Genomic DNA, 44,358 nt, shown 5'->3' with positions numbered 1-44,358 from the left:
GGGGCAACCCCTCACGAGTTCGAATCTCGTATCCTCCGCCAGTGCCTCACCGGGCACGATGTCGAAGGGCCCCACCGCTCGCGGTGGGGCCCTTCGAGTTCTGCGTCGCACTCGTCGGCTCAGCCACCCATCAGCCGGGCCTGGAGCATCACCTGCCAGGTAACGCCGGGCACACAACGCACTGCGCACGCCCCCCGTACGCGGCCGGGGTAAAAGATCACGCTTGGATCAGTCCTCGTTCGAATCGAGGATGCCAAAGGCGGACGGCACGTCATCGTCCGCCGCCCATCCGGCCGGTAAGGAGGCCTGGAGAGCCGAGGGGACATCGAGAGCCGAGGGGACATCGTCGTCCCCCCACGTCGCCCCTTGCGTCGGGCCTGAGTCGGGTTTCATACGGTCTCCTGCACATGCGTGACTGAACGGGATGTCAAAGCTTCATGTAGAGCGCGAGCGCCGCCCAGACCATCAGGGCGATCGACATCGCTGGAATCAGTGCGGGATGGGTGACGGCGATAAGAGCGGCCAGGGTTGCGCCAAGCGCGGCAATCGCAGCGCGTTCGGCAGGCATACGTTCTCCAACAAGTCGAGAAGCCCCGGACGAGTGCCCGGTTGCGGGACAGAGTGAGGGCTCAGCGGGTTAGCCACGCAACCCCCGCCGACCTGCACTTATGCCGATCGCAGAGCGGCACGGCCCTACCTGTACGCCTGGTGCCAACTGCGCGACGACGAACGCGTGTTCACCATCTCCCGGATTCAGGGGGTCATGCCCGCGCCCGCGCTACTACGCTCGCCCGTCATGGACTGGCTCGAGCGCACCGCGAAGCTGCGGCAGTGGAACAGAAACGGGGCGCGCGCTCCGCACAAGCCCCTGCTCTTTCTGTACGCCCTCGGCCGGTTCCAGCAAGATGTCGACGACGAGCTGCGCTACAGCGCGGTGGAGGACGACCTGAAGCGTCTCCTGACCGAGTACGGTCCGGCCAACAGGACGACGCCCGCCTACCCGTTCCACCATCTGGTCAGCGATGGAGTCTGGGAGGTGCGCACCGATCGCGGGCCGGGCAGCCCCGGCAGCGGAGTGCGAGAGCTGAGGGCGGCGGGAGCCGCGGGACGCCTCGCGCCGGAGCTCCGGGCGGTGCTGCGACGGGAGCCGTCACTGCTCGCACGCCTCGCGCGGGTACTCCTCGACCTGAACTTCCCGCCCTCGCTCCACAGCGAGCTGTGCGAAGCCGTCGGCCTGGAACTGGAACCGGCGGAGACCGAACAGCTCTCGGCCGCACGGAGGCAGCGGGACCGGCGGATGCGAGAGCTGGTCCTGACCGCCTACGAGTACCAGTGCGCCTTCTGCGGCTACGACGGCCGGATCGGCGCGGTGCCCGTCGGCCTGGAGGCCGCGCACGTGCGCTGGTGGGCGTTCGACGGCCCGGACGACGTCGACAACGGGCTGTGCCTGTGCTCTCTGCACCACAAGCTCTTCGACAAGGGCGTCCTGGGCATCGGCGACGGCCACCGCATCTTGGTCTCGCAACACTTCATCGGCCGTAGCTCCGCCGCCCACGAACATGTCCTGGCGCTCTCCGGCCGCACGCTCATCGGACCACAGCCGGGTGCCCACCCCATCGCCGCGGCCCACCGTGCCTGGCACGTCAGCCAGGTCTTCCACGGCGCACCACGCCCCACCACCGCCGCCTGACGGCCGGTCTTGCCGCCACCGGAGGCGCGCCTAGCACTGGTAAGGCACCCGACACCGGGAGTATGGTCTCTTGTATGGCGACAAAGAAGGTGACGGTGACGATCCCCGAGGATCTCCTTGACGAGATCCGCGCGGACGCGGCAGAGCGGGGCCTGTCGGCGTACGTGGCCGAGGCGCTGCGCTTCAAGCGTGACCGGGACCGGCTCGGCGAACTGGTCGACTGGCTGCAGGAGGAACACGGCCCGGTGACCGAGGACGAGCGCGCGGCAGCGTTCACCGAGCTCGAAGAGCTCGACGCCGAGCACGAGCGCCGGCGCACGGCCGGAAAGCCCAGGGCCGGAGAGGCCGCGTGAAGAAGCGGGCCGGTCAGCACGGGCAGCGGCCGCTGCGCGTCTTCGTACTCGACTGCGAAGCCCTGTCCCTGGCCGTGCGCGGCGACCGGAGAATGATCGCCTGGCTCGACCTCGCGGCCCGGGGCGAGGCCGAGGTGGTGACGTCTCCGATGACACTGGTCGAGGCGTACGACGGCAGAACCACCGAGCAGCGCTGGGACTGGGTGCTCTCCCGGCTCAAGGTCACCGACGTCGGGAAGGACGAGGCCCGTCAGGCCCGCCGGCTCCTGGCCGACGCCAAGCTGCACGGCCACAAGTACGCCATCGACGCGGTACTCGCCGTCATCGCGCGACAGCAGAAGGGGCAGGTCACCGTCTTCACCTCGGATGTGGATGATCTGGAGAAGCTGGTCCCCGAGTCCATCGTCGTCAAGAGGGTGTGACCCAGCGCCCCCGGTCTCAGTTCTGGTCTCATTCACGTACGTCCGGGGCCGTCCACAGACCCCATCCGCCCCGACTGCACCGCAGGTCAGAACGCCCCCGCACACCCCAGAACCCCCAGACGAAGACTTGGAAAGCGTGTTGGGGGCAACCCCTCACGAGTTCGAATCTCGTATCCTCCGCCAGTGCCTCACCGGGCACGATGTCGAAGGGCCCCACCGCTCGCGGTGGGGCCCTTCTTCGGTTCCGTCGGCCTCCACCATGACCCGGCTGTCATCAGCAGCGCCACACCCGTCCAGTACCTTCAAAACCGCGGCGGGTGGGCCGTCGATCCGGACGAGCCATCGACGCCTCCCTGCTGGCTCTCGCCACCGGTCTGCACCACCAGGATCCACTCTTCGTTGCCGTTGGCAGCCGCATCATCACCGCCGAACACGCCATCGGGCTTCTCGACGAGGCCCGGAGCTGTCCTCAACGAACCCGGTACGTGGTGGACATCTGCCTCAACGGCCTCCACTTCGCCTCCCCCTTCGACGGCCAAGGCCGGCAGTTGCGAAGCCGCGTCGAAGAAGCCGTGCGCGACTGCCCCAGGACCACATCTTCGAGTACCACCTGGCCTCAGGTCAGCACATGTGCCAGGACCACAACGCGGCACCCGACAGCATCAAGAGCGCTCTGCGTCACCTGCCCGCGCTCGGCAACCGGGGCAGCCACAAGCTCCTGCACGAGCAGTGCCTCAGCAAGCGCGACGTCAGCGTCGAAGGCCAGCTACGCGCCAGCCTCGACAGGGAGTACCAGCGCCGGCTGGAAGAGCGGGAAGCCGAACACCAGGAACTGTGGCAGCACCGGGAAACCGAACTACGCCGCGCCGAGCAGAACACCATACAAGGCACACGTTGAACCCCAGGAGACCAGCCGCGCCAGGGCAGTACGAGCCGTGGGACTTGTCGCCATGTTCACCGCAGCGCATGCGGTAGCCAGACTTGCGCCAGCAGCGGTTGACGCAGCCATACGCAAACTGTCGAATGCCGCTACTCATGCCCCGCATATTGTCGCGCCGCCAAACATATTTCACTCGATGGGGCTGGATCCCAGCAGAAATCCCCAAACTGCAGCTGACGCGCCCCATGATTTTCCATAGGCCCAATCTGGCGGCGCGAGAGGAAAACCAACATGCGCGATGTCTTCAGCCTCATCAATGAACGAATTCTGCGCAACTGCGGCGGGGAGCCCATCTGTGCGCATGTCGGCGATGTTCAAGTGTGTGCAATCAAGAGCCATCCCACATACCAGGTGTTGCGCGAGAAAGTTCGACTTGGTCGATCGAAATCCGTAGCTAGCTTGCGCCTCTGGGAGTCGGTTGGAACTTTGGCGAGAGAAAGCAGCCAACAGGATCGGGAGAAATGGCTGATGATCCTACTAGATCTACTGACTCCATACTTTGGGAGGTGGTCGAAAGAGTTGGCACGACAGTGGCGTTATGAGGTCTCTGACATTAGGTCTGCGATGATGGAAGGCGCCCTGGAGGCATGGTTTTCCATGGCAGGTGGCACGCCTTCCAAGAAACTCCTGGATACCATGATGACTCGTGCGTTCACCAGCGCTCGCGACCTGGTGGAGACCGGAAGCTCGGAAACGTGTGCGGCAAGTGCGGAGTATTTGATTGCCGACGCTGCGCATGAGGAATATTCCACACTGCGCGCATCGTCAATCATTGACGCCAGAGCGGTGCAGGATCCGGATGTCGATGAGAGAATTCGCGGCGAGCGCACGGGAGCCCTACTTCAACGAATGGGAGCCATGGACCACGTCAAGATCCTTCATGAAAAACTCCGCAGTGGTTGCCGTGATGAGGCAGATGCTCCCGCCATCACTCCCGCGCAGGTGGGGCGATCCTGGGTGGACGGGAAGAATCTTTACTATCGAATTTCCGATCTCCTGCCGCAGTATATCGGTTTCAGCGAAGCGGCCAATATTGTTGGCCTTTCAGAATCGCAAGCAACAAAGATGGCCAGGAAGGGATCCCTCCCCTTTAGGGTACTCTGGATTGGCAATAGCCGGGTCGTGTCGGTCAAGTCACTTATGCACATCTTGGACATCCAGGACTCCATCGTGCATCCCGATGATGTGGAGAATGGAGCTTCTCATGTCGGCGGAGAATAGAAATCGACGAATGCTTTCGTTGCCGAGGTGGACCAGTCCTCTGCTGCTACTTCGTCAGGCTCGACGGACGAGCCAGGGCAGTGTCTGACACGGGCGATGGCAACTCGGCTCGGCAAGGCAGATCTTCTGCTGCCGGTCTCGTCGCGTCGGCACGGCCCGGGGCGGGCAGGAGGGGATCTCCGGGATCTGTCTTCGTGCGGCTTCCGCAGATCATGGAACTGCACCATCCTTGAACCCAGCTCCAAAGCGACTTCGGTCTGCCCGCTCGTGACAGATTCCATGTCTGTCGTGGTGCCCCTCATGAAGTCCCGCTCAACGCTTGCGACTTGGCTGAGCTGGCGGACCGTCTCCAACACCGGCGCCCGTGGCACTCGTCCTGCCACAACTCCCCGCTGCCATGCCTGCAGGCTGCGGGGGCGCTGGCGGCCTGGGGACGCGGCCTGGATGTCGGCCGCACCCCAACCGACATCACAACCGACCTGGCAGCCTCCGCCACGGCGGCCCTGCCGTAGCCGCTGACCTATCTCGACACCGCACGAGGCCAGGGACGGGTGCGTATCGCCCCCGCAGCCTGTGTCATCCACAGCGCCGAACCGGCACTCCTGGCCGACCGGCTACTCACGGCCCCGCCGGCCGCACCGGAATCCGAGCCGTTCGGCAGCGGCGTGCTTTTCACGACGGACACCGAGGAGATCGTCGCCAGGTATGCAAAGCATGCGTCGCACGGCGACGCCCAGGCACCTCTCGAGATATACTTGACCCCATATTTGATATCAGGGAGGCTCGAATGAGTCGGACGGTAATCGACCTAGACGACGACCTGGTCGCGGACGTGGCGAAAGCCCTCGGGACGAACACTAAGAAGGAGACCGTCAACACCGCTCTTCGCGAGGTGTTGGAGAGCCGGCGTCGCGCCCTGGCTCTCGCCCGGCTGCGGGCCGCCGCGGGCGACGGCGCATTTGATCTGGAGCTGTTCGAGAACAAGGAGAACTACCGCCGGTGAACGCGGCCCAGTTCCTGATCGACACCAGCGCGCTCGCGCGGTTCATGCGCGGGGACGCGGAGCAGTACGGCTGGGACCAGGCCGCCGCGGCTGGACTCATCGCGACCTGCCCCATCACCGAGCTTGAGTTCTTCTACAGCGCGCGATCAGCCGCCGACCGGACGCGCGGCATCGAGGACATGCGGCTAATCTTCGGCTGGGTTCCCGTCGACGACCGCGCCTACGACCGCGCCTGGCAGGTCCAGGAAGCCCTCACCAAGCAGGGGAAACACCGAAGCGCCGGAGCGGTCGACCTGGTCGTCGCCGCGACCGCTGAGCTGCGGGGGCTCACCCTGCTCCATCGCGATCACGACTTCGAGTGCATCGCCGCAGTGACCGGGCAAGCCCTCCAGTGGTACGGCCCGGAACTCGGCAAGTAGGTCTGTAGTGGTTGCAGTTCTGGTTGTCGTTCATCGCCGTACAACATTGTTCAGAAGCCCCACCCGAGTTGACTCCACCGCAGGTCAGAACACCCCCGCACACCCCAGAACCCCCAGAACCCCCAGAACCCCCAGACGAAGACTTGGAAAGCGTGTTGGGGGCAACCCCTCACGAGTTCGAATCTCGTATCCTCCGCCAGTGCCTCACCGGGCACGATGTCGAAGGGCCCCACCGTTCGCGGTGGGGCCCTTCGGCGTTGTCCGACTCATCGGGTCGGTCGTCGGGGCGGTCGTCGGGGCGGTCACCGGGTGTCAGGGCTCAGTTCGGTCCCGTCCAGTCGAAGGTGATGTGCTTGCTGGACTGGCCCTCGCGGCTCCACTTGAAGCCGAAGGCGTCGGCACGGTCGGCCACCGAGCGGCCCCAGGTCGCGACCTGGCCGGGGCCCGTCTCCGATCCGGGGAGGTTCATCGTCTGGACGCGACCGCCCTCGGGTGTGGTCGGCCCGGTGAGCGCGACCGCGCTGGCCTCGACCCGGCCGGGGATCGCGGCCCGCCACTTGCCGAGGTCGTCGTCGATCTCGAACTCGATGGGGACGACATCCATGCCGCGCATCTCGGCCCCGAACATGTTGATCATTTCCTCGGGCCAGCTGCCGGCCGCACCGCTGAAGATCATCTGGAGCGCTTCGCGCTGCCGGTCGTCGGCGCTCTCATCGAGGAAGACCGCCCCGTACGCATCGCTGTGCTCGGCCCATACGTTGCCGACGAACGAGCCCAGCATCATTACGTTGAGCCCGTCCAGGGTGACGTCCCCGTAGTGGCCCTCACGGATGTGCCAGGCCAGGACGCCGTCGCAGTGCCCGTCCGTCGGCGGCTGTGCGAACGAGCACGGGCAGGGGATATTGCACCTGCACGTGTCGAACCAGTTGCCGGACACGTGCCACTCCGGAATGTTCTGCGTCGTCTCGGACATCTCGCCGCCTCCTTGCACACGAACTGCCGCGCAGCACCGCGCCAAGCGGTGGGGGAAGTTCGGCAAGAGCTCGTGGGATCGGCAAGAGCTTGTTGTTGATGCCCGGCTTACTGCCCGGTTCCATGCCCGGATTGATGCCCGAATGACCTCGCGCTGGTGCCGAGCTTCGCCTCGACAGCCCGGCAAACGGCATAACGGAATATTTGCCCCCATTCTCTCACCGACGGTGGTCGCGAACCAGGGGTGCACCAACGGCGGGGGCACGAACCGGGGATGGCGGACCGCCCCCTCACCGACGCGCGGCGCGCCGTCGTCCGTGATGGGCTGGAACCATGCTCTTCCACCGGGAACGGCTGACCCCGCCCTTGCGGACCGGCAATCTGCTCCCGGCTCGGCAGCTGGCCGCCGCCTGGTCCCTCATGGCGCTGATCGCCCTGCTCGCCTGGGTGCTTGTGGTCGCGCAGGCGGGCGGCATGGGGCTGGGTATGGGTCCGGGGACGATGGGCATGAGCATGCCACTGTTCCTGCTGCTCTGGGTGATCATGATGATCGCCATGATGTTCCCGTCCGTGGCGCCGGTGGCCGTCACCTGGGCCCGGGCCATCGGCCGACAGACATCGGGGGCCGCGCGGACGCTCCGGACCGCCCAGTTCGTGGCCGGGTACCTGCTCGCCTGGGCGGCGTTCGGCCTGGTCGTCTACGGGATGCTGGTCCTGGTCGACGCTCTGGTGTCCGATCACCCGCAGGCCGGACGGTGGATCGGTGCCGCCGCCTTCCTCGCCGCCGCCCTCCAGCAGTTCAGCCCGCTCAAGGACATCTGCCTGCGCCACTGCCGCAGCCCCATGGCCCAACTGGTGCGCTACGCCGGTTTCCGTACGAGGGCCCGGGACCTGCGGGTGGGCATCCACCACGGCCTCTACTGCGTCGGCTGCTGCTGGGGCCTCATGATCCTCCTCATCCCGCTGGGCTCGATGAATATCGCGGCCATGGCGGCGGTCGCGCTGATCATTTTCGTGGAGAAGCTGTGGCGCCTGGGCCCCGTGTTCAGCATGGTGATCGGCTCGGTGTTTCTGGCCCTGGCCGTCCTGAGCGCGCTCGGGCTCCTTCAGGGCTTGCTGCTGCCCGGACTCCAGCACTCCTGAAGCATCCGTTCCTGAAAGAGAGTGCCTAGCCGCGGAGGACGTCGCCCGGTTCCTGGGTGCGGGCCAGGTGGCGGTAGTGGTCGCTGGTGGCGAGGAGTTCGTCGTGGGTGCCTGCGGCTACTACGCGGCCGTCGTCCAGGACGACCACGAGGTCGGCGGCGCGGATCGTCGAGTGGCGGTGGGCGATGACCAGGAGGGCGCACTCCTGGGTGATCTGGCGGATGGAGCGGCGCAGGGCGGCCTCGTTGGCCGCGTCCAGGTGGGCCGTCGGCTCGTCGAGGAGCAGGAGGGCGGGGCGGGTGAGCAGCGCGCGGGCGAGGGCGATGCGTTGGCGCTCGCCGCCGGACAGCGACATGCCGCGCTCTCCGGCCGCCGTGTCCAGGCCGAGCGGGAACCGGTCGACCAGGTCCGTCAGTTGGGCCAGTTCGACGGCCCGGTCCAGTTCGGCGGAGTTCGCATCCGGTGCGGCGTACAACAGGTTCTCGCGCAGCGTGCCGAACAACACCGGAGCGTGCTGTTCCACCAGGCCGATACGGGCGCGGTGCTCGGTTCTGTCCAGGGTGCGGATGTCCTGGCCCTCGAAGAGGATGCGGCCCGCGTCGGGTTCGTAGAAGCGTTCCGCCAGGGCGAAGACGGTGGATTTTCCCGCCCCGGAGCTGCCGATGAGGGCGACGTGGCCGCGCTGCGGGACCGTGAAGGAGATGCCGCACAGGACCGGTTGGCCCGGCTCGTAGCCGAAGCGGACGTTCTGGAATTCCAGAACGGGAGTGGTCCCGGACGCCGCAGCCGGTTCGGGTTCCAGTTCGGGCTTGGGTGCGGCCTGCCGGTCCGCCCCGGCCTCGCTGGACAGGTCCAGGACCTCGCTGATGCGTCGTAGTGCGCCCAGGCCCTGGCGCATGGTGCTCAGGGCCTGGAAGACGGCCGCCACGGGGGACATGAGATAGAGCATGTAGAGGAGGAACGCGGCCAGGTCGGCCACCGAGCCGTCGCCCCCGGCGACCCGTATGCCGCCGATCAGGAGCACCAGCAGGAACGAGCCGTTGATGGTGAGCGTGATCGCCGGAGCGACCACCGCGTCAAGCGCGCCGACGCGCACGCTCTGGGTGTACGCGGACCGGGCCTGCTCCCCGATACGCGACGTCTCGCGCTCCTCGGCGCGGCTGGCGCGCACCGTGCGGATGGCGCCGAGCGCGCGCTCCAGTTCGGCGGTCATCGCGCCGGTGGCCTCCTGTGCGTGCAGCGAGGCCCGTTCGATGCCGCGCAGCACCGACGCCACCGCCAGCGAGCCGAGCACGATCACGGCCAGGACCAGCAGGAACAGCACCCAGTCCAGCCACACCATCAGGACGACGACGCCGACGAGGCCGATGCTGCCGGTCAGCGCGTCGGTGAAGCCCTGCGAGACGAGCATGCGCAGCGCGGTGCTGTCGGCGGTCGTCCTGGCGATCAGGTCGCCGGTGCGGTGACGGTCGTACGTACGCATCGGCAGGCGCAAGAGGTGGGCGATGAGGCCCAGGCGCAGACCGAGCACGACGCCCTCTCCGGTGCGGGCGAGTACGTAACGTGCCACGGCCTGAACGGCGGCCTGCGCGAGGAAGAGCGCGACGAGCAGCCAGATGGCACCGGCCATCGCGGCGCCCGCGCCAGCCGCCTCGATGACCCGCTTGACGACCAGGGGTTGGGCCAGCGCGAGCGCGGACCCGGCCAGGGCAAGGGCCGCGGCCAGGGAGATCCGGCGGCCGTGCCCGCGCAGGATGCGCCGGATCTCCTGCGTGCCCGTGCGTCGGCCGCCGGGTGCGGCGGGAGCGGGTGCCGCGGGTGCGGCGGCCCGTCGGATCCTCATGCGGCGCTCCCGGACGCCGCCCGTCGGTTCGCGTCGACCGCCTCCGCCCCCGCCCCCGCCCCCGTCCCCGCTCCCCGTACCTGCTCGGAACCGACGCGCTGCAACACCGTGTATCCCGTCCTGACCCCGGGAATGTCCGCGAGCACCTCCCCGTACAGCTCCGCCCAGGCGTGGAAGGCGAACCGGCCGCCGATCGACGAGCGCTGCCGGGCCACGACGAGTTCGGCGGGCAGCCCGAGCGCGGTGAGGTAGGTGACGAGCGCGTACGAACGGGCCAGGCAGAGCGCGTTCGGGTCGGCGAGGCGCAACGCCGTGAGGCAGGGCAGCACTTCGCGACGGGCGAGCCGGACCGCCTCCGACGGCTCACGCCGGAGCCGGACATCGGCGTGCACCACCGGCCGCTGCGCCCGCAGGTACCGCTGCGCCTCGCCCCAGCCGCGCCGCCGCAGCAGCCGCGCGGCCCGAACGGTGCGAGCAGCGGCGAGCAGCCGCACCCGACGAGGCACCCGACGAGACGAACGACGAGACGAACGAGCCACCCCGCCACCGCGAGCGGCGGGCCCGGCGGCGGGCGATGGCCCGGGATCCCAGAGCAAGAACTCCCACGCCGCGACCGGATCAACGACCGAACCACCGACCCGATCGACAACCGAACCGGCGCCCGAACCAGCACCGGAACCGACGCCTGAACCAGCGCCCGTACCAACGCCCGCACCAGCGCCCGACTCCGTCATGACCCCTCGCCGCCGCCGTAGTCGCCGCCACCTTCACCATCACCGGACACGCCACCACGCTCGGCAAGACGCGTCTCAGCGAGCTGCCCGGCGAGCTCGGCAAGCCCGTCGCGGAGCACGGCCTCGGTGGCGTCGATGCGCTGCGCGAGGTCCCGTACCGCGTCCTCCGTGGTGTCGAAGCGCAGCGCGGCCTGGAGCATCAGGGTGGCGACGGGGTTCAGCTCGTAGTACGCGCCGTCCGCCCCGTCGAGCAGGATGCCCGCGCCGTCGGCGGGGTCGAAGACGGTCTGTTCGGTGAGCCGGAGCAGCGGCATGGCGGTCACCTCCGGTCGTCCGCCGTGTGGGGGCGGAGTCGGGCTTCGAGGTCGCGCAGGAAGAGCTCGACCATGGTGGAGCAGAGCAGGTTCTCGGCATTGCGGCGCAGCGCGCGGGGGTCCGCGAGTACCGCGTCGAGGCGCCTCGGGTCGACGACGCCGAGGGCGCTCAGGCGGGCATCGGGGGCGCCGAGGATCCGGGCGAGCGTGTCGGGGTGGCGCAGGCACCAGGTCTCGTCGGGCGAGCCCAGCCAGGTGCGTCCGTAGTGGCGCCAGACCTCGGGCGGCAGCCGGTGGGCGGCGGCGAGGCGCAGCACCGGCTTGTCGATGGTGCGTCCGGCGTGCGGGATCAGGCGGTACGCGTCGGGGAGCCGGGCCGCGAGGCGGCGCAGGAGCCGTCCGCCGAGGGGCTTGGCGAGATGGATGCCGCGGGGCCGCCAGAGGGCGAGGTTCAGCGTGTGTTCCTGGGGCGCGAAGTCGGCGTCGTACGCCTCGGGCCCGGCGTCCGGCACCGGGATGAGGAAGTCGCTGCCGAGTTCCACCTCGGCGAGCCCTTCCGGGTCGGCGTAGAGGGAGTACGAGGGCCGGGCGCTGCGCAGGATGCGGCTCAGTTCCCAGCGGGTGCCGAGCAGGCCGTGCAGCATGTGCCACTTCTCGTACGGCGCTATGTCGCCCCGGAGGACGTCGTGCAGCCCGTACCGCAGCGGGCCGAAGAGCATGTCCCCCTCCAGGCCGGACAGGACGACCCGGATGCCGTCCGCCGCGATCCGGTCGGCGACGCGTTCCAGGGAGCGCAGCCAGACGTGGTTGAAGGGGTGGGGCAGGTCGCAGCTGGTGGCGAAGTAGTCGTCGTCGGCCGCGGCGCGGGGGACGGTCACCAGGGGGACGTCGAGGTGGCGGCAGACCGCCCGCGCGTACCCGCTCTCGTCGGCGGCCGGGTCGTCGGTGCCCATGTGGTACGCCGTGACGTCACAGCCGCCGTGGTCGGCGAGCGCCGCAAGGACGGTGGCCGAGTCGACGCCGCCGGAGAGCAGGATGCCGACCCGGTCCGGGCCGCCCTCGCCCGGGGCGTAGCGGCGGGTCTCCTCGAGGAGCAGGTCGTAGGCGAGGCGGGCGTACGCGCGCAGCGGGGTGCGGCGCGGCAGCTCGAGGGGGGTGGCGCGCTCGTACGTCTCGGTACGGGTGGTGCGGGGGCCGAGGACGGCGAACTGGCCGGAGCGCAGCTGCCCGAGGTGCGGATAGAGCAGCACGTCCTCGCCGCGGCAGCTCCGCCAGAGGCTCTCGCGGTCGAAGTCCGGGAGGCGGCCGTCCAGGAGGTCCCTGGGGTCCGAGGACCAGGAGACATCCGTTCCGGTCCGCCGGTGGAAGATCTGGTCGGGGCTGGAGAGGCCGCGGAACAGGACGACCCGCTCCGGCGTGACGACACATCCGGAGAGCTCCGCGGGCAGCGTCCTGAGGACCCCGGCGAGGGCCCGGTAACGCGCGTCCGCGACCGCATCGGAAATACGCTGGACAAATTCCAGTGATGGACGAAAGAGAAGAGGCCCGGAAAAAAGCACGCGTGCACCGTTTTCGGGTTGCGGCGGACCCTCGATAACTCCCGGACTCAACCATTGAAAGGAGGAATATTGCACATCCGAGGAAATGCGCGGAGTGCCGGGCGCACTACGCCCCGAGCACCCCACCAGATCGATCACAAGGTGCCGGTCAGATGCAAAAGCCCCCGCCTGACTGCCTGTTGAGGCAGCAGGCAAGGGGCTCGCCCTATCACTTCTCACAGAATGTTGCCGTGGCCGAGAAGGTCAGGAACACCGCGACGAAGCTGTCCGGTCAATTCTTCGATCCGCCCGAGGCGGGTCACCGTCGGAGCTGTGTACCTCAGCATCTACTTCACCTTCTTCCCCTCATGCATAATCTATTCCGATCTGCTCGGAATGTCTTCTCGAGAGGCCGCTTCGAGATCACTGGGAAAGAACCGGTAAAGAATACGACGAGGGCCCCGGCCGGTGAACCGGTCGGGGCCCTCGTCCTACATACAGTCACTACCTACACACATGCAGTCCCCGGTAGTCCGTTCTCGGTTTCGTAAGCCTCGAACGTCTTCGGGAACTTACGAGATCGAGTGGATCTGCCGGGGGCCTAGCCAGAGCCAACGAGTGGGTCTTCACGCGACCGACGGACGTCTCCATCGGGGGTGCGGCTCGCTCTGGTTTTCTGGTGTATTTGAGATTTTCCTCGCTGTTTGTCATACGTCAAGGGGTTCTGTCCACTTTTTTGCGATCGATCATGCCGAACCGCATTCCCCCGTCGTCGACCCTGCCCCGCCGCAGCAGCAGGACGTCCCGCGCATAGTTCTGGTAGAGCCGCCACGGCGCCGTTGGGCCCTGCTTCGGCAGCCGGTCCAGGCCGCGCTGCACGTACCCGGACTTCAGGTCGATGAGCGGCCGCAGGCCGCGGGCCGAGCGCGGGGCCCGGGGCGTGCACACCCGGTGACCGCGCCGGTCCATGTGGCGCAGGAGGCGACAGACGTACCGCGCGACGAGATCCGCCTTGAGGGTCCAGGAAGCGTTCGTGTAGCCGAGCGTGAACGCGAAGTTGGGGACGCCGGACAGCATCATGCCCTTGTACGCGACCGTGTCCCGCGGCTCCACCGGCTTGCCGTCGACGGTCATCTCCAGGCCGCCGAAGGCCAGCAGGTTGAGCCCGGTGGCGGTGACCACGACATCGGCGGCGAGCTCCGCGCCGGAGGCGAGCCGTATGCCGTTCTCCGTGAAGCCCTCGATCGCGTCCGTCACCACGTCGGCCCGGCGGCTGCGGAGCGCGCGGAACAGGTCCCCGTCCGGTACGACACAGAGCCGCTGGTCCCAGGGGTCGTACGACGGACGGAAGTGCGTGTCCACGTCGTAGCCGGACGGCAGCTGACTGCGCACGGCGGCGCGCAGGCCCTTGCGAACGGCCCGGGGCGCGCGCCTGCTGAGCTGGTACGTGGCGATCTGGAGCAGCGCGTTCCGCCAGCGCAGGGTGCTGCCCGCGGCCCGCTCCGGGAGCAACCGGTGCAGCGGCCGGGCGAGCGGTTCGCGCGAGGGCAGGGGCACGACGTAGCTGGGCGAGCGCTGGAGCATCGTCACGTGTTCGGCGGTCTCGGCCAGGGCCGGGACGAGGGTGACGGCGGTGGCGCCGCTGCCGATCACCACGATTCGCCGGCCCGCGTGGTCCAGGTCCTCGGGCCAGTCCTGTGGGTGGACGACACGGCCGCGGAAGTTCTCGATGCCGGGGAAGTCGGGGGCGTAGCCCTCGTCGTAGCGGTAGTAACCGGAGCAACAGAAGAAGAAGCCGCAGTCGATCCGGACCTCTTCAGTAGCGCCGCCTTCGGTCTCCCGCGCCACCGTGACGCGCCAATGCGCACGCTCCGAGGACCAGTCGGCCCGTACCACCCGGTGGCCGTAGCGGATGGCACGGTCCACGCCATAGGCGCGGGCGGTGTCCTGGATGTACGCGCGAATGGAGGTGCCGTCGACGATGGCGCGGTTGTCGGTCCAGGGCCGGAACGAGTAGCTCAGGGTGTACATGTCCGAGTCGGAGCGGATGCCCGGGTACCGGAAGAGGTCCCAGGTGCCGCCTATGGACCGTCGGCTCTCCAGGATGGCGAAGCTCTTGCCGCGGGCCTCGCGCCGCAGGTGGCAGGCGGCCCCGATGCCGGAGAGCCCGGCGCCGACGATCAGTACGTCCACGTACTCGATCTCTTCGCCGTACTCGGCGTACTCGCCGTGCTCGGCGCCCCCGGACTCGGCGCCCCCGGCCGATCCGACGGATTCGTGCGATGCCTCCGGCATGTCATTCCCCAGTCGTACGACGGCAGTTGACGGTGCGGACGGTATCTCCCGGCGACCGTATCGACACTCTGTCAACAGCGTCAACGCCACAAAAATACCCCTCACCCGAGACTGAGTACGGTGTACGCTTTTTGGGACCCCTCACCACTTGAGATCGCCCACCACTTGGGATCCCCACCAACCACCTCGAGCCCCAGGAGCCGCCGTGACCGCACCGCCCGCCGACAGCCACAACCTGATCCAGGTCCGCGGCGCCCGCGCGAACAACCTTCGGAACGTCTCGCTCGACCTGCCCAAGCGCCGCCTCACCGTGTTCACGGGGGTCTCCGGGTCCGGCAAGTCCAGCCTGGTCTTCGGCACCGTCGCCGCCGAGTCGCAGCGTCTGATCAACGAGACGTACAGCGCCTTCCTCCAGTCCTTCATGGCGAGCCCGGCCCGCCCCGAGGTGGACGCGCTGCGCAATCTGAGCGCGGCGATCGTGGTCGACCAGGAGCGGATGGGCGCCAACTCGCGCTCCACGGTGGGCACCGCCACGGACGCCTACAGCATGCTGCGGATCGTCTACAGCCGCCTCGGCACCCCGCACATCGGCACGTCCGGCGCCTTCAGCTTCAATCTGCCGGAGGGCATGTGCCCCGAGTGCGAGGGGCTCGGGCAGGTCTCGGACATCGACCTCGATCAGCTCGTGGACCGGTCGAAGTCGCTCAATGAGGGCGCGCTGTTGATACCCGGGTACGCCGTCGACTCGTGGCCCTGGTCGGTCGTCGTCGCGGCGCCGTTCCTCGACCCGGACAAGAAGCTCGCCGCGTACACCGATGCCGAGTGGGAGGACCTGCTCCGCAAGCCGGTCACCAAGGTCAAGGTGGGGACCAGCAACCTCACGTACGAGGGCCTGATCGGCAAGATGCAGCGCAGCTGGCTGGTCAAGGACCGGGACGCGCTGCAGCCGCACATCCGGAAGTTCGTCGACCGGGCCGTGGTCTTCACCGACTGCCCGGCCTGCGGCGGCACCCGGCTCAGCCGAGCGGCGCGGTCCTCGACCATCGGCGGCAAGAACATCGCCGAGTGCTCCGCGATGCAGATCAACGATCTGGCCGACTTCCTGCGGGGCGTCGACGCCGAGGGCGTGCGGCCGCTCGTCGACACGCTCAAGCATCTGCTCGACTCGCTCGTGGAGATCGGGCTCGGCTATCTGAGCCTGGACCGGCCCGCGGGCACGCTCTCCGGCGGCGAGGCGCAGCGCGTGAAGATGGTGCGGCACCTGGGCTCCAGCCTCACCGACGTGACGTACGTCTTCGACGAGCCGACCATCGGCCTGCACCCGCACGACATCCGGCGCATGAACGACCTGCTGCTTCTCCTGCGGGACAAGGGCAACACGGTGCTCGTCGTGGAGCACAAGCCCGAGGTGATCGAGATCGCCGACCACGTCGTGGACCTGGGTCCGGGGGCCGGTACCGAGGGCGGCCGGATCTGCTACACGGGCGATGTGGCCGGGCTCCGCGACTCGGACACGCTGACCGGCCGCCACCTCGGCCACCGTGCCAAGCTCCGCGACCAAGTGCGCGAGCCGCGCGGGCAGTTGGCGATCCGGGGCGCCGATCTGCACAACCTGCAGGGCGTCGACGTGGACATTCCGGAGGGCGTCCTGACCGTGGTCACGGGCGTCGCCGGGTCCGGCAAGAGCTCGCTGATCCACGGGTATCTGGCGGGGCGGGACGGCGTGGTGGTGGCCGACCAGTCGCCGATCCGCGGCTCGCGGCGCTCCAATCCGGCGACGTACACGGGGCTGCTCAACCCGATCCGTACCGCCTTCGCCAAGGCCAACGGCGTCAAGGCGGCGCTGTTCAGCGCGAATTCGCAGGGCGCCTGCCCGAAGTGCAACGGCATCGGGCTCATTTACACCGACCTCGCGATGATGGCCGGGGTCGCCTCGGTGTGCGAGCAGTGCGAGGGCAAGCGGTTCACGCCCGAGGTCCTGACGTACACGCTGCGCGGCCGGAACATCAGCGAGGTCCTGGGGATGTCGGTCGCCGAGGCGTACGACTTCTTCCCGAGCGGCCAGGCGCACACGATCCTGGCCCGTCTCGTTGATGTCGGCCTGGGCTATCTGCGGCTCGGACAGCCGCTCAACACCCTGTCCGGCGGCGAGCGGCAGCGCATCAAGCTCGCCATCCACATGGCCGAGAAGTCCTCGACGTACGTCCTCGACGAGCCCACCACCGGGCTGCACCTGGCGGATGTGGACAAGCTGCTCGCGCTCCTCGACCGGCTCGTGGACGACGGCAATACGGTCGTCGTCATCGAGCACCACCAGGCCGTGATGGCGCACGCGGACTGGCTGGTCGACCTGGGCCCGGGCGGCGGTCACGACGGCGGGCGCGTGGTGTTCACCGGCACGCCCGCCGACCTCGTGGCCTCCTCGGAGACGCTGACGGCACAGCATCTGCGGGAGTACGTGGGGGCCTGATCCTCGCGAGTACGGCGGGAAGCCCCGCGCTCCCCGCCCGCTCCCGGCAGGTTCAGCCGAGCAGCCTGGCCGTGATCTTCGTGAGCCGCTCGCCCTGGTGGCGGGCGGCCCGGAGGGCGTTCTCGCTGACCGGGCCGTTGGCGCCCGGGTGCACGGTGCCGTAGGGGTTGCCGCCCGCGGCGTACACGGTCTCGTCGGTGTAGCCGGGCGAGACGATCAGCGAGCCCCAGTGGTGGGCGGTGTTGTAGAGCGCGAGCAGCGTCGACTCATTGCCACCGTGTGCGTTGTGCGCACTGGTGAAGCCGGTGAACGTCTTGTCCTGGAAGGCGCCGCGCTGCCAGAGCCCGCCGGTGGTGTCGACGAACTGCTTCAGCTGGCTGGCGACGTTCCCGAACCGGGTCGGCGAGCCGAACGCATACCCGTCCGCCCACTCCAGGTCGTCGAGCGTGGCGACCTCGATGTCCTTGGTGGCCTCGACGTGCTCACGCCAGTCGGGGTTGGCGTCGATGGCGGCGTCCGGCGCGAGCTCGGCCACCCGGCGCAGGCGCACCTCGGCGCCGCCCTTCTGGGCGCCCTCGGCGAGGGCCTGGGCGAGCTGGTGCACGGTGCCGGTCGCCGAGTAGTAGACGACAGCGATCTTGGCGGTCATGACGGGGTCCCTTCGAAAGCACGAGGTCGAGAAGGTCTGGAAGATCTGGAGGGCTGAACCGGATCACTATCCGCTTCCTGTCGTTGACCAGTGAACCGGATCGCTATCCGGTTCGCAAGAGGTTCCGGCGAAGAAGCGGATAACTTTCCGCTTCACCTGCTCCGCGGGTACGCTCGGAACATGAAGGACCAGCCACACCTACCCCCGCACCACGGCCTGCTGCCCCTGGCCGACCAGCCGCCGACCGAGCGCGCCGACGCCGCGCGCAACCGGCGCAAGATCCTGGACGCCGCGGCGACGATCGTCGCCGAGCGCGGACCCGGCGCGGTCACGATGAACGCGGTCGCGCGCGCCAGCGGGATCGGCGTGGGGACGGTCTACCGCCGGTTCAGTGACGTATCCGCGCTGCTCATGGCCCTTCTGGACGACCGCGAGCAGCAGTTGCAGCAGGCTTTTCTGTCCGGGCCACCGCCGCTCGGCCCGAACGCCCCACCGGCCGAGCGCCTGCGTGCCTTTCTGCACGCGCTCGCCGACCACGTGGACGAGCAGCGGGCGATGATGCTCGCGGCCGAACACGCGGGCTCACCGACCGCGCGCTACAGCCGGGGTCCCTACCCCACGCTGCACACCCATGTGTCCATGCTGATCCGCGCGATTCGGCCCGACGCGGATGCCCCCGTCCTCGCCCATCTGCTCCTCGCTCCGCTGACACCGAGCCTGATCCACCACCTGCGCGCCGAGCGGGAGGTACCGGCCGGGCGGATCAAGGACGCCCTGGACGAACTGCTCGGGCACGCGGGCCTGGCTCCACGCAACGGTAGGGAGTGACGGCCGAGGGGCACTCGACTCTCCCCTCAACCCCTAGTCGTGCAGCGCCCCTTCGCCCTCCCCATGCCCCACCGGCTCCAGTTGAAGCGTCGAGTGCGCGACGTCGAAATGGTCGCCGAGGCAGGCCTGGAGCCGGCGCAGAAGGCGGCCCCGGTCCTCCTGAGCGAGCACGGCGGGCTCCACCACCACATGCGCCATGAGCACCGGCATCCCGGAGGTCACGGTCCAGGCGTGCAGGTCGTGCACCGCCACCACGCCCGGCTCATCGAGCAGGTGTTGACGTACCTCCGCGAGGTCCACGTCCTGGGGCGTGGCCTCGAGCAGCACGAGCCCGGCGTCCTTCAGGAGCGAGACGGAGCGCGGCACGATCAGTACCCCGATCACGATCGCGGCGATCGGGTCGGCGGCCTGCCACCCGGTGAAGTAGATGACCAGGGCGCCCACGATCACGGCCATCGAGCCGAGCGCGTCGCCGAGCACCTCCAGATACGCGCCCCGCAGATTGAGGCTCTTCCCCTTCCCCTCGCGCAGCAGCCACAGCCCCACCAGGTTGGCGAACAGGCCGAGCGCCGCGATGACGAAGGCGAGCCCGCCCTGCACCTCGACCGGCTCGTGGAACCGCCGGATCGCCGAGACGAGCACCCAGACGAAAATCCCGAGGAGCAGCAGCGCGTTGAGGACCGCGGAGAAGATCTCCACGCGGTAGAAGCCGAACGTCCGCCGGGGCGTCGGCGCCCGCTGGGCCAGCGTGACCGCGCCCAGCGCGAGCGAGACGCCGATCGCGTCGGTGAGGCTGTGCGCGGCATCCGCGAGCAGCGCGAGGCTGCCGGAGAGCAGCCCGCCGACGACCTGGAGCAGCGTGATGAAGACGCTGATGCCGATGGTCATCAGAAGCCGGGAGCGGTACGCCCCGGTCGGGGTGCCGGACACCACGGACCCCACGCCGTGCTCGTGGCCCATACGCCCCAGTCGACCACCGGGCCCCGCCCGTCACCACCGGACCGGCCGAGCCACGCGCGCCGCCCGCCCCCCACCTGGCTCCACCCCGATCGCAACCCCACTCCTGGAGCCGCATGATCGGGCCATGACCGAGATTCACCTTGCCCAGGACGCCGCCGCGGACGAACTGCTCGGCCGCAGCCACCTCGCCGCCCTCGTCGGCGCACTGCTCGACCAGCAGGTGCCGATGGAGTGGGCGTTCGCGGGGCCGCACACCATCGCGCAGCGCATGGGCGCGGACGACCTCGACGCCCATGACATCGCCGCGTACGACCCGGAGGCGTTCGCCGCGCTGCTCTCCGAGAAGCCCGCGGTGCACCGCTATCCGGGGTCGATGGCCAAGCGGGTGCAGCAGCTCTGCCGGTACCTCGTCGAGGAGTACGACGGTGACGCCGAGGCCATCTGGGCCGATGTCGCCGACGGCAAGGAGCTCCTGGCCCGCCTCAAGGCGCTGCCCGGCTACGGCGAACAGAAGGCCAAGATCTTCCTGGCGCTGCTCGGCAAGCAGTACGGCGTACAGCCCAAGGGCTGGCGCGAGGCCGCTGGTTCGTACGGCGAGAAGGGGGCGTACCGCTCGGCGGCGGACATCACGGGCCCCGAGTCGCTGGCCAAAGTCCGGGCGAACAAGCAGGAGTTGAAAGCCGCGGCCAAGGCGGCAAAGGCGGCGAAACCCCCGCGGAGTTAGGTCCTGTCCTCAAACTCGCGGGCATAGGCGGGAGTTTGAGGACAGGACCTAACTCATTCACACCCCTTCCCCGAGGTCACGGGCGTCGCTAGGTTCCTTCCACCTCGTACGGCACCGGCCTCGGGCCAAGCCGTACGCCCAACACCCTCGGGGAAAGGACCTCTGTGAAGACACACAGAACCCTGGCGGCTCTCGCCGCCGCCGCGCTCGCGACACCACTCCTGCTCGCCTCCGCCGGCACCGCCACCGCCGACCGCGCCCACGGCACCGGCCACGGCAACCCCACCCACGACGCCCGCAAGCTGGCCACCAAGCTGGTCCGGACGTCGACCGCGGCCAAGGCCCACGACCACCTGCAAAAGCTCCAGGAGATAGCCGACGCCAACGGCGGCCACCGGGCGGCCGGTTCGCCGGGTCACGACGCCTCGGCCGCGTACGCCGCGAAGATGTTCAAGAAGGCCGGGTACGACGTCTCGTACGACTCCTTCGAGTTCACCTACACCGAGACGCTCGCCCAGCGTCTCGCCGTCGTCTCGCCCGCGCCCCGCGACGTCGAGATCAAGTCGATGACGTACACCAAGTCGACCCCGGAAGGCGGCATTCGGGCCACCATCGCCGCCGTACCGGCCGACGACACCACCGGCTGCGAAGCCGCCGACTTCTCCTCCGGCGACTTCACCGGCAAGATCGCGCTGATCAAGCGCGGCGGCTGCACCTTCGCGCAGAAGCAGGCCACCGCCGCGGACGCGGGCGCGGTCGGCGCGATCGTCTACAACAACACCGACGGCGCCCTCTCCGGCACCCTCGGCGACCCCGCCGTCGCCCGCATCCCGACCGGCGGCATCACCAAGGCCGAGGGCGAGAAGCTGGCCGCCGAGGCCGAATCCGGCGCGCTCACCGTCGACTTCGAGATCCGCGAGCTCCAAGAGGTCCGCAAGACGAACAACGTCATCGCCGAGACCCCGGGCGGCGACGCCGACCACACCGTGATGCTCGGCGCCCACCTCGACTCGGTCAGCGCGGGCCCCGGCATCAACGACAACGGATCCGGCTCGGCCGGTCTCCTCGAAGTCGCCCGGACACTTGGCGAGGCGAAGGCCAAGCCCCGCAACAAGGTGCGGTTCGCGCTCTGGTCCGCCGAGGAGAACGGCCTGATCGGCTCCGAGAAGTGGGTCGAGAAGCTCAGCGAGGAGCAGCGGAAGCAGATCGCGCTCTACCTCAACTTCGACATGATCGCCTCACCCAACTACGGCCAGTTCGTGTACGACGGCGACGACTCGGACGGCGAAGGCGCGGGCGCGGGCCCCGAGGGCTCGGCCCAACTCGAGCGCGACATCAACGAGTTCCTCGACCGGGCGGACAAGCCGCACGAGGGCACCGACTTCACGGGACGCTCCGACTACGGCCCGTTCATCGCGGTCGGCATCCCCTCCGGCGGCACCTTCACGGGCGCCGAGGGCGTCAAGACCGACAAGCAGGCGGAGAAGTACGGCGGCGAGGCGGGCATCGCGTACGACCCGTGCTACCACGCGGCCTGCGACACCCTCGAGAACATCGACATGGCGGCGTTCGACACCAACATCGACGTCATCGCCAACGCCGTGGGCACCTACGCCCACGACCTGAGCTCGCTCACGAAGCCGGTGGAGTCCGTGCCCACCGAGGGCGACGAGGGCAGCGGCGGGGGTCTGCATGAGGACCACGAGCGCGTGACGGAGTAGCCACCCAGAGAGCATCCCCGCATGAGGATCGTTGAACAATCCTCATGTGGGGATGCTCTCGTCGCACGGCGGTCACGGCTCCGGCCGCGTCAATATCGCTCCGCGCGGACTCACCCGGTCGGGCCCCGGCACGCTTCGGGCGGTCGGCTCGCTCTCGGTCATGTCAGGCCCCTGTTCCGGCTCGGGCTGCGCCACCTAGCGGGCGATATGCCCCTTTCGGGGGATGATTTCCCAGCTTCGCACTCGGTCGCCATGGCTGCGCCCGGAGGGCCGGGCCCGGTAGGCTTTCCGTGTGATCTTCAAGCGCATCGGAAACGGCCGGCCGTACCCCGACCACGGCCTGGAGAGCACCCGGGAGTGGTCGGACGTGGCACCGCGCCCGGTCCGCCTCGATCAGCTCGTCACCACCAAGCAGCAGCTGGACCTCGAAACGCTGCTCGCCGAGGACTCGACCTTCTACGGCGACCTCTTCGCCCACGTCGTGAAGTGGCAGGGCGACCTCTACCTCGAGGACGGCCTGCACCGCGCCGTGCGCGCCGCGCTCCAGCAGCGCCAGGTGCTGCACGCCCGCGTCCTCGAGCTCGACTGACGCACCCGACTGCCACGGTCGGCCTACGCACCCGACCGGCGTACCCGGCTGACGTGCCCTCAAGCCCGAACCGGCCCCGATGAGCCGAGTCGGGTCACCGACAAAGATCACCCAGTAGGCAGCGCCGCCGAGCCGGATTACGCTGCGCTTATGAGCATGCTCACTCCCCCCGGCAAGGGCGGTCAGTTCCGCATCACGGGGGACAAGTACCCGCGGATGCGCAGAAGTCGCCGCGGCAGGATCGTGCTCGCGGTGATCGGGGCCGCGGCGCTCGCGCTGGCGTCCTGGGGCACGTTCCAGCTCATCGGCGTCTTCTCCGGCGACGGCGAGCGCAGAACCGTTGCTGCGGACCGAACCGACTGCAAGCCGGACAAGTCCCCCGCCCCTGCCGAGCCGCCGAAACCGCTGCCGAAGCCGGACCGGATCACCGTCAACGTCCTCAACGCCACGCCCCGCAGCGGCCTCGCCCAGAGGACCGCCGACGAGCTGAAGAAGCGCGGCTTCACCATCGGCAAGGTGGGCAACGCGACGAAGGAGTACGACAAGAAGGTCAAGGGCGCCGCAGTACTGCTCGGCCCCAAGACCGCCGAGGACACCGCCATGCCGGTGCTCGCCACCCAGCTCAAGGGCGCCGAGCACCGCACGGACGGCCGCAAGGGCCAGGAGATCGACCTGATCATCGGCACCGCCTTCAAGGAGCTCACCAAGAAGGCGGAAGCCGACAAGGCCATCAAGGCCCTGACCAACCCGAAGCCGAACCCGTCCGACCCGGCCTCGGGCAAGAAGAACTGCTGAGCGGCGGCGGGGCTACGGCGGGGCGGCGGGGCGGGCTACTCCGCGGCGCCGTACATCCGGTCCCCGGCGTCGCCGAGGCCCGGCACGATGTACCCGTGCTCGTTGAGCCGCTCGTCGACGGACGCGGTCACCACGGTCACCGGCGTACCCGCCAGATCCCGCTCCATGACCTCGACGCCCTCGGGCGCCGCGAGCAGCACCACGGCCGTCACATCGTCGGCGCCGCGCCGGATCAGCTCCTTGATCGCCGCGACCAGCGTGCCGCCGGTGGCCAGCATCGGGTCCACGACGTACACCTGGCGCCCGGAGAGGTCCTCCGGCATGCGGGTCGCGTACGTCGAGGCGGTGAGCGTCTCCTCGTCGCGGACCATCCCGAGGAAGCCCACCTCGGCGGTCGGAAGCAGCCGCACCATGCCGTCGAGCATGCCGAGCCCGGCCCGCAGGATCGGGACGACCAGCGGCCGCGGGTGGGAGAGCTTGACGCCGGTGGTCGGGCCGACCGGGGTAGTGATGTCGACCTGCTCGGTGCGCACGTCCCGCGTCGCCTCGTACGCGAGCAGGGTGACCAGCTCGTCGGCGAGGCGCCGGAAGGTCGGGGAGTCGGTGCGCTTGTCGCGCAGCGTGGTGAGTTTGTGCGCCACCAGCGGGTGGTCGACAACGTGGATCCGCATGGACACCACAGTAACTGGGCCCCGGACCGCCCCGTGCCCGCTCTCCGAGCGGTGCGGGACAACAATCCAGCAGCGCACCCGCACGGCTCGCCGTAGACACAGCACGCCGAAGACCTCTCGCATCGCGCAGGTTTCTGCCACGATTCCGATGGGACGGAGGCGCTAGCCGCACTCCCGACCAGTTCAACCTCCGCCGGGGGGAACCCCAACCGGCACGCCTCAGACCAGTGGGAGAGTCACGGTGTACTTCGCCGCACTGCTCGCGCGCACCGAAGACGGGTGGGAAGCGAGCGATACAGAGCTCGACGATGTGGAGACCCTGTCGGATCTCACCGACCTGGCCCGGGACGCCGCCCCGGGGGCAGACGACGAAACAGTGCTCGTGTTCATCGAGCAGGAGGACGCCTGGTTCGGCGTCGTCCGAGTGGACGGCGAGGAGGACCCGCGTATCTACGTATCGAACGCGGCGGCCGCCAAGCGCAGCAGCTACGGCGAGATCCTGCTCACGGACGAGCTGCTCGGCCGCGAGCCGGGCTCCTCGGACGACTCGGCCGACCTGGACGAGCTGACCGACCTCGACGGCACCGAGGACGGCGAGCCGGAGCACGACGCCGACGAGACCGACAGTGACGCCGTACCGGTCGGACCGCTCGGGGACAGCGCGATCCTCGACGACCTGGGCCTGTCGGAGAAGGAGCTGCTCACGATGTCCGCGAACGGCGACGCCCTGAACGAGATCGCCGACGCCCTGGGCGCCTCGGAGGTCCTGGAGGCGGTGCGCTAGTGACCGACCCGGCAGGCGCCCCCGCGACACCGCGGGGGCATCGCGGTGACTGATCCGGTGACCGATCCGGTACGCGACCGCTGGGAGGCGCCGATGCGGCTCGCCCTCGCCGAGGCCGAACAGGCCGTACTCGGCGGGGACGTACCGGTCGGCGCCGTCGTCCTCTCCCCGCGCGGCGAGCTTCTCGCCGCCGGGCACAACGAGCGGGAGGCGTCCGGCGACCCCACGGCGCACGCCGAGGTGCTCGCCGTGCGCCGCGCCGCCGCGAAGCTCGGCGAGTGGCGGCTGACCGGCTGCACGCTCGTCGTGACGCTCGAGCCCTGCACGATGTGCGCGGGCGCTCTGGTGCAGTCCCGTTTGGAGCGGGTGGTGTACGGCGCACGGGACGAGAAGGCGGGCGCGGCCGGTTCGCTGTGGGACCTGATCCGCGACCGCCGCCTCAACCACCGCCCCGAGGTTGTCTCCGGGGTGCTCGAAGAGGAGTGCTCCGACCAGCTCCGCCGCTTCTTCCGGGAGCGGTGAAGGACCGCTGAAGGACCGCTGAGGCCCGTGCCTGAGCCTTGATCGATACGGATTTCAGTGCACGGGGCCCTTTGGGCTAAGCTTCGTCTCGGTAGCGTGTCCGAGCGGCCGAAGGAGCTCGCCTCGAAAGCGAGTGTGGCGCAAGTCACCGTGGGTTCAAATCCCACCGCTACCGCTGAAGAAGGGCCCCGGCAGCAGCCGGGGCCCTTCAGCGTTTCCTCAAGGGCGTTTCCTCAAGACATACGCGTACCAGCCCCGTACGCACGCGAAAGCCCCGACGCCGCAAGGGCACCGGGGCTTTCGCACCGTCAGGACGGGGGAAGCGGCATCGGGGGGACAAGCCGCTTCCCCCGGCGAGGACCTGGCCCCTAAGTCCACGTCGCAGTCAGGGGGAAGCGCGCGACGTGAACCCCGCAGTAGAGCCGGGTCCCGGGCCCTGCGGATTCCTGCCAGATCCGCCGGGCTCACCATCCATCCTGCGCCCTCGCAAAGCGCCCGCGGCGCGGCAAAGGACCCGCTTCTCGAGGCCGTTGGTCCTTAAAGCCTGTGTGAGTAATAGACTCACCCGACCGCACGCAGGAGAGGCAGGGGAGGTCGGCAGCGTGGCGCAGGCCAAAAAGATCGCGCTCTACATACTCGTGGTCTTCGTGCTGTACACGATCATCGTGTCACCGAAGCGTGCCGCCGATCTCGTCGGCGTCGGCTTCGAGGGCATCTCCAGCGCCGCACAGGGCGTCGGCGACTTCATGACCGAGTTGGTCAACTGACCCCACCCACAGCACTCCGCGTTCGGTTCCGCCTCCTGCTTCCCCCGCAGGGGGCTTTTCTGCGTTCTGCACGTTTACTTCACAACTTGCCCCTCAACACGGCGTTATGCGGTGCTTGCACACAGTGCACATGTCTTGTGATGCTATGACCGCTTTTGACGAATGAGTGGAACGGTTTTGCTCAGAAAAGGAGTGGCGTTGACCGTGCCGGCCAGTACTGCTCCTCAAGTGCCCCCCGCCAAGAAGCGGGGCGCCGATACCCGAGCGCTGACCCAGGTCCTCTTCGCCGAGCTCAAGGAGCTCGAGCCGGGCACCCGGGAGCACAGCCGGGTACGGGCGGCACTGATCGAGGCGAACCTGCCGCTCGTGCGGTACGCGGCGGCCCGGTTCCGCAGCCGCAACGAGCCGATGGAGGACGTCGTCCAGGTCGGCACCATCGGCCTCATCAACGCCATCGACCGGTTCGACCCGGACCGCGGCGTCCAGTTCCCGACCTTCGCGATGCCCACCGTCGTCGGTGAGATCAAGCGGTACTTCCGCGACAACGTCCGCACGGTGCACGTACCGCGCCGCCTGCACGAGCTGTGGGTCCAGGTGACCGGCGCGAGCGAGGACCTCACCACGGCGTACGGGCGCACCCCCACGACCGCGGAGATCGCCGAACGCCTCCGCATCACTGAGGACGAGGTCCTGGCCTGCATCGAGGCCGGACGCTCGTACCACGCAACGTCGTTGGAGGCGGCCCAGGAGGGCGACGGCCTGCCGGGCCTGCTCGACCGGCTCGGCTACGAGGACCCCGCGCTCGACGGCGTGGAGCACCGCGACCTCGTACGCCATCTCCTGGTCCAACTGCCCGAGCGCGAACAGCGGATCCTTCTGCTGCGCTACTACAGCAATCTGACGCAGTCGCAGATCAGCGCCGAACTCGGCGTCTCCCAGATGCATGTGTCACGTTTGCTCGCGCGGAGCTTTGCGCGACTGCGGTCCGCAAACCGGATCGACGCTTAACCGGAACGAGTGGAGCACCGGTCGAGCACTTGCCGACAGGAGCACGTACAAAAAGCCGCAGACCGCCCCTTTCCTGCACGGACTTGCCCCCGCGTTGTCGACATGTCACTACAGAGTGTTGCCGACATGTGACATTCTCCAGGAACCGCGTTTGGCGCGGTCCTATGACCGGTATTCAGGTGGAGGCTGCGTTCCTCCGACGGGAGCGAGGCCCACCGCGACCGTCCGCGACCTCAAGGGGGTGGCATGTCCGCAGATCAGGGCAGCTCGAAGGTGCTCACGCTTCCGCTCATGGAGAGCGAGCCGGCGCCCGAAGCGCTCACCGACGCCGACGTCCGGGCCGACTCGACCGCCATCGACACTCGGACCCTGTCCCGCTCCCTGTTCCTGCGGCTCGCCAGACTCGACGAGAACAGTCCGGAGCGCGCGTACGTACGGGACACGCTCATCGAGCTCAACCTGCCGCTGGTGCGGTACGCGGCGGCCCGCTTCCGCAGCCGCAACGAGCCGATGGAGGACATCGTCCAGGTCGGCACCATCGGCCTGATCAAGGCGATCGACCGGTTCGACTGCGAACGGGGCGTGGAATTCCCGACGTTCGCGATGCCGACGGTGGTCGGAGAGATCAAACGCTTTTTCCGGGACACGAGTTGGTCGGTGCGGGTGCCGCGCCGACTGCAGGAGCTGCGGCTCGCGCTGACCAAGGCCAGCGACGAGCTGGCGCAGAAGCTGGACCGCTCGCCCACCGTGCCCGAACTCGCCCAGGTTCTGGGGGTGTCGGAGGAGGACGTCGTCGACGGCCTCGCGGTCGGCAACGCGTACACCGCCTCCTCGCTCGACTCCCCGGCCCCCGAGGACGACGGCGGCGAGGGCTCGCTCGCGGACCGGCTCGGGTACGAGGACAGCGCCCTGGAGGGCGTGGAGTACCGCGAGTCCCTGAAGCCGCTGCTCGCCAAGCTGCCGCCGCGCGAACGCCGGATCATCATGCTCCGCTTCTTCGCCAACATGACGCAGTCCCAGATCGGCGAGGAGGTCGGCATCTCCCAGATGCACGTCTCGCGGCTGCTCACGCGCACGCTCGCGCAGCTGCGGGAGGGCCTGATCGCTGACTGAGCCGACTGAGCCGACCGAGTCCGTGCGTTCCTGCCCGGGGGTTCCTTCTTGACGGCCCGTCAGTAACACTGGCGTGATGGGACGAGCCGGGACCGGAACCGCAGCATCGATACGCAGTCGCCGGGGCGCCCTCGTCGGGGCCTCGGCGGCCGTGGTGTGTCTGGGAGGACTGCTCGCCGCCACCATGGGCGGCCCGTCCAACGACGACGGTTACGTGGCGGTCGGCGCGGCCGGGGAGGCTCCCGCCAAGCCGGTGGCGCCCACGGGTGACGTGGAGTTGGTGCCGCTCGACGGGGCCGACAGGAGTGGCGAGAAGGACCGAGCGGCGGGCGAGGACGGGCCCGACGACCGTACGGGCTCCGGCCCTGTCGGGCGTACGCCCTCCAAGTCCCCTGACGAAAGCGGCAGTTCAGGACCGTCCGGCGGTACGCAGAGCACAGGCCCCTCCGGCGGTACGCGGAGCAGCGGCCCGCCCGAGTCGCCCGCCGTCCCGGAACCGAGCGCTCCCGCGGAGCCCCGGCCCGCCGTACTCAAGGTCAGCGAACCGGTGCGTGAGGCGGCTGAGGAGCGCTGGTGCGAGCAGGTCACCCTGGAGTTCCGTAACACCGGTGGCACACCGGTGCGTTCGGGCACGGTCACCTTCGGCAGCCATGTCATCGGCCCGCTTGGCACCGACTGGTCGACGGTCGAGTCCGAGGAGCCGCTGCCGGTGCCGATCGGTGCCGGGGACAGCGGGAAGGAGACCTGGACCGTGTGCGTGGACTCTTGGCGCGTACCGCTCGGGATGCACGTCGAGACCAGGGACGTCTCGGTCAAGTGGAAGTGACGTGCTCCCGGCAGGGCACGTGCTAGGCGAGTGCCAGCCAGGCGACGGCGGCGGCGACGATCACGACGGCGAGCGCGACGCCGACGATCATGCCGGTCCGCGGACCGGACGGTGCCGTCGCCCGCTGCTGTTGCGGGGCGCCCTCCTCGACGAAGGCGCGGAACATCTGCGTGCTGCCGGCGGGGTCGTGCTGTCCCTCGGGACCGGGACCCTGGGGCGCGTGGGGGTTGTGTGCCATGCGTCAGGACCCTAGCGAATCGGGCGGTCGCGCCCAACCCCCGGGCGGCCGGGTCGGTCATAGGGCGCCCGGCACCGACCGTACTGCGGCTTTGCCGGGTCATTGCCCGGCATTGCCAGCTTTTTTGCGCCCTGAGCCCGCTTTTCGTTTGCCTTCAGCAACCAACCGCTCCTATCGTTGCCCTAAGCAACAAAACGGAGGGTGTGCCCATGGCCGCGCAGAGCAGCTACGAGGAACTCGCTCGCCAGCTCAGCGCCATCGGAGCGGTCAAGCGGGAACTGGCGCGGACCCTGCCCGCCGCCTGCCCGGCCGGTTCGGCGGCCGTCCTGCTGCTGCTCGACAAGTACGGCGAGATGCGGATGAGCCGCCTCGCCGAGCTGCTCGCCGTCGACATGTCGGTGACCAGCCGCCATGTCGCGCATGTCACGGAGCACGGCTGGATCGACCGGTCCCCCGACCCCGACGACCGGCGCTCGCGCATCCTGCGCATCACGCCCGCGGGCAAGGAGCAGCTCCAGGAGCTCTCCACCCGCTACACGGATGCGCTCGCCCACTACCTGCGGGACTGGTCGGACGACGAGGTCGACCAGCTCAGCACCCTGCTCGCCCGGCTGCGCACCAGCTTCGGCGACTGCCGCCAGGGCCGCGCCCACCCGCTCCCTCACCCGCCCACCCGTACACCCGCGTAAGACGTAAGAAAAGGAAGACCATGGCAACGACCACACCGGCCGGTGTGCGGGGCAGCCATGCCAAGCACGGAGGTCACGGCCACGGCCACGGCACCTCTGACGGGGCCCCGATGAGCCACCGTCAGATCATGGAGGCGCTCTCCGGTCTGCTGCTCGGCATGTTCGTGGCGATTCTGTCGTCCACGATCGTCTCCAACGCCCTGCCCGAGATCATCTCCGACCTGGGCGGCGGCCAGTCCGCGTACACCTGGGTGGTCACCGCGGCGCTGCTCGCGATGACCGCCACCACGCCGCTGTGGGGCAAGCTCTCCGACCTGTTCAGCAAGAAGCTCCTGGTCCAGATAGCCCTGCTCATCTATGTGGCGGGCTCGGTCGTCGCCGGGCTCGCGCAGAACCCGGCGATGCTGATCGGCTGCCGCGTGGTGCAGGGCATCGGCGTCGGCGGGCTCTCCGCGCTCGCCCAGATCGTGATGGCCGCGATGATCTCGCCGCGCGAGCGCGGCCGGTACAGCGGCTACCTCGGCGCCACCTTCGCCGTCGCCACCGTCGGCGGCCCGCTGCTCGGCGGCGTCATCACCGACCACTGGGGCTGGCGCTGGTGCTTCTACGTCGGCGTGCCGTTCGCGGTGATCGCGCTGATCGTGCTCCAGAAGACCCTGAAGCTCCCGGTCGTGAAGCGGGACGTCAAGGTCGACTGGGGCGGCGCCTTCTTCATCTCCGCCGCGGTCTCGCTGCTGCTCATCTGGGTGACCTTCGCCGGGGACAAGTACGACTGGCTGTCCTGGCAGACGTACGCCATGGTCGGCGGGGCGATCGCGCTCGGGCTCATCTTCCTCCTCGTCGAGACCAGGGCGAGCGAGCCGATCATTCCGCTGCGGCTCTTCCGGAACAAGACGATCACCCTGGCCTCGCTCGCCTCGCTCTTCGTCGGTATCGCGATGTTCAGCGGCACCGTGTTCTTCAGCCAGTACTTCCAGCTGGCGCGGGGCGAGTCGCCGACGATGTCCGGTGTCCTGACGATCCCGATGATCGGTGGCCTGTTCATCTCGTCCACCGTCTCCGGGCAGGTCATCACCAAGACCGGCAAGTGGAAGGCCTGGCTGGTCAGTGGTGGTGTCCTGGTGACGGCGGGCATGGGGCTCCTCGGCACCATGCGGTACGACACCGAGTACTGGCACATCGCGGTCTTCATGGGCCTGATGGGGCTCGGCATCGGCATGATGATGCAGAACCTCGTGCTCTGCACCCAGAACCAGGTCGACCCGAGCGACCTCGGCGCGGCCAGCTCCGTCGTCACCTTCTTCCGGTCGCTCGGCGGCGCGATGGGCGTCTCCGCGCTCGGCGCCGTGATGGCCACCCGCGTCACGGACTACGTCAAGGACGGGCTCGCCGAGCTCGGTCCGAAGGCCGCGGCCGCGGCGGGGCAGGGCGGCACCGGCGGCGGCGCCATCCCGGACCTGGACAAGCTGCCCGCGCCGCTGCGCACCGTGATGGAGAGCGCGTACGGGCACGGGGTCGCCGATGTCTTCCTGTACGCGGCACCGGCGGCGCTGCTCGCCTTCCTGCTGACCCTGTTCATCAAGGAGGTGCCGCTGAAGACCAAGGGCGCTATGGCGCAGGCCGGTTCGGAGGAGACCGCGCCGGTTGCGGCTCCGGCTGCGGACCCGGTTGCGGCTACGGCTGCGGTCCCGGCTTCTGTCTCGGCTGCGGCCGCGGCGGGCGCCCCTGTTGTTTCCGAGTCGTTCGAGGAGGCGCAGACAATCGTACAGACTCCGGCCGGTACTCCCGGTACTCCCGGTACTCCCGGTACTCCCGGTACTCCCGGTATTCCGGTATGCGGTGTGGTGCGCGGCGGCGAGGGCGCTCCGGTCGCTCGGGCCGCGGTCACGCTGATCTCGCTCGGCGGGCGGCAGTTGGGCCGCACCATCGCCGGGGCCGACGGCGGCTACGCCCTTGACGCGCCCGGCGCCGGTTCGTACGTCCTGATCGCCTCCGCGGACGGGTTCCAGCCGCAGGCCTCCACCGTCGTCGTGGGCGCGGACCCCCTCGCGTACGACGTACTCCTCAGCGGCACCAGCGGACTTGCCGGTGTCGTGCACACCGAGGACGGCGGCAAGCCGGTCGTGGGCGCGATCGTCGTGGTGACCGATGTGCGCGGCGATGTCCTGGCCACCGGACAGACCGGGGAGCAGGGCGAGTTCACCTTCGGCGAGCTGGTGCCAGGACCGGTGACCCTGGCCGTGAACGGCGACGGCCACCAGCCGCTCGCGCTGCCCGTCGAGGTGGCGGGAGACGGCGTCACCCGGATCGAGGTGGCGCTGCGGGCAGGGGCGCGGGTGCAGGGCACCGTGCTCGCCGCGGGCGGGCCACTGCGGGACGCCCGGGTCACCCTGGTGAACGCCGCGGGCCACGTGGTCGCCAGCCAGACGACCGGCGAGGACGGGGCGTACGCCTTCACCGATCTGGACAGCGGCGAGTACACGGTGATGGCCACCGGCTACCCGCCCGCGGCCCTGGCGCTCACGGTCACCGGCCGCGGGGTCGATGGGCACGACATCGAACTCGCGCATCCGGCCGAGTAGTTCGCGGGCGAGTAGTTCACGGACGAGGCTTCACGGACCAGGCTTCGCGGACGAGGTTCGCGGACCAGGCTTCGCGGACCAGCACGGTTCAGGCTCCGGTGCCGCGGCCGTTTCGAGCGGAGGCGGCGCGGCACCGGCGAAAAGGGGGCCCGGCGGGCAGGGGACGGCTCGCCGGGCCCCACATCTTTGGAGGAGTGGAAGAAACGTGGGACTCAGCGCACGGATTCGTACGCGCGACGGGTGGGCCGTGCAGCACGCCGTGGTCACCCTGACCGATATGCGCGGCACGCAGGTGCTGCGCACCGAGGCCGACGAGGAGGGCATCGTCCGCGAAGCGGCCGACCTGGCCCCCGGCCCCTACACGGCGATCGTCACCGCCATCGGCTACGCCCCGGCCGCGTCCACGGCGCTGGTCTCGGCGAGCGGCCGCGCCGACCTCGGGTCGGTCACCCTGACCCGGCAGGGCGGGGCCGAACTGCCGCCGCCCGGGGCCTGGACGCTCGACCCCGCGCATTCCTCGGTGGGCGCGGTCGCCCAGCACCTGGGGATCTCCAGCGTGCACGGGCGGTTCACGGAGTTCGGCGGCCGGATCGAGATCGCCGAGGAACCGCTGCACTCGCGGGTCGACGCGGTGATCCGCTCATCCTCCATCGACACCGGCAACGGCCTGCGCGACAAGCACCTGCTCTCACCGGACTTCCTGGACGTGGAGCGGTTCCCCGAGATCACGTACCGCAGTACGTCGCTGAACGCGGCCGGGCCCGACCGGTGGACGGTGCACGGAGAGCTGTCCCTGCACGGCGTCGTACGCCCGGTCGACCTGGATCTGACGTATCTCGGCACCGGGCCCGATCCGTGGGGCGGGCTGCGGGCGGCGTTCCGCGCCACGGCCGAGCTGCGCCGCCAGGACTTCGCGATGAACTACAACCAGGTGGTCCAGGCGGGGATTTCGGCCATCGGCACGACCCTGAAGGTGGAACTCGACATGCAGGCGGTGCAGGGGACTTCGCTTCCGGGTGCGGCGTAGGGTGCGGGCATGGCACCGAGCATCGCGACCAACACCCCTGTGGACCGTGAGCAGTTGCTGGACTTCGTCCGTCCGCGCCATCGCGCGGTCCTGCTGACGAGGCGGGCCGACGGCTCCCCGCAAGCCTCGCCGTTGACCTGTGGAGTCGACGACGGTCCAGAAGGGGCGGCGCGAAGCGCCTCGTTGAGGGGTGGTGGCCGGGAGACGGGCGGGAGGATCGTGGTGTCGACGTACCCGGAGCGCGCGAAGACGCGGAACGCGCGCCGGGACCCGCGCGTGAGCGTCCTCGTCCTGAGCGACGAGTGGAACGGCCCGTGGGTGCAGGTCGACGGGACGGCCGAGGTGATCGACTCCCCCGAGTCGGTGGAGCCCCTCGTCGAGTACTTCCGGAACATCTCCGGTGAGCACCCCGACTGGGACGAGTACCGCGCGGCCATGGTGAAGCAGGGCAAGTCCCTCATCCGGATCACACCGGAGCGGTGGGGGCCGGTGGCCACGGGCGGATTCCCGGCCCGCCTTGTCGAGGGCGACTGACCGGGCTCAGGGCGACTGACCGGGCTCAGGATTCCGCGCGGGCGACCATCGCCTCGATGCCCGCGATCATCAGGTCGAGGGCGAAGCCGAAGTCGAACTCCCACATCTCCTCGACGGTCTCGCCGACGTGCGCGTCGATCACGTCCTGGAAGCTCTCCACCTGCTCCGCGAACTTCGGCTCCCCCGCGAACGCCCCCATGGCCTCGGCGTGGAACTCGTCGGGCGTCATCCCGGAAGCGGCGCACCGCTGGAGGAAATTGCCCTCGATCGTGCCGAAGCCGTAGGCGAACTGGAAGACCGCCGACACCGCGCCGGAGCGCGCCTTCGCCGGCAGGCCCGTGGCCTGGACGACCTTCTGCACCGTCTGCGCGAAGGCCATCGAGTTGGGGCCGATGTTCAGGTACGTGTGCAGGATCGGCGACACCCAGGAGTGGTCGACGAGCACCTTCCGGTAGGCGGTGGCGAGGTGGCGCAGCTGCTCGCGCCAGTCCCCCTCGTCCTCGGGAAGGCCGTCGGCGAAGCCCTCGAAGACCGAGTCCAGGGCCATTTCGAGGATGTCGTCCTTGGTGTCCACGTACCAGTAGAGGGACATCGCCGTGACGTTCAGCTCGGTGGCGAGACGGCGCATGGAGAACTTGGCGAGGCCCTCCGCGTCCAGGAGCCGGACCGCGGCCGCGATGATCCGGTCCCGGTCGAGTCCGGCGGCCTCGGCCTCGGGCCGGGCGGCCTTGCGGCCACTTCCCCGGGCAGCTCTGTCCTCCAGCCAGACGCTGGAGCGCGCCGGGTTCTTCGCACGGTCGGCTGCCCTCACCATGGCGGACCTTCCTCGTTCTTGTGCGTACGGTGTCGCGGTCGCGTTGTCGTGTGGCGTCGCGGTCGCGTGCGTACGGTGTCGCGGCGGGGTGGGCGGGCCAGGCCGGAATCGGCCCGTCCACCCACCCCGATGCTATGTGCGGATCAGGCCGACTCGGATACCTCGGGTGCGACGGGCTTCTCCGTGCCCCCTGCGGCTGCCATGGCACCTTCCGCCCGCTCGGCCCGCTCGCCCCGCTCGGCTTGCTCGGCCCGCTCGGCTTGCTCGGCCCGCTTGGCCTGCTCGCCCTGTTCGGCCTGCTCGACCCGCTCGGCCTGCTCGGCCCGCTCGGCCCTCCGCAGCAGCGCCGCCGCGAGCAGGCCGCCCGCGAACACGGCCACCGCGCCCACCAGCTGGCTGGTCCGCAGGCCGGAGGCGAAGGCGTCCGCGATCTCCTGGCGTTCGGCCGCGCTGCCCGCCGCCGCGAGCGCCGCGGGCAAGGACGCCGCGGTCACCGTGACGAGCGCCGCGAACCGGGCGTTGAGCACCGCGCCCAGAACGGCGACACCGAGGCCGTTGCCGAACTCGGCGAGCGTGCCGTTGACCCCGGCGCCCACCCCGGCCTTCTCCGCCGGAATGGCGCTCATGATCGCGTTGGCCATGGCGGGCTGCGCGACCGCGATACCGACGCCGAACAGGATCAGACCGAGCAGCATCCCCCAGTAACTGCCGTCCGTGCCGCCGCCGAGCACGGCGATGGAGGCGAGACCGACGGCCACCGTGGTCATGCCGAGCACCACCGTGCGCGGCGTACCCAGCTTCATCAGGATCTTCGGGCCGACGCCGGTGAGGTTCAGGCCCACGATGGTCAGCGCGAGCGGCGCCATCCGCAGACCCGCCTCCAACGGCTCGTATCCGAGCACGAATTGGAGGTGCTGAGTGAGCAGGAAGAGCGAGCCGCCCATCCCGAACACCACGAGCAGCGAACCCGCGACCGCGCCCACGAACTTCGGGTTCCGGAAGAAGTGCATGTCCAGCATGGGATACGGAACCTTCAACTCCCAGAGCGCGAAGGCGCCGAGCACCAGAATGCCGACCGCGGCCGGGACCAGAACCTGGGCGGAGGTCCAGCCGTGCTCGGGCCCGACGATGATCGCGTACACCACGGACGCCATACCGATGGTGGAGAGCAGCGCACCGAGCAGGTCGGGCCGGTCGCCCTGCGGATTCTTGGACTCCGGCACCAGCTTCACGACGGCGGCGAGACCGATCAGCGCCACCGGGATGTTGATGAGGAAGATCGAGCCCCACCAGAAGTGGTCGAGCAGCGCGCCGCCGATCAGCGGCCCGGCGGCGAAGCCGAGCGAACCGACGGTGGCCCACAGCGCGATCGCCTTGACCCGCTCCTTCTCGTCGAAGATCTGCATCACCACGGCCAGGGTCGTGGTCATCAGAAGCGCGCCGCCTATGCCCATCCCGGCACGGGCGGCGATCAACTGCCCGCTGGTCTGGGCGAGTCCGGCACAGAGCGAGCCGATGCCGAAGAGCGCGAGGCCCGCGGTGAGCATCTTCTTGCGGCCGTAGCGGTCGGCGGCATTGCCCGCGGTGAGCAGCAGTCCCGACTGGACCAGGGAGTACGCGTTGATCATCCACTGGATGTCGGCGGTGGACGCGTTCAGCTCCGAGGTGAGGGAGGGGATCGCGACGCTCAGGACGGTGTTGTCGAGCAGCACGGTCAGCTGCGCCAGGCAGATGACGCCGAGGATCAGCCAGCGCTGCGGGTGACCGCCGGTGGCGGCCGAGGGTTGCGGTTCGGCGATCGGCGCCGTCATGTACGGACTCCTTGTACGGTGTACGGGACGTGGACCCGTACACCGTACAAGAAGCTCTCGTACGCTGTATAGCGATTTAATTGTTGGTACGGAGACGGGGGCGGTCGGGCCCGTCGACGGACGCCCGCCCACTAGCCGACAGCCGTGCACCAGCCGACTGCCGTCCACCGGCCGACAGCCGCCCAGCAGCCGGTTGCCGTCCACCGGCCGATTCCGGCGTACGTGCCCAGGGCCACCGACGGGCCCGCGATCGCCTCATGCCGCGACCGACTCCGCGGGCTTGATCAGGTACCCGGCGCCGCGCCGGGTATGGATCATCGGCTCCCGGCCGGCGTCGATCTTCCGCCGCAGATACGAGATATACAGTTCGACCACATTGGCCTGCCCTCCAAAGTCATAGCTCCACACCCGGTCCAGAATCTGCGCCTTGCTCAGCACCCGCCGCGGGTTGCGCATCAGATACCGCAGCAGCTCGAACTCCGTGGCGGTGAGGTGGATCGACTGCCCGCCGCGCGTCACCTCGTGACTGTCCTCGTCGAGGGTCAAGTCCCCCACGGCGAGCACCGATTCACTGCGCCGTGCCGCCGCACCGGAGCGCCGAATGAGCCCGCGCAGCCGTGCCACGACCTCCTCCAGGCTGAACGGCTTGGTGACATAGTCGTCGCCCCCTGCCGTCAGACCGGCTATTCGGTCCTCGACGGCGTCCTTGGCCGTGAGGAACAGCACCGGTACATCCGGCAGTTCACGCCGCAGCTTTCCGAGCACGGTCAGACCGTGCATGTCGGGCAGCATCACGTCGAGCACCACGGCATCGGGCCGGAACGCCCGCGCGGTCCGCACGCCACTCGCCCCGTCCGCGGCGCTGCGCACCTGCCAGCCCTCGTAACGCAGGGCCATGGAGAGCAGCTCGCTGAGCGCCGCCTCGTCGTCCACGACGAGCACCCGGACCGGGCTGCCGTCGGGCCTGAGCAGTTCGGTCCGCGCGTCGCCGCGCGCCTCACCGGCACCGCCGCGCGCGCTCTGCACACCGCCGCGTATCTCACCGCGTGCGTCCACGGTCGTGGTCCTAGCCGTGGTCCTGGCCGTGGTCCTGGCCGTGGCCGTGGCCGTGGTCATCTCACCGCGTACGTCCGTACGTCCTTGGCGCGAACTCGTGTTCATACCCGCACCCTGTTCGCCGCCTCTGAGAACCCCCTTTCGCGAACCTGTGAATTTCCTGAGAACCGGGGTGGGGTTCACCCCCGTCCCGGTTCTGGCGGTGCCCGGAGTGCCGCTCCGGCCCGGCTCCGGAAGCATCGGGGCCACCGCACCTCACCGACCGTCGCCGCCCGTCCGAGACCCAGGAGGGACACGTGCCGACCTTGCCTTCGCGCACCTCCCGGCCCCTGACCGCCGCGACACCAACTACCGTACCGAGAGCGGTCCGTGCCGCCGGTGCCCTGTGGATAACTGCCGTTTTCGCAGGTGGAGCGGAGACGGCCTTAGTCGTCGCCGCCTCAAACACCGCCCCGAGCGAGCTCGTCGGAGGCCTCGTTCCCCGCGCCCTCGCCTACGCCGCCGCCGTGTTCGTGGCGCTCCGGCTCCGCCGCGGCCACGCTTGGGCCCGCCCCGTCCTCGTCGTCTGCCTCGGTATCTTCGGCACGCTCTCGCTGGTCATCGAGCCGACCCGGTGGCTGGCCGAGGGCCACTCGACCGCCGACTGGCTGGCGGCCGCAGACGCCACGGAACTCCTCGGCGCGGCCTGCCGGTTGCTGCACCTGGCAGCGGTCCTGGCCGCGCTCGCGCTGATGTTCCACCCGGCCTCGAACACGTACTTCCGCACGCAGCGCATCATGCGGACCGGTCGAATCTGGCGCATCCGACGCCCCGGCCATCAGACTCCGGCCGCAGAGCCCCGCTCGAACGTATAGCTCGAACGTATAGAGGGGGAGACTTCCCGGAGCACCAAGCAGCAGCGCCTCAGAACAAATCCCCCTGCACGGCCCCGCTCCCCGGCTCCTCGACCGGCACCCCGACTCCGACGCCCGGGTCCGCGGCGGCCAGCTGCCACCCGCTCATCGCCCGGGAGTCCACGACGAGGGCCCGGCCCTCGGCGCATTCCAGGTGCAGATCCGGCCCGGCGGCCGCCACGAGCCGCCCGGTGACGGTGCCCCCGGCCACCAGCTCCCGTACCGTCCCGGCGGCCGGGCGCACCGCGTCGAGGCCGAACTCCCGGGTGTGGTCGACCGGTTGGCAGGGCAGCCGCGCCAGGGTCTCCGGCCACCCGGGCAGCGCCGAGGCCCGCGCGTGGCACTCCGCAAGCTCCGCCGCCCGCTCCGGTCCCGGCGGCAGCGCGTCCCGCACCTGCCTCTTCTTCGCGTACGGAATCCGATCGGGCACCCCGAGTGCCGCCCCGAGCACCTCCTCCGCCCGCCGCGCGGCCATCAGCGGCCCGCGTCCCAGCCAGGTGTACGCCACGGCGCCCTGCTCCAGGAGCCGCGCCGACCCGCGCTCGACCGCCGTGATCCCCACCTTGAGCAGCCCCGGCCCGAACCAGGCCAGATAGACGGCGTACGGCCGCGGATCCCCGGCGTTGGTGTCCGCGGCCACGGAGAACGACCGGTCGATCCCGGCACACTCCGCACACTGCGCCCGCGTCCCCCGCGCGGCCACCTCAACCCCACCGGGACACGGCGTACGCCGCCCACCCCGCCACACTCCGAGACACCGCCGCACCCCCTGCGCGACGAACCCCAGCTCCTGCCCGAACACGAGAGCACTGCCCCGCTCCGACCGCCCGCCCCCACACCACCCGAGCACCGGCCGCCCTTCGACCCACCGCACTCCCGTGCACCACCACGCCATACGGCAAGGATGACGCGACCCGCTGACAACACGGCCAGCACTGACAACACGGCCAGCGCCGCCAACACGGCCAGCACTGACGAAACCGACAACGTGGACACACGAAAGAAGCCCCGGATTTCTCCGGGGCTTCTTCTGCCTGTGCACTCGGCAGGATTCGAACCTGCAACCTTCTGATCCGTAGTCAGATGCTCTATCCGTTAAGCTACGAGTGCTTGTGCTTCCGGGGGTTTTGCGCCCCGTCGGCGTTGCGGGAACAACATTACATGACCTGCGCCGATAGGCGAAATCCGTTTACCGAACCCCATCTGACCTGCGGAAATGACCAGATATGAGGGTTTCCGTGCTGCGGCGGGGAGGGGCTCGGGGCGGGTGGTCCGCGGGCCGCGGGAGCGTCCCGGGTGGCCGGCGCGGCGAGGGCTTCGGGAGGTGGAAACACGGAAGCCCCGGCCGTGTGGGCCGGGGCTTCCGTGATCGAAAGCGGAGGCGGAGGGATTTGAACCCTCGATGGGCTTTAAGACCCAAACCGCATTAGCAGTGCGGCGCCATAGACCGGACTAGGCGACGCCTCCAGCACACCCCGCGAGCGCGGTGCGTAGCAGATGATGACACAGCCGAGCGGGGTGTCACCAATCGCCCCCCACGGTACTAGGCGGGCGGCCGACAGAGCAAAGCATCTTCTCCGGCTCAGGGTCGCGTCAGGGGTGGCTCAGGGAAGAGTCCGGGTTCGCAGGGCCGTCGCGGCCGCAACGTCGGGCGGCGGCGGGCGTTGAACCGGGTGACTGCGCTCGGCGACCAGGGCCGAGCGCCCGAACCTCGGGAGTGCCCATGCTGCGCCACCTCGCCGTCACCGCCGCCGCGTCCCTCGCCGCGCTGACCGCCGCCGCTACGACCACCCAGGCCACGGACCGGGCGCCGTTACCTGTGGAGGAGACGGACCACCTCACCGTCACGGTCACGCAGACGAGGGCCGGGAACGACGGGACGTACGAGCTGCACTGCGGGAGCCACGGAACGTTCAACGGACTGCACCCCGATGCCGCCGCGGCGTGCGACCGGCTGAAAGAGCTGACCGATGAGGGGGTCGACCCGTTCGCGCCGACGCCGACGCGCGCCATGTGCACCATGCAGCACGGCGGGCCCGGTACCGCGCGCATCACCGGCGTCTGGCAGGGGCGGACGGTCGACGCGACATACGACAGGGGGAACGGATGCGAGATCGAACGCTGGGACCGACTTGTGCCCGTATTGCCGGAAACAGGCGGGATGGCGGCGGCTGTTCGGTGACCGTACGCACGCATGACGCACACACCTCGTCCGTCACATCTCCTCCGCGAGACGTCCCTCCGATCCGGCGTCACGCCCGCAACGGGTGCCCGTAGACTCCTTCCCGTGACACGCCACGGGCCGAGGGGCAAGATGGGCTCGGCGGTCGGCAAGGTGCAGTAGAGGGAGGAACCGTCGTCGTGAGCAGCAGGCCATCCCGAGGCGCTGCTCGCCTCGCAGCCATACTCGATGCTCTGCCGGACGCGCTGTTGCTGGTCAACACCAACGGCACGGTTGTCAACGCCAACACCATCGCGCTCCAGACCTTCGAGACCGCGGGGTGGGCCCTGGTCGGGCGCGGGCTGCTCGATCTGCTGCCCGAGTTCGACTCCCGGCTGATCCCCGGTTCCATGCGGCGGCCCGACCCCGCCGAAGAGGCCGGGCGGACCAAGCCGAAGCGGATGATCGCGCGGCGCACCGACGGCAGCGAGTTCCCGGTCGAGGTCACCAGCGCAAATCTGGAGAACTCCCGCGACGCGTACGAGAACCACGGGTACTCGGGGGACGAGCTGCTGATGCTCGTCGTGCGGGACCTGTCCGGGACCGTCGACACCGAGGCCGAGCTGGCGCGTTCGCAGCGGCAGACCGAGATGATCCTGCGCGCCGCCGCCGAGGGTGTCGTCGGCACCGACACCGAGGGGCGGGTGGTGCTCGTCAACCCGGCCGCCGCGCAGATACTCGGCTACCGCGCCAGCGACCTCGGTGGCAAGGAACTGCACCCGCTCGTACAGCACTCGCGGCCCGACGGCACTCCGCTCCCGTACGAGGAGAGCCCGCTCGCGGACACGCTGCGCTCCGGGCGCAAGCACCGGGTGCGGGCGCAGACCTTGTGGGCCAAGGACGGCAGTCCGGTACCGGTCGACCTGACGACGGCGCCGGTGCGGGACGGGGACCAGCTCGTCGGGGCCGTGCTCGCGTTCACCGACCGGCGGCCGTACGACGAACTGGTCGCCCAGCACGCGGAGGAGACCGCGCGGGCGCAGGAGCAGTACGCGGCCCTGGCCGAGCGGGAGAAGGACCGGTACGCGGCGCTCGCGGAGCGGGAGCAGGACCGCTACGAGGCGCTCGCCGAGCGGGAGCACGAGCGGTACGAGGCGCTGGCCGCACGCCACTCGCAACTGCTCGCCGTGCTTGCCGAGTCGCTGCGCGGGCCGCTCGAGGAGCTGCGGCGGGAGCTCGGCTCCCTGGCGGCCGACCCTGCCGGGCAGCTGTGGCCGGAGGCCAATCAGCTCCTTCACCATCTGTCCGCCGGGTACGCGCGGATGACGACGCTCGTCGACAACGTACTCGCCTACCAGCTCCTGGACGCGGGCACCGAGGAGCTGCGCAAGGAGGTCGTGCTCCTCGATGGTGTCGTGGCCGCCGGGGTCGAGGGTGCGACCGAGCTGATCGGGCCCGGCCGGGCGCAGTTCGCGGTGCACGCGCCGCCGCTGCGGGCCGAGGTCGATCCGGCGCGCCTGGCCACCGCGCTCGCGCATCTGATCGCGGACGTGGCGGGCATCGACGCGACCGGCAGCGCGCGCACGCCCGCGCCCGGCGCCGCCCCGGGCGGCTATGCGGACTCCACGATCGTGGTGGCCGCGGCTCAGCGCGGCGAGGTCGTACGGATCGAGGTGCGCGGGCCGTACGCCGGCGGGGACCCGGTGCACGGGCCGATCGTCCGGGGCATCGTGCGGGCGCACGGTGGTGTGCTGCAGACGCATCAGGTGCCGGGCACGGGCGGTAGTTCGTTTGTGCTCGAGGTGCCGTTGGGGGCTGGGGTGGTCGAGGCCGCCGGGGGTGCCGAGGGCGCCCGGGGGGCTGCGGGTGCTCTGGGCCCTGCGGGTTCTGCTGGTGACGGGGTCGGTGATCTCGCGGTCGGTGGGGCTGCTGAGGCCGGGACCGCGGGTGTGGTTGCCGTGCCCGGTGGCGGTAAAGGCGGTACGGGGGCCGAGGTCGCCGTGTTCGGGCAGCAGGACGACGGCGGTTCCGGGCGGCGGGCTCGACGGAGCTCCACGGACGCGTTTCTCGACAACGGCGGGGTGGGGCAGACTGCTTCCGCTTCCGCCGCCGCTTCAGGGGCCGGTTCGGAGGCGGTGGGTGAGCAGGCCTCTGGTGAGGTCGCGGGCGCTCCGGGCGCTTCGGGTACTCCTGCTCTGCCCGCTGCCGCTGCCTCGGACGGCACTGCTGGTGGGGGCGAACCTGCCGCGGGAGGTTCGGGTTCCGGTCAGGAGCGTAAGGGGCGGCGTAGGCGGCGGGCCGCTGCGCCGGTCGCGGAGTCGGAGTCTGTGCCCGCGCAGCAGTCGGGCGAGACGAACGAGGCGGGTGGCCCCGGTGCCGGTGCCGCCCCGAGCAGCGGTACGGGACGTCGGCGGCGTAAGCCCGCCGAGCAGAGCGCGGCCGCGCCTGCGCCCGCGCAGGGTTCGGTGGTGACCGCGGCCGAGCACGCCGCGGGGGCCGGAGCGGCTCAGGCGCCGGGGCTCGGCCCGACCGTGCCGCCGCAGGGCATGCCCGTGGCGGAGAACGCCCAGGCTCCGAGTGGACGCCGGGCCCGGCGGAACACGCAGGGCGGTATGCCCGCGCTGCCTGCGGGCGGGGCCGAACCCCAGGACGGGGCGCTTGCCGATGCCCACGCCGACACGGGTGCCTCCGCGGTTGCTGGTGCCGGTGCGCAGGTGGGTTCTGGGGCCGAGGCCGGTTCTGTGGCCGGTGCTGCTGAGGGCTCGGGGGCCGAGGGTGCGGGCGCGGCCCGGGGTTCCGGGCGGCGGGCGCGGCGGGCCCTGGCGCCCGCCAACGAGCGTGCCGCCGCGCACGGGCAGCAGCAGGCGGCGCCGGAAGAGCACCGCGGTGCGCGTACCGCCTTCGCCCTGCCCCCGGCCGAGGCCGACCGCGTCCCCGAGGCGCCGGGCACTGCCGTCGAGCAGGCAGCCGACAGCAGGCATGACGCCGCACCGCAGAGCACGGCCACCGACCACACCCCGCCGCAGCCGCACCCGGTCGAGGCCCCCACGGGGCGGCGCCGGGCGCGCGCGGCCGCCCCGGACAAGGCGACGCCGCACGGGCCGCAGGCCGTTCCGGCCGACCCCGCCGCGCCTGCCTCCCACGATTCCCGGGTCGCACAGGGGCCCCAGGTCCCCCAAGGGCCGCAGGAGTTGCCCACGGTCGCGGGTGCCGACAGTGGGCACCACCCGTTGCCGACC

The 44,358-nt window shown here is 69.8% G+C and carries 44 protein-coding genes and 3 tRNA genes (1 of these 47 running past the window's edge); 28 read left to right on the top strand and 19 right to left on the bottom strand.

Annotation, left to right across the window (positions count from 1 at the left end; genetic code table 11):
• Positions 1–427: 427 nt before the first annotated feature.
• Positions 428–568: a hypothetical protein gene (locus tag ACWD10_RS28560; RefSeq protein WP_451095986.1), complete on the bottom strand. Its 141-nt coding sequence runs from the start codon at positions 566–568 to the stop codon at positions 428–430.
• Between the two features lie 228 nt (positions 569–796).
• Between ACWD10_RS28560 and ACWD10_RS28555 the strand changes: the two genes are divergently transcribed.
• From ACWD10_RS28555 to ACWD10_RS28545, 3 genes are all read left to right on the top strand, one after another.
• A complete protein-coding gene (locus ACWD10_RS28555) occupies positions 797–1,690 on the top strand; it encodes a phosphorothioated DNA-binding restriction endonuclease (RefSeq protein WP_451095985.1) in 894 nt (297 codons plus the stop codon).
• Between the two features lie 74 nt (positions 1,691–1,764).
• Positions 1,765–2,043, top strand: a complete 279-nt coding sequence (locus tag ACWD10_RS28550) for a CopG family transcriptional regulator (RefSeq protein WP_451095983.1) — start codon at positions 1,765–1,767, stop codon at positions 2,041–2,043.
• Positions 2,040–2,465, top strand: a complete 426-nt coding sequence (locus tag ACWD10_RS28545) for a PIN domain-containing protein (protein WP_451095981.1) — start codon at positions 2,040–2,042, stop codon at positions 2,463–2,465. The genes ACWD10_RS28550 and ACWD10_RS28545 overlap by 4 nt, the downstream gene beginning before the upstream one ends.
• 302 nt (positions 2,466–2,767) lie before the next feature.
• Here the strand turns inward: ACWD10_RS28545 and ACWD10_RS28540 are convergent, their stop codons facing one another.
• On the bottom strand, positions 2,768–2,980 hold the full coding sequence (locus ACWD10_RS28540) for a hypothetical protein (protein ID WP_451095979.1): 213 nt from the start codon (positions 2,978–2,980) through the stop codon (positions 2,768–2,770).
• 113 nt (positions 2,981–3,093) lie between these two features.
• Between ACWD10_RS28540 and ACWD10_RS28535 the strand changes: the two genes are divergently transcribed.
• The 4 genes from ACWD10_RS28535 to ACWD10_RS28520 all read left to right on the top strand — a co-directional run bounded on the left by ACWD10_RS28535 (position 3,094) and on the right by ACWD10_RS28520 (position 6,048).
• A complete protein-coding gene (locus tag ACWD10_RS28535; RefSeq protein ID WP_451095977.1) occupies positions 3,094–3,363 on the top strand; it encodes a hypothetical protein in 270 nt (89 codons plus the stop codon).
• A 273-nt stretch (positions 3,364–3,636) separates the two neighbouring features.
• Complete coding sequence (locus ACWD10_RS28530; protein WP_451095975.1) at positions 3,637–4,626, top strand: hypothetical protein; 990 nt, start codon at positions 3,637–3,639, stop codon at positions 4,624–4,626.
• Between the two features lie 787 nt (positions 4,627–5,413).
• Complete coding sequence (locus tag ACWD10_RS28525) at positions 5,414–5,629, top strand: type II toxin-antitoxin system VapB family antitoxin (protein ID WP_318325532.1); 216 nt, start codon at positions 5,414–5,416, stop codon at positions 5,627–5,629.
• A complete protein-coding gene (locus tag ACWD10_RS28520; RefSeq protein WP_451095972.1) occupies positions 5,626–6,048 on the top strand; it encodes a PIN domain-containing protein in 423 nt (140 codons plus the stop codon). Before ACWD10_RS28525 ends, ACWD10_RS28520 begins: the two co-directional genes overlap by 4 nt.
• 319 nt (positions 6,049–6,367) lie before the next feature.
• Here ACWD10_RS28520 and ACWD10_RS28515 read toward each other — a convergent pair whose 3' ends face one another.
• A complete protein-coding gene (locus ACWD10_RS28515) occupies positions 6,368–7,021 on the bottom strand; it encodes a DUF1326 domain-containing protein (RefSeq protein ID WP_451095970.1) in 654 nt (217 codons plus the stop codon).
• A gap of 332 nt (positions 7,022–7,353) precedes the next feature.
• On the opposite strand from ACWD10_RS28515, the gene ACWD10_RS28510 reads away from it, so the two are divergent.
• Positions 7,354–8,163, top strand: coding sequence for a DUF2182 domain-containing protein (locus ACWD10_RS28510; RefSeq protein ID WP_451095968.1), 810 nt, complete (start codon positions 7,354–7,356; stop codon positions 8,161–8,163).
• 25 nt (positions 8,164–8,188) lie between these two features.
• Here ACWD10_RS28510 and ACWD10_RS28505 read toward each other — a convergent pair whose 3' ends face one another.
• The 6 genes from ACWD10_RS28505 to ACWD10_RS28480 form a co-directional block, all read right to left on the bottom strand.
• Positions 8,189–10,006, bottom strand: a complete 1,818-nt coding sequence (locus ACWD10_RS28505; protein ID WP_451095966.1) for an ABC transporter ATP-binding protein — start codon at positions 10,004–10,006, stop codon at positions 8,189–8,191.
• Entirely contained in the window at positions 10,003–10,512 is a 510-nt protein-coding gene (locus ACWD10_RS28500) for a lasso peptide biosynthesis B2 protein (RefSeq protein ID WP_451095964.1), read from the bottom strand. The genes ACWD10_RS28505 and ACWD10_RS28500 overlap by 4 nt, the downstream gene beginning before the upstream one ends.
• Before the next feature lie 224 nt (positions 10,513–10,736).
• On the bottom strand, positions 10,737–11,054 hold the full coding sequence (locus ACWD10_RS28495; RefSeq protein WP_451095962.1) for a PqqD family protein: 318 nt from the start codon (positions 11,052–11,054) through the stop codon (positions 10,737–10,739).
• Positions 11,055–11,059: 5 nt separating this feature from the next.
• The gene (locus tag ACWD10_RS28490; RefSeq protein WP_451095960.1) at positions 11,060–12,613 is read right to left on the bottom strand and encodes an asparagine synthase-related protein; all 1,554 of its coding nucleotides are present in this window, start codon (positions 12,611–12,613) and stop codon (positions 11,060–11,062) included.
• 215 nt (positions 12,614–12,828) lie between these two features.
• The gene (locus ACWD10_RS28485) at positions 12,829–12,939 is read right to left on the bottom strand and encodes a lasso RiPP family leader peptide-containing protein (RefSeq protein ID WP_451095958.1); all 111 of its coding nucleotides are present in this window, start codon (positions 12,937–12,939) and stop codon (positions 12,829–12,831) included.
• Positions 12,940–13,306: 367 nt separating this feature from the next.
• On the bottom strand, positions 13,307–14,887 hold the full coding sequence (locus ACWD10_RS28480) for a flavin-containing monooxygenase (protein WP_451095956.1): 1,581 nt from the start codon (positions 14,885–14,887) through the stop codon (positions 13,307–13,309).
• A gap of 205 nt (positions 14,888–15,092) precedes the next feature.
• Here ACWD10_RS28480 and ACWD10_RS28475 point away from each other — a divergent pair, with 205 nt between their 5' ends.
• A complete protein-coding gene (locus tag ACWD10_RS28475) occupies positions 15,093–17,357 on the top strand; it encodes an ATP-binding cassette domain-containing protein (protein ID WP_451095954.1) in 2,265 nt (754 codons plus the stop codon).
• Between the two features lie 52 nt (positions 17,358–17,409).
• On the opposite strand, the gene wrbA is transcribed toward ACWD10_RS28475, so the two are convergent.
• Positions 17,410–18,006, bottom strand: a complete 597-nt coding sequence (gene wrbA / locus ACWD10_RS28470) for an NAD(P)H:quinone oxidoreductase (RefSeq protein ID WP_451095952.1) — start codon at positions 18,004–18,006, stop codon at positions 17,410–17,412.
• 180 nt (positions 18,007–18,186) lie between these two features.
• On the opposite strand from wrbA, the gene ACWD10_RS28465 reads away from it, so the two are divergent.
• The gene (locus ACWD10_RS28465; RefSeq protein WP_451095950.1) at positions 18,187–18,834 is read left to right on the top strand and encodes a TetR/AcrR family transcriptional regulator; all 648 of its coding nucleotides are present in this window, start codon (positions 18,187–18,189) and stop codon (positions 18,832–18,834) included.
• Positions 18,835–18,867: 33 nt separating this feature from the next.
• On the opposite strand, the gene ACWD10_RS28460 is transcribed toward ACWD10_RS28465, so the two are convergent.
• Complete coding sequence (locus tag ACWD10_RS28460; RefSeq protein ID WP_451095948.1) at positions 18,868–19,794, bottom strand: cation diffusion facilitator family transporter; 927 nt, start codon at positions 19,792–19,794, stop codon at positions 18,868–18,870.
• A 124-nt stretch (positions 19,795–19,918) separates the two neighbouring features.
• Between ACWD10_RS28460 and ACWD10_RS28455 the strand changes: the two genes are divergently transcribed.
• From ACWD10_RS28455 to ACWD10_RS28440, 4 genes are all read left to right on the top strand, one after another.
• The gene (locus tag ACWD10_RS28455; protein ID WP_451095946.1) at positions 19,919–20,518 is read left to right on the top strand and encodes an HhH-GPD-type base excision DNA repair protein; all 600 of its coding nucleotides are present in this window, start codon (positions 19,919–19,921) and stop codon (positions 20,516–20,518) included.
• A 182-nt stretch (positions 20,519–20,700) separates the two neighbouring features.
• Positions 20,701–22,239, top strand: a complete 1,539-nt coding sequence (locus tag ACWD10_RS28450) for a M28 family metallopeptidase (protein ID WP_451095995.1) — start codon at positions 20,701–20,703, stop codon at positions 22,237–22,239.
• Positions 22,240–22,531: 292 nt separating this feature from the next.
• A complete protein-coding gene (locus ACWD10_RS28445) occupies positions 22,532–22,828 on the top strand; it encodes a type II toxin-antitoxin system VapB family antitoxin (RefSeq protein ID WP_451095944.1) in 297 nt (98 codons plus the stop codon).
• 150 nt (positions 22,829–22,978) lie between these two features.
• On the top strand, positions 22,979–23,623 hold the full coding sequence (locus tag ACWD10_RS28440; RefSeq protein ID WP_451095942.1) for a LytR C-terminal domain-containing protein: 645 nt from the start codon (positions 22,979–22,981) through the stop codon (positions 23,621–23,623).
• Positions 23,624–23,658: 35 nt separating this feature from the next.
• Here ACWD10_RS28440 and upp read toward each other — a convergent pair whose 3' ends face one another.
• On the bottom strand, positions 23,659–24,294 hold the full coding sequence (gene upp / locus ACWD10_RS28435; RefSeq protein ID WP_451095940.1) for a uracil phosphoribosyltransferase: 636 nt from the start codon (positions 24,292–24,294) through the stop codon (positions 23,659–23,661).
• Positions 24,295–24,535: 241 nt separating this feature from the next.
• Here upp and ACWD10_RS28430 point away from each other — a divergent pair, with 241 nt between their 5' ends.
• The 7 genes from ACWD10_RS28430 to ACWD10_RS28400 all read left to right on the top strand — a co-directional run bounded on the left by ACWD10_RS28430 (position 24,536) and on the right by ACWD10_RS28400 (position 29,314).
• Positions 24,536–25,078, top strand: a complete 543-nt coding sequence (locus ACWD10_RS28430; protein WP_451095938.1) for a tRNA adenosine deaminase-associated protein — start codon at positions 24,536–24,538, stop codon at positions 25,076–25,078.
• Between the two features lie 93 nt (positions 25,079–25,171).
• Positions 25,172–25,600: a tRNA adenosine(34) deaminase TadA gene (gene tadA / locus ACWD10_RS28425; protein ID WP_451095993.1), complete on the top strand. Its 429-nt coding sequence runs from the start codon at positions 25,172–25,174 to the stop codon at positions 25,598–25,600.
• Between the two features lie 90 nt (positions 25,601–25,690).
• Positions 25,691–25,775, top strand: a tRNA-Ser gene (locus ACWD10_RS28420).
• Positions 25,776–26,202: 427 nt separating this feature from the next.
• Positions 26,203–26,367: a hypothetical protein gene (locus ACWD10_RS28415; protein WP_451095936.1), complete on the top strand. Its 165-nt coding sequence runs from the start codon at positions 26,203–26,205 to the stop codon at positions 26,365–26,367.
• Between the two features lie 162 nt (positions 26,368–26,529).
• Positions 26,530–27,375, top strand: a complete 846-nt coding sequence (locus ACWD10_RS28410) for an RNA polymerase sigma factor SigF (RefSeq protein ID WP_451095934.1) — start codon at positions 26,530–26,532, stop codon at positions 27,373–27,375.
• Between the two features lie 246 nt (positions 27,376–27,621).
• Entirely contained in the window at positions 27,622–28,488 is an 867-nt protein-coding gene (locus ACWD10_RS28405) for an RNA polymerase sigma factor SigF (RefSeq protein ID WP_451095932.1), read from the top strand.
• A 76-nt stretch (positions 28,489–28,564) separates the two neighbouring features.
• Positions 28,565–29,314 carry a hypothetical protein gene (locus ACWD10_RS28400; RefSeq protein ID WP_451095930.1) on the top strand — a complete coding sequence of 250 codons (750 nt, stop codon included), beginning with the start codon at positions 28,565–28,567 and terminating at the stop codon, positions 29,312–29,314.
• Between the two features lie 22 nt (positions 29,315–29,336).
• On the opposite strand, the gene ACWD10_RS28395 is transcribed toward ACWD10_RS28400, so the two are convergent.
• On the bottom strand, positions 29,337–29,552 hold the full coding sequence (locus tag ACWD10_RS28395; protein ID WP_451095928.1) for a hypothetical protein: 216 nt from the start codon (positions 29,550–29,552) through the stop codon (positions 29,337–29,339).
• 209 nt (positions 29,553–29,761) lie between these two features.
• Here ACWD10_RS28395 and ACWD10_RS28390 point away from each other — a divergent pair, with 209 nt between their 5' ends.
• The 4 genes from ACWD10_RS28390 to ACWD10_RS28375 all read left to right on the top strand — a co-directional run bounded on the left by ACWD10_RS28390 (position 29,762) and on the right by ACWD10_RS28375 (position 34,384).
• Positions 29,762–30,241: a MarR family winged helix-turn-helix transcriptional regulator gene (locus ACWD10_RS28390; RefSeq protein ID WP_451095926.1), complete on the top strand. Its 480-nt coding sequence runs from the start codon at positions 29,762–29,764 to the stop codon at positions 30,239–30,241.
• A 20-nt stretch (positions 30,242–30,261) separates the two neighbouring features.
• Complete coding sequence (locus ACWD10_RS28385; protein WP_451095924.1) at positions 30,262–32,823, top strand: MFS transporter; 2,562 nt, start codon at positions 30,262–30,264, stop codon at positions 32,821–32,823.
• A 205-nt stretch (positions 32,824–33,028) separates the two neighbouring features.
• Positions 33,029–33,850 (top strand): YceI family protein, encoded by an 822-nt coding sequence (locus ACWD10_RS28380; RefSeq protein WP_451095922.1) that lies wholly within the window; start codon positions 33,029–33,031, stop codon positions 33,848–33,850.
• A gap of 9 nt (positions 33,851–33,859) precedes the next feature.
• Entirely contained in the window at positions 33,860–34,384 is a 525-nt protein-coding gene (locus ACWD10_RS28375) for a PPOX class F420-dependent oxidoreductase (protein ID WP_451095920.1), read from the top strand.
• A 25-nt stretch (positions 34,385–34,409) separates the two neighbouring features.
• Here the strand turns inward: ACWD10_RS28375 and ACWD10_RS28370 are convergent, their stop codons facing one another.
• The 3 genes from ACWD10_RS28370 to ACWD10_RS28360 form a co-directional block, all read right to left on the bottom strand.
• Entirely contained in the window at positions 34,410–35,198 is a 789-nt protein-coding gene (locus ACWD10_RS28370; RefSeq protein ID WP_451095918.1) for a TetR/AcrR family transcriptional regulator, read from the bottom strand.
• A gap of 143 nt (positions 35,199–35,341) precedes the next feature.
• Positions 35,342–37,009, bottom strand: a complete 1,668-nt coding sequence (locus tag ACWD10_RS28365; protein WP_451095916.1) for an MFS transporter — start codon at positions 37,007–37,009, stop codon at positions 35,342–35,344.
• Between the two features lie 255 nt (positions 37,010–37,264).
• Positions 37,265–38,170: a response regulator transcription factor gene (locus ACWD10_RS28360; protein ID WP_451095914.1), complete on the bottom strand. Its 906-nt coding sequence runs from the start codon at positions 38,168–38,170 to the stop codon at positions 37,265–37,267.
• A gap of 401 nt (positions 38,171–38,571) precedes the next feature.
• Between ACWD10_RS28360 and ACWD10_RS28355 the strand changes: the two genes are divergently transcribed.
• The gene (locus tag ACWD10_RS28355) at positions 38,572–38,919 is read left to right on the top strand and encodes a hypothetical protein (protein ID WP_451095912.1); all 348 of its coding nucleotides are present in this window, start codon (positions 38,572–38,574) and stop codon (positions 38,917–38,919) included.
• 49 nt (positions 38,920–38,968) lie between these two features.
• Here the strand turns inward: ACWD10_RS28355 and ACWD10_RS28350 are convergent, their stop codons facing one another.
• The 3 genes from ACWD10_RS28350 to ACWD10_RS28340 all read right to left on the bottom strand — a co-directional run bounded on the left by ACWD10_RS28350 (position 38,969) and on the right by ACWD10_RS28340 (position 40,425).
• Complete coding sequence (locus tag ACWD10_RS28350; protein WP_451095910.1) at positions 38,969–39,598, bottom strand: DUF2797 domain-containing protein; 630 nt, start codon at positions 39,596–39,598, stop codon at positions 38,969–38,971.
• A gap of 397 nt (positions 39,599–39,995) precedes the next feature.
• Positions 39,996–40,068, bottom strand: a tRNA-Arg gene (locus tag ACWD10_RS28345).
• Between the two features lie 266 nt (positions 40,069–40,334).
• Positions 40,335–40,425: transfer RNA gene (locus ACWD10_RS28340), tRNA-Ser, on the bottom strand.
• 256 nt (positions 40,426–40,681) lie between these two features.
• Between ACWD10_RS28340 and ACWD10_RS28335 the strand changes: the two genes are divergently transcribed.
• Both ACWD10_RS28335 and ACWD10_RS28330 read left to right on the top strand, forming a co-directional pair.
• Positions 40,682–41,140, top strand: a complete 459-nt coding sequence (locus ACWD10_RS28335; RefSeq protein ID WP_451095908.1) for an SSI family serine proteinase inhibitor — start codon at positions 40,682–40,684, stop codon at positions 41,138–41,140.
• 179 nt (positions 41,141–41,319) lie between these two features.
• On the top strand, positions 41,320–44,358 hold the 5' portion of the coding sequence (locus ACWD10_RS28330) for a PAS domain-containing protein (RefSeq protein WP_451095906.1). The gene runs 1,908 nt beyond the window's last position; 3,039 of the gene's 4,947 nt are visible here — the first part of the coding sequence; it begins with the start codon at positions 41,320–41,322; the stop codon falls past the right edge of the window.

The sequence above is a fragment of the Streptomyces sp. NPDC002851 genome, assembly GCF_053591935.1.
This window is presented reverse-complemented; position numbering and strand designations above follow the sequence as displayed.

Excerpts from the sequence above, each read along its gene's own strand:
- ACWD10_RS28560 (WP_451095986.1), bottom strand. The coding sequence starts at position 568 with ATGCCTGCCGAACGCGCTGCGATTGCCGCGCTTGGCGCAACCCTGGCC.
- ACWD10_RS28555 (WP_451095985.1), top strand. The coding sequence starts at position 797 with ATGGACTGGCTCGAGCGCACCGCGAAGCTGCGGCAGTGGAACAGAAAC.
- ACWD10_RS28550 (WP_451095983.1), top strand. The coding sequence starts at position 1,765 with ATGGCGACAAAGAAGGTGACGGTGACGATCCCCGAGGATCTCCTTGAC.
- ACWD10_RS28535 (WP_451095977.1), top strand. The coding sequence starts at position 3,094 with ATGTGCCAGGACCACAACGCGGCACCCGACAGCATCAAGAGCGCTCTG.
- ACWD10_RS28530 (WP_451095975.1), top strand. The coding sequence starts at position 3,637 with ATGCGCGATGTCTTCAGCCTCATCAATGAACGAATTCTGCGCAACTGC.
- ACWD10_RS28525 (WP_318325532.1), top strand. The coding sequence starts at position 5,414 with ATGAGTCGGACGGTAATCGACCTAGACGACGACCTGGTCGCGGACGTG.
- ACWD10_RS28515 (WP_451095970.1), bottom strand. The coding sequence starts at position 7,021 with ATGTCCGAGACGACGCAGAACATTCCGGAGTGGCACGTGTCCGGCAAC.
- ACWD10_RS28510 (WP_451095968.1), top strand. The coding sequence starts at position 7,354 with ATGCTCTTCCACCGGGAACGGCTGACCCCGCCCTTGCGGACCGGCAAT.
- ACWD10_RS28505 (WP_451095966.1), bottom strand. The coding sequence starts at position 10,006 with ATGAGGATCCGACGGGCCGCCGCACCCGCGGCACCCGCTCCCGCCGCA.
- ACWD10_RS28495 (WP_451095962.1), bottom strand. The coding sequence starts at position 11,054 with ATGCCGCTGCTCCGGCTCACCGAACAGACCGTCTTCGACCCCGCCGAC.
- ACWD10_RS28485 (WP_451095958.1), bottom strand. The coding sequence starts at position 12,939 with ATGCTGAGGTACACAGCTCCGACGGTGACCCGCCTCGGGCGGATCGAA.
- ACWD10_RS28480 (WP_451095956.1), bottom strand. The coding sequence starts at position 14,887 with ATGCCGGAGGCATCGCACGAATCCGTCGGATCGGCCGGGGGCGCCGAG.
- wrbA (WP_451095952.1), bottom strand. The coding sequence starts at position 18,006 with ATGACCGCCAAGATCGCTGTCGTCTACTACTCGGCGACCGGCACCGTG.
- ACWD10_RS28465 (WP_451095950.1), top strand. The coding sequence starts at position 18,187 with ATGAAGGACCAGCCACACCTACCCCCGCACCACGGCCTGCTGCCCCTG.
- ACWD10_RS28460 (WP_451095948.1), bottom strand. The coding sequence starts at position 19,794 with ATGGGCCACGAGCACGGCGTGGGGTCCGTGGTGTCCGGCACCCCGACC.
- ACWD10_RS28455 (WP_451095946.1), top strand. The coding sequence starts at position 19,919 with ATGACCGAGATTCACCTTGCCCAGGACGCCGCCGCGGACGAACTGCTC.
- ACWD10_RS28440 (WP_451095942.1), top strand. The coding sequence starts at position 22,979 with ATGAGCATGCTCACTCCCCCCGGCAAGGGCGGTCAGTTCCGCATCACG.
- upp (WP_451095940.1), bottom strand. The coding sequence starts at position 24,294 with ATGCGGATCCACGTTGTCGACCACCCGCTGGTGGCGCACAAACTCACC.
- tadA (WP_451095993.1), top strand. The coding sequence starts at position 25,172 with ATGCGGCTCGCCCTCGCCGAGGCCGAACAGGCCGTACTCGGCGGGGAC.
- ACWD10_RS28410 (WP_451095934.1), top strand. The coding sequence starts at position 26,530 with ATGAGTGGAACGGTTTTGCTCAGAAAAGGAGTGGCGTTGACCGTGCCG.
- ACWD10_RS28405 (WP_451095932.1), top strand. The coding sequence starts at position 27,622 with ATGTCCGCAGATCAGGGCAGCTCGAAGGTGCTCACGCTTCCGCTCATG.
- ACWD10_RS28400 (WP_451095930.1), top strand. The coding sequence starts at position 28,565 with ATGGGACGAGCCGGGACCGGAACCGCAGCATCGATACGCAGTCGCCGG.
- ACWD10_RS28395 (WP_451095928.1), bottom strand. The coding sequence starts at position 29,552 with ATGGCACACAACCCCCACGCGCCCCAGGGTCCCGGTCCCGAGGGACAG.
- ACWD10_RS28390 (WP_451095926.1), top strand. The coding sequence starts at position 29,762 with ATGGCCGCGCAGAGCAGCTACGAGGAACTCGCTCGCCAGCTCAGCGCC.
- ACWD10_RS28385 (WP_451095924.1), top strand. The coding sequence starts at position 30,262 with ATGGCAACGACCACACCGGCCGGTGTGCGGGGCAGCCATGCCAAGCAC.
- ACWD10_RS28375 (WP_451095920.1), top strand. The coding sequence starts at position 33,860 with ATGGCACCGAGCATCGCGACCAACACCCCTGTGGACCGTGAGCAGTTG.
- ACWD10_RS28370 (WP_451095918.1), bottom strand. The coding sequence starts at position 35,198 with ATGGTGAGGGCAGCCGACCGTGCGAAGAACCCGGCGCGCTCCAGCGTC.
- ACWD10_RS28365 (WP_451095916.1), bottom strand. The coding sequence starts at position 37,009 with ATGACGGCGCCGATCGCCGAACCGCAACCCTCGGCCGCCACCGGCGGT.
- ACWD10_RS28360 (WP_451095914.1), bottom strand. The coding sequence starts at position 38,170 with ATGAACACGAGTTCGCGCCAAGGACGTACGGACGTACGCGGTGAGATG.
- ACWD10_RS28335 (WP_451095908.1), top strand. The coding sequence starts at position 40,682 with ATGCTGCGCCACCTCGCCGTCACCGCCGCCGCGTCCCTCGCCGCGCTG.